This is a genomic window from Streptomyces sp. NPDC041784, from assembly GCF_055591025.1.
The window spans coordinates 383591-441261 of record NZ_JBVJAB010000007.1 but is presented as its reverse complement, the minus strand read 5'-3'; the positions used below and the strand labels follow the sequence as shown (position 1 = coordinate 441261).

The 57671-nt window shown below is 68.2% G+C and carries 42 protein-coding genes and 11 pseudogenes (1 of these 53 cut by a window edge); 32 read left to right on the top strand and 21 right to left on the bottom strand.

Annotation, left to right across the window (positions count from 1 at the left end):
• Together ACZ6D7_RS18570 and ACZ6D7_RS18565 are read left to right on the top strand one after the other, a co-directional pair.
• A protein-coding gene (locus ACZ6D7_RS18570; protein ID WP_469491514.1) for a hypothetical protein crosses the window boundary here: on the top strand, window positions 1–302 show its 3' portion. 136 nt of this gene lie to the left of the window's left edge; 302 of the gene's 438 nt are visible here — the last part of the coding sequence; its start codon lies off the left edge, out of view; its stop codon occupies window positions 300–302.
• The gene (locus ACZ6D7_RS18565) at window positions 299–547 is read left to right on the top strand and encodes a DUF6262 family protein (protein WP_469491511.1); all 249 of its coding nucleotides are present in this window, start codon (window positions 299–301) and stop codon (window positions 545–547) included. The genes ACZ6D7_RS18570 and ACZ6D7_RS18565 overlap by 4 nt, the downstream gene beginning before the upstream one ends.
• A gap of 340 nt (window positions 548–887) precedes the next feature.
• Here ACZ6D7_RS18565 and ACZ6D7_RS18560 read toward each other — a convergent pair whose 3' ends face one another.
• Window positions 888–1493, bottom strand: a complete 606-nt coding sequence (locus ACZ6D7_RS18560) for a hypothetical protein (RefSeq protein ID WP_469491509.1) — start codon at window positions 1491–1493, stop codon at window positions 888–890.
• 499 nt (window positions 1494–1992) lie between these two features.
• On the opposite strand from ACZ6D7_RS18560, the pseudogene ACZ6D7_RS18555 reads away from it, so the two are divergent.
• The 5 genes and pseudogenes from ACZ6D7_RS18555 to ACZ6D7_RS18535 all read left to right on the top strand — a co-directional run.
• A pseudogene (locus ACZ6D7_RS18555) lies at window positions 1993–2364 on the top strand (transposase family protein); the annotation flags it as partial.
• A 232-nt stretch (window positions 2365–2596) separates the two neighbouring features.
• The gene (locus ACZ6D7_RS18550; protein WP_401401427.1) at window positions 2597–3052 is read left to right on the top strand and encodes a hypothetical protein; all 456 of its coding nucleotides are present in this window, start codon (window positions 2597–2599) and stop codon (window positions 3050–3052) included.
• Window positions 3053–3372: 320 nt separating this feature from the next.
• Window positions 3373–4120 (top strand): annotated as a pseudogene (locus ACZ6D7_RS18545) (transposase).
• A 1310-nt stretch (window positions 4121–5430) separates the two neighbouring features.
• Entirely contained in the window at window positions 5431–5889 is a 459-nt protein-coding gene (locus ACZ6D7_RS18540; protein ID WP_469491507.1) for a hypothetical protein, read from the top strand.
• 563 nt (window positions 5890–6452) lie between these two features.
• Window positions 6453–6905, top strand: coding sequence for a suppressor of fused domain protein (locus ACZ6D7_RS18535; protein WP_469491505.1), 453 nt, complete (start codon window positions 6453–6455; stop codon window positions 6903–6905).
• Between the two features lie 46 nt (window positions 6906–6951).
• On the opposite strand, the pseudogene ACZ6D7_RS18530 reads toward ACZ6D7_RS18535, so the two are convergent.
• A pseudogene (locus ACZ6D7_RS18530) lies at window positions 6952–8543 on the bottom strand (ISL3 family transposase).
• Window positions 8544–8835: 292 nt separating this feature from the next.
• Here ACZ6D7_RS18530 and ACZ6D7_RS18525 point away from each other — a divergent pair.
• From ACZ6D7_RS18525 to ACZ6D7_RS18515, 3 genes and pseudogenes are all read left to right on the top strand, one after another.
• The gene (locus tag ACZ6D7_RS18525; protein WP_469491503.1) at window positions 8836–9930 is read left to right on the top strand and encodes a hypothetical protein; all 1095 of its coding nucleotides are present in this window, start codon (window positions 8836–8838) and stop codon (window positions 9928–9930) included.
• Window positions 9931–10177: 247 nt separating this feature from the next.
• Window positions 10178–10912, top strand: a pseudogene (locus ACZ6D7_RS18520) (ISL3 family transposase); the annotation flags it as partial.
• 493 nt (window positions 10913–11405) lie between these two features.
• Complete coding sequence (locus ACZ6D7_RS18515; RefSeq protein WP_469491501.1) at window positions 11406–11780, top strand: transposase; 375 nt, start codon at window positions 11406–11408, stop codon at window positions 11778–11780.
• 56 nt (window positions 11781–11836) lie between these two features.
• On the opposite strand, the gene ACZ6D7_RS18510 is transcribed toward ACZ6D7_RS18515, so the two are convergent.
• Entirely contained in the window at window positions 11837–12361 is a 525-nt protein-coding gene (locus tag ACZ6D7_RS18510; protein WP_469491499.1) for a hypothetical protein, read from the bottom strand.
• Window positions 12362–12657: 296 nt separating this feature from the next.
• On the opposite strand from ACZ6D7_RS18510, the gene ACZ6D7_RS18505 reads away from it, so the two are divergent.
• The 4 genes from ACZ6D7_RS18505 to ACZ6D7_RS18490 all read left to right on the top strand — a co-directional run bounded on the left by ACZ6D7_RS18505 (window position 12658) and on the right by ACZ6D7_RS18490 (window position 18714).
• Window positions 12658–13947: an MFS transporter gene (locus tag ACZ6D7_RS18505; RefSeq protein ID WP_469491498.1), complete on the top strand. Its 1290-nt coding sequence runs from the start codon at window positions 12658–12660 to the stop codon at window positions 13945–13947.
• A gap of 698 nt (window positions 13948–14645) precedes the next feature.
• Window positions 14646–14888: a hypothetical protein gene (locus ACZ6D7_RS18500; protein ID WP_469491496.1), complete on the top strand. Its 243-nt coding sequence runs from the start codon at window positions 14646–14648 to the stop codon at window positions 14886–14888.
• A gap of 146 nt (window positions 14889–15034) precedes the next feature.
• The gene (locus tag ACZ6D7_RS18495) at window positions 15035–15592 is read left to right on the top strand and encodes a snapalysin family zinc-dependent metalloprotease (RefSeq protein WP_469491494.1); all 558 of its coding nucleotides are present in this window, start codon (window positions 15035–15037) and stop codon (window positions 15590–15592) included.
• An 800-nt stretch (window positions 15593–16392) separates the two neighbouring features.
• Complete coding sequence (locus tag ACZ6D7_RS18490) at window positions 16393–18714, top strand: GH92 family glycosyl hydrolase (protein ID WP_469491493.1); 2322 nt, start codon at window positions 16393–16395, stop codon at window positions 18712–18714.
• A gap of 86 nt (window positions 18715–18800) precedes the next feature.
• Here the strand turns inward: ACZ6D7_RS18490 and ACZ6D7_RS18485 are convergent, their stop codons facing one another.
• The 7 genes and pseudogenes from ACZ6D7_RS18485 to ACZ6D7_RS18455 all read right to left on the bottom strand — a co-directional run bounded on the left by ACZ6D7_RS18485 (window position 18801) and on the right by ACZ6D7_RS18455 (window position 24936).
• Window positions 18801–20525 carry an acyl-CoA dehydrogenase family protein gene (locus ACZ6D7_RS18485; protein WP_469491491.1) on the bottom strand — a complete coding sequence of 575 codons (1725 nt, stop codon included), beginning with the start codon at window positions 20523–20525 and terminating at the stop codon, window positions 18801–18803.
• A gap of 122 nt (window positions 20526–20647) precedes the next feature.
• Window positions 20648–21220 carry a PadR family transcriptional regulator gene (locus ACZ6D7_RS18480; protein WP_469491488.1) on the bottom strand — a complete coding sequence of 191 codons (573 nt, stop codon included), beginning with the start codon at window positions 21218–21220 and terminating at the stop codon, window positions 20648–20650.
• Between the two features lie 73 nt (window positions 21221–21293).
• Window positions 21294–21407 (bottom strand): annotated as a pseudogene (locus ACZ6D7_RS18475) (IS701 family transposase); the annotation flags it as partial.
• A gap of 4 nt (window positions 21408–21411) precedes the next feature.
• Window positions 21412–22095, bottom strand: a complete 684-nt coding sequence (locus ACZ6D7_RS18470; RefSeq protein WP_469491486.1) for a glycine-rich domain-containing protein — start codon at window positions 22093–22095, stop codon at window positions 21412–21414.
• A 3-nt stretch (window positions 22096–22098) separates the two neighbouring features.
• Window positions 22099–22581 (bottom strand): hypothetical protein, encoded by a 483-nt coding sequence (locus ACZ6D7_RS18465; protein WP_469491485.1) that lies wholly within the window; start codon window positions 22579–22581, stop codon window positions 22099–22101.
• A gap of 132 nt (window positions 22582–22713) precedes the next feature.
• Window positions 22714–23436: a class I SAM-dependent methyltransferase gene (locus ACZ6D7_RS18460; RefSeq protein WP_469491483.1), complete on the bottom strand. Its 723-nt coding sequence runs from the start codon at window positions 23434–23436 to the stop codon at window positions 22714–22716.
• A 414-nt stretch (window positions 23437–23850) separates the two neighbouring features.
• Window positions 23851–24936, bottom strand: coding sequence for a DUF5937 family protein (locus ACZ6D7_RS18455; protein WP_469491481.1), 1086 nt, complete (start codon window positions 24934–24936; stop codon window positions 23851–23853).
• A 101-nt stretch (window positions 24937–25037) separates the two neighbouring features.
• Here ACZ6D7_RS18455 and ACZ6D7_RS18450 point away from each other — a divergent pair, with 101 nt between their 5' ends.
• Complete coding sequence (locus ACZ6D7_RS18450; RefSeq protein ID WP_469491479.1) at window positions 25038–26255, top strand: MFS transporter; 1218 nt, start codon at window positions 25038–25040, stop codon at window positions 26253–26255.
• A 311-nt stretch (window positions 26256–26566) separates the two neighbouring features.
• Here ACZ6D7_RS18450 and ACZ6D7_RS18445 read toward each other — a convergent pair whose 3' ends face one another.
• The 3 genes and pseudogenes from ACZ6D7_RS18445 to ACZ6D7_RS18435 all read right to left on the bottom strand — a co-directional run.
• Entirely contained in the window at window positions 26567–27757 is a 1191-nt protein-coding gene (locus tag ACZ6D7_RS18445; protein ID WP_469491477.1) for a peptidoglycan-binding domain-containing protein, read from the bottom strand.
• Between the two features lie 1037 nt (window positions 27758–28794).
• Entirely contained in the window at window positions 28795–28971 is a 177-nt protein-coding gene (locus tag ACZ6D7_RS18440) for a DUF3117 domain-containing protein (protein WP_469491566.1), read from the bottom strand.
• Window positions 28972–28995: 24 nt separating this feature from the next.
• Window positions 28996–29166 (bottom strand): annotated as a pseudogene (locus ACZ6D7_RS18435) (DUF3117 domain-containing protein); the annotation flags it as partial.
• Between the two features lie 1228 nt (window positions 29167–30394).
• Here ACZ6D7_RS18435 and ACZ6D7_RS18430 point away from each other — a divergent pair.
• Window positions 30395–30748: a DUF6192 family protein gene (locus ACZ6D7_RS18430; RefSeq protein WP_469491475.1), complete on the top strand. Its 354-nt coding sequence runs from the start codon at window positions 30395–30397 to the stop codon at window positions 30746–30748.
• Here the strand turns inward: ACZ6D7_RS18430 and ACZ6D7_RS18425 are convergent.
• On the bottom strand, window positions 30742–31446 hold the full coding sequence (locus ACZ6D7_RS18425; protein WP_469491473.1) for a hypothetical protein: 705 nt from the start codon (window positions 31444–31446) through the stop codon (window positions 30742–30744). The two genes, ACZ6D7_RS18430 and ACZ6D7_RS18425, sit on opposite strands and share 7 nt — an antisense overlap.
• A 558-nt stretch (window positions 31447–32004) precedes the next feature.
• Here ACZ6D7_RS18425 and ACZ6D7_RS18420 point away from each other — a divergent pair.
• Window positions 32005–32406, top strand: a complete 402-nt coding sequence (locus tag ACZ6D7_RS18420) for a hypothetical protein (protein ID WP_469491471.1) — start codon at window positions 32005–32007, stop codon at window positions 32404–32406.
• An 869-nt stretch (window positions 32407–33275) separates the two neighbouring features.
• On the opposite strand, the gene ACZ6D7_RS18415 is transcribed toward ACZ6D7_RS18420, so the two are convergent.
• The gene (locus tag ACZ6D7_RS18415) at window positions 33276–34373 is read right to left on the bottom strand and encodes a LacI family DNA-binding transcriptional regulator (protein ID WP_469491469.1); all 1098 of its coding nucleotides are present in this window, start codon (window positions 34371–34373) and stop codon (window positions 33276–33278) included.
• Between the two features lie 244 nt (window positions 34374–34617).
• Between ACZ6D7_RS18415 and ACZ6D7_RS18410 the strand changes: the two genes are divergently transcribed.
• From ACZ6D7_RS18410 to ACZ6D7_RS18385, 6 genes are all read left to right on the top strand, one after another.
• Window positions 34618–35535 carry a carbohydrate ABC transporter permease gene (locus tag ACZ6D7_RS18410; RefSeq protein ID WP_385790943.1) on the top strand — a complete coding sequence of 306 codons (918 nt, stop codon included), beginning with the start codon at window positions 34618–34620 and terminating at the stop codon, window positions 35533–35535.
• Window positions 35536–35537: 2 nt separating this feature from the next.
• Complete coding sequence (locus ACZ6D7_RS18405) at window positions 35538–36485, top strand: carbohydrate ABC transporter permease (protein ID WP_469491467.1); 948 nt, start codon at window positions 35538–35540, stop codon at window positions 36483–36485.
• Between the two features lie 56 nt (window positions 36486–36541).
• Complete coding sequence (locus tag ACZ6D7_RS18400) at window positions 36542–37885, top strand: ABC transporter substrate-binding protein (protein WP_469491465.1); 1344 nt, start codon at window positions 36542–36544, stop codon at window positions 37883–37885.
• Between the two features lie 652 nt (window positions 37886–38537).
• The gene (locus ACZ6D7_RS18395; RefSeq protein WP_469491463.1) at window positions 38538–40031 is read left to right on the top strand and encodes a ricin-type beta-trefoil lectin domain protein; all 1494 of its coding nucleotides are present in this window, start codon (window positions 38538–38540) and stop codon (window positions 40029–40031) included.
• A 165-nt stretch (window positions 40032–40196) separates the two neighbouring features.
• Complete coding sequence (locus tag ACZ6D7_RS18390) at window positions 40197–41645, top strand: GH1 family beta-glucosidase (protein WP_469491462.1); 1449 nt, start codon at window positions 40197–40199, stop codon at window positions 41643–41645.
• A gap of 256 nt (window positions 41646–41901) precedes the next feature.
• The gene (locus ACZ6D7_RS18385; protein ID WP_469491460.1) at window positions 41902–42273 is read left to right on the top strand and encodes a S8 family serine peptidase; all 372 of its coding nucleotides are present in this window, start codon (window positions 41902–41904) and stop codon (window positions 42271–42273) included.
• 821 nt (window positions 42274–43094) lie between these two features.
• Here ACZ6D7_RS18385 and ACZ6D7_RS18380 read toward each other — a convergent pair.
• Both ACZ6D7_RS18380 and ACZ6D7_RS18375 read right to left on the bottom strand, forming a co-directional pair.
• A pseudogene (locus ACZ6D7_RS18380) lies at window positions 43095–43476 on the bottom strand (antibiotic biosynthesis monooxygenase family protein).
• A 158-nt stretch (window positions 43477–43634) separates the two neighbouring features.
• A pseudogene (locus ACZ6D7_RS18375) lies at window positions 43635–44070 on the bottom strand (ATP-binding protein); the annotation flags it as partial.
• A gap of 583 nt (window positions 44071–44653) precedes the next feature.
• On the opposite strand from ACZ6D7_RS18375, the gene ACZ6D7_RS18370 reads away from it, so the two are divergent.
• The 3 genes from ACZ6D7_RS18370 (at window position 44654) to ACZ6D7_RS18360 (ending at window position 48540) form a co-directional block, all read left to right on the top strand.
• Window positions 44654–46681, top strand: a complete 2028-nt coding sequence (locus ACZ6D7_RS18370) for a LodA/GoxA family CTQ-dependent oxidase (RefSeq protein WP_469491458.1) — start codon at window positions 44654–44656, stop codon at window positions 46679–46681.
• Window positions 46678–47868, top strand: a complete 1191-nt coding sequence (locus ACZ6D7_RS18365) for an FAD-dependent oxidoreductase (protein ID WP_469491456.1) — start codon at window positions 46678–46680, stop codon at window positions 47866–47868. The genes ACZ6D7_RS18370 and ACZ6D7_RS18365 overlap by 4 nt, the downstream gene beginning before the upstream one ends.
• Window positions 47869–48120: 252 nt before the next feature.
• Window positions 48121–48540 (top strand): NADPH-dependent FMN reductase, encoded by a 420-nt coding sequence (locus ACZ6D7_RS18360; RefSeq protein ID WP_469491454.1) that lies wholly within the window; start codon window positions 48121–48123, stop codon window positions 48538–48540.
• A 222-nt stretch (window positions 48541–48762) separates the two neighbouring features.
• Here the strand turns inward: ACZ6D7_RS18360 and ACZ6D7_RS18355 are convergent.
• Window positions 48763–48973: pseudogene (locus tag ACZ6D7_RS18355) on the bottom strand (magnesium transporter CorA); the annotation flags it as partial.
• 150 nt (window positions 48974–49123) lie between these two features.
• Between ACZ6D7_RS18355 and ACZ6D7_RS18350 the strand changes: the two are divergent.
• Together ACZ6D7_RS18350 and ACZ6D7_RS18345 are read left to right on the top strand one after the other, a co-directional pair.
• On the top strand, window positions 49124–49558 hold the full coding sequence (locus tag ACZ6D7_RS18350) for a VOC family protein (RefSeq protein WP_469491452.1): 435 nt from the start codon (window positions 49124–49126) through the stop codon (window positions 49556–49558).
• A 1429-nt stretch (window positions 49559–50987) separates the two neighbouring features.
• On the top strand, window positions 50988–51428 hold the full coding sequence (locus tag ACZ6D7_RS18345) for a hypothetical protein (protein ID WP_469491450.1): 441 nt from the start codon (window positions 50988–50990) through the stop codon (window positions 51426–51428).
• 689 nt (window positions 51429–52117) lie between these two features.
• Here the strand turns inward: ACZ6D7_RS18345 and ACZ6D7_RS18340 are convergent.
• Window positions 52118–52387, bottom strand: coding sequence for a hypothetical protein (locus ACZ6D7_RS18340; RefSeq protein WP_469491448.1), 270 nt, complete (start codon window positions 52385–52387; stop codon window positions 52118–52120).
• Between ACZ6D7_RS18340 and ACZ6D7_RS18335 the strand changes: the two are divergent.
• Together ACZ6D7_RS18335 and ACZ6D7_RS18330 are read left to right on the top strand one after the other, a co-directional pair.
• Window positions 52283–52810: pseudogene (locus ACZ6D7_RS18335) on the top strand (hypothetical protein); the annotation flags it as partial. The gene ACZ6D7_RS18340 and the pseudogene ACZ6D7_RS18335 sit on opposite strands and share 105 nt — an antisense overlap.
• A 300-nt stretch (window positions 52811–53110) precedes the next feature.
• Window positions 53111–53455, top strand: a complete 345-nt coding sequence (locus tag ACZ6D7_RS18330) for a hypothetical protein (RefSeq protein ID WP_469491576.1) — start codon at window positions 53111–53113, stop codon at window positions 53453–53455.
• 441 nt (window positions 53456–53896) lie between these two features.
• Here ACZ6D7_RS18330 and ACZ6D7_RS18325 read toward each other — a convergent pair whose 3' ends face one another.
• A complete protein-coding gene (locus tag ACZ6D7_RS18325; protein ID WP_469491447.1) occupies window positions 53897–54094 on the bottom strand; it encodes a hypothetical protein in 198 nt (65 codons plus the stop codon).
• A gap of 154 nt (window positions 54095–54248) precedes the next feature.
• Here ACZ6D7_RS18325 and ACZ6D7_RS18320 point away from each other — a divergent pair.
• Both ACZ6D7_RS18320 and ACZ6D7_RS18315 read left to right on the top strand, forming a co-directional pair.
• Window positions 54249–54400 (top strand): annotated as a pseudogene (locus ACZ6D7_RS18320) (ATP-binding protein); the annotation flags it as partial.
• A gap of 1052 nt (window positions 54401–55452) precedes the next feature.
• The gene (locus ACZ6D7_RS18315; protein ID WP_469491445.1) at window positions 55453–55665 is read left to right on the top strand and encodes a peptidoglycan-binding domain-containing protein; all 213 of its coding nucleotides are present in this window, start codon (window positions 55453–55455) and stop codon (window positions 55663–55665) included.
• Between the two features lie 792 nt (window positions 55666–56457).
• Here ACZ6D7_RS18315 and ACZ6D7_RS18310 read toward each other — a convergent pair.
• Window positions 56458–57471, bottom strand: a complete 1014-nt coding sequence (locus ACZ6D7_RS18310; RefSeq protein ID WP_469491443.1) for a MerR family transcriptional regulator — start codon at window positions 57469–57471, stop codon at window positions 56458–56460.
• Window positions 57472–57671 lie beyond the last annotated feature (200 nt).

Here is a 57671-nt window from a genome sequence, read left to right as displayed (position 1 = left end):
AGAACTTCGTGATGTCGGGCGCAGACCTCGTCTACTGGCACCGCAAGCGCGAGCAGTGGCGCATGCTCGCCGAACGCGCGCCGGACAGTGCGACCGCCGACTACCTCCACGAGGTCTTCGAGCCCACCGCCCGCGCGATCACCGGCCTGGAACGTGCGCTGAAGGCCGTCGGTCTCCTGGATGAGGCCCTCGCGCTCGACCTCCGCCGCCCCCAGGATTACTTCGGCCGCGTCTGGTCCACCGCTTTCCGAACCGCGGACCTCACCGAGCCACCGGAGATCGACGATGGTGATGCCGCATGACATCCACTGCCGACTCCCCAGCGGCCGCGATCGCCGCTCGCCGCCGCCAGACCCGCAACAAACTGACCCAGCTCGAGAAGGCCATCACGCAGCTTCGCCGCGAACGCAGACGGCTCAACGTCCGAGCCATCGCCGAACGAGCGGGAGTGTCCGCCACTTTCTGCTACGAAAACCCGGACGCACGCGCCCTGGTCCAAGCAGCCCCTGGTCCAAGCAGCCGTCGCCGACGCCCGACAACGGCGTGATCAAGGAGCCCAGCAGGAACACGAACGCATCGAAACCTCCTGGCGCGAGCGCGCACTCAACGCCGAGGAGACCCTCACCCGCACCCAGAAGACCGTCTTCACCCAGCGCAAGCGGATCGGCGAACTGATGGGCCAGCTCCGAGACGTCGAACAGAGTGCCCCCGCGGACTCCGCCCCAGCCCTCCGCACCGAGAACGCGTCGCTCAAGCGCCGCCTGGACCAGATGACGCGAGAGCACCGCTCTCCTGAAGCGGGTGTTGCAGGTTCGCATCCTGCCGGGGGCACCAATTCACTTCTGACCCGCACGCGGCACGGCAAACAGCCAGTGATGCCAGAGGTCTCATTTACAGTCCGCAACCTTTCCTGGCTTGCGGGTGGTCCATTGAGAAATATCTTTTGCTGTTTCCCTGACGTCTGGTGGAGCAGACTTTAGGAACACTAGACCTGCCGGGTATGGGCGAGACCAGTAGCCAGAGTCCAGCTGAAACACGAAAAAGCCCTTATTGATGCTGTTGATCAAGGGCTGCCATCCGTCACGAATGGAAAACCTCAACCGCTCGCAGCGAGGTATGCCGCCTATCTCTAGGTACTGTTCGACCGGCGAGGTCGGACTGCGAGTCTTATGGAGGTGGAGCATTCCACTATGCAATGCCCCCTCGGAGCGGTTTTCAATTATCAATTGACGTGGACTTGTGGGGTCATCAACCGACCAAGAGATCCGTGCCGCAGTACCGAACGCTTGCAGCTTGGCAATTTCTTCCTGGGCTTTCGTCAGCTTGTCGGAGTTTTCTGTTTGCCGCTTCTGCAATTCCGCTTGCTTGGCTGCAGCGACTTCTTGTTCTTTCTGTGCTTTGTCCTGGTCAATGCTATTGGAGATGCCCAGTCCAAGTTTTGCCAGGATTCCAGCCGCACCAATTGCTGCCGCCACCCAGTCCTTCGTATCCATAACCTCTCCCTGAAGTCCTGGCAGAGTAGACGTCGAGTAGTTGTCCGCTTGTTCCAATCTCACTAAATCAGCCGGAGGGGCATGGCTTCTGCTTTTATGCTCCGAGTGGGCGCATGTGCGGGCAAGCCCAACAGGGACATGACATGGACCGGATCAAGAATTTCATGTCGCCAATTACAGCTTCCCAAGTGGAGAGGTCCGGATGCGCGGCGCGTCTGCTGGTCTCCTCACGGGTCGGCCGTCGCGGCTGGCCCAAGTCAACGAACAAGCCGGTGGAGTGGCTGAGGCCAGTGGGGTGCAGCGAGGCACACGCGCACCTGATCGGTTGGCGCACTCGTCGTCGTGGCTGGCTGTCGTCGGCTGCGGCGCAGACGAAGCCGCGCATCGGACCACACGACAGATGTCAGCCCACCTGGCCCGGCTCGAACGGGCTGGCCCCCTCCACAACGGGCCGGTGTTGTGGGTCTACAGCGCGCCGGCCGACGCAGGCAGATTGATCGTACAGGTGGTCACCGATCCGGACGGCCGGCTGCTGTGGCTCTCACCCGCGCTGCCGGGCCGCGCCCACGACCTGACCGCCGCCCGCACCCACCGGATCATCCGCATCGGCGAGCGCCAGGGCGTTCCCATCCTGGCCGATCTCGCCTACCAGGGCGGCGGCCCCTGGCTGACCACTGGCATCAAACGCAGGCCCCTGCAGGAACTCACCCCCACCGAGAAGACCGTCAACCGGGCCCTGGCGGCACGGGCACCGGTGGAACGCGGCGTCGCCCGCTCGAAATCCTGGCGGATCTTCCGCAGGTCCCGATGCAGTCCGAACCGCATGACGTCAATCGCCAAAGCCATCCTCACCCTGGAGCGTCAAGGCTGAAGAAGCTCGTTGACCGATCCACTTTGGATCGCATTCATCATTGAATCGTGCGCGAAATGTAAAATCCTGCCGACTTGCGATCAGGATTGCGGAGTGCTGCTCTGGAATAGGCAGGGGGTAAAGAGCTAAATGATCCCGGGCCCGAATGGGTGGCGTTCAGCCGAAGTAGGGGGGCGACGCGTCGTGTGACGACGGGATGCCCCGCGCTGCGACCCGCTATCGGAGGTTCACGATGACACAGGTCTCTTCTGCCCGCATTCCACTACGCCAGATCATGGCCGTGCTCTTGACGGCCGCCCTGACGCTCTCCCTCTCGGTGGTGCTCACCGTCACCTCGACGAAAGAAGCAGCCGCCTCGTGCTCCGCCAGCCGGTTCAACGGCACGTGGCGCTCGTCCGACGCGAGGCTGAAGCGTATCGACGTATGGCAGGGAGAGGACTGCCACCTGTACGCCAGGGCCTGGTCCGTCTGTGAGAACGACTCGTCGCATATCTGCAGCTGGGGAAACAGGAGAATGGGAGACAGTCCCGAGCCGAACTTCCAGTTCGTCGGATACAACTGGAGCAACGCCGATGAGGTGCTGCACCTGCGGATGCAGGACAGGTCTCACATCTCGGTGTGGGACAGCACCGACTACCACAACGGTAAGAAGGTCAGCTTCACGGTCACGATGTACAAGAGCGGTTGAGCCCGCGAAGGGCAGCAACTCCGCCCGCGCCGCTACTGGACGAGACCCCCTACCAAGACAGGTGGGGGCCTCGCCGCTCGTCCCCCGACCCCGACCCCGACCCCGACCCCGACCCCGACAGGATGCGAACCGCGCCGGGGTGGGGCCCCTGTTCGCGGATACCGTGCCGGCTCGACGAGCGAACGGAAGCACTGAGCGTTTTTAGCGTGGCCACTGACTCGGGTGATGCCGGTCAGGTCGAGGTGAGGACCGCAACGCACAAAGCCCCCGTGCCGTTGAGGGAGGTGTCGACGTCTCAACCCACCGGCACAGGAGCCCTGTTGGTTCCCTATCCTGCCGCACTCGACCTCCTCACGCCCTGGTCGAGTGGGTCACCATGCTCATCGTCACCCGCGAGGGTGACCGCCGCTGCAAGCTCCCACCGCACCAGCGTGCACTCGTCGCTCTGGTGTACCTGCGCCGCCACGACACCCCCGCGCGGATCGCGGCCGGGTTCGGGATATCCGTCGGCACCGTCCACGCGTACGTCACCAGCGTGACCGGCCTGCTCGCCGAACGAGCCCCTGGCCTGCTCAAGACGCTGCGCGAGCACGATCCGGACTTCGTCCTGCTGGACGGGACCCTCGCCGAGTGCGACCGCGTCGGCGACGGCCGGGCGGACTACTCGGCCAAGCACCGTCGGCACGGCGTGAACGTCCAGGTCCTCACCGATCGGCCGGCGAGCTGCTGTGGATCTCGCCCGCCCTGCCCGGCCGCACTCATGACCTCACCGCGGCCCGCACCCACCGGATGATCCGTATCTGCAAACGCCAGGGTCTCCCCGTCCTCGCCGACCGTGCCTACACGGGCGCCGGCCCCTGGGTCACCACCGGACTCAAACGGCCACCGGGCGGCGAACTCACCCTCACCCAGCGCACCGTCAACCGAGCCCTGGCCGCAGCCCGGGCGCCGGTCGAACGCGGCATGGCACTGCCGAAGTCCTGGCAGATCTTCCGAAGATCCCGCATCAGCCCCAACCGCATGTCTGTCATCACCAAGGCAGTCCTCACCCTGGAGCGGCAACGCTGAAAACGCTCAGTGTTTCCCGCACCGGAGAGCAGCAAGGGTGAGTGTCTAACTGCGTGACAACGTCGACGAACGACCGCGGACAAGCACGAACGCCAGCGGACCATCAGCACAGGTGAGAGGCACACCAGCCCAAGGCAGAGCCCCCACCCAAGTTGCTTCGGGACGAAGCGGTCATCGCTCAAGGTCTCAACGCCGCGCTTCGGCCGGCGCGGGTTGGTGCGGTCGACGTGACCGGTAGCGTGGCTGAGACCGGTGAGGGTGCAGCGAGACACACGCGTGCGTGGTCGGTCGGCGCACCCGCCGTCGTGGCTGACTGTCGTCGGCTGAGGTACAGACGCGGTCCCCGTTCGACTCTAGGGTGATGATCGCGCCGCAGCCTCCGAGGGCGGGTGGCGAAGCTGTCAAGTCCGCCCATGGCGGTTGACACCACCACCTGACACCAACAGCCCCGGACAACGGCGGTCAGCGCCGAACCTCCGCGGACGGTCCACCGAGGACCACGGCCGGTTGACCGAGGTACCCAGCCACCTATCACCGACCTGATAAAGATGAGGCCCAATCTCAAACCCTGTGTCCAGTGCGAGCGCCGTCCCTCAGCCGGTGGACGGCGCCCGCTGACTCAGCTCAGCATCGGTTACTGTCTGGAGGCCCGAGAGTCGGGCGCAGTGAAGGGAGACCGCCGCCGTGTCGATAAGCGAGAACTTCGCCAAGCTCTTCAAGAGGACGGCCAAGAATCCTGACGGCGCACCGTTCGCGGTACAACGCCCGTGCCGATGCTCGCCGGCATGGCCCGGCTTGGAGACGACGGCGAACGGGCACATGCTCCCGGCTCAGCCCTCCAGTCACTACAGCGTTCTCACGAACCCCGAGATCGGTCCGTTCGTCGCGCGCTGCACCGGTTGTCACGCTCGCTATCCCCGCCCTTGGGTGATCCCGCAGGGTGCGCCGATGCCTTTCGACTGGGCTCGTGAGACTCCGCCAACCGCATGAGCACCACGCAGGCTCAGCGTGCGCAGGCGCGTCGTAATCGACGCCGTAGACAATCCCAACTCGTCCGCAGCGGTGAACACCACCGCCGAAGCCGTGCCCCTCGCTGCACCACAAGCGCACCAGATCGAGCGGGGAACATCGGGGAATCACGGGGAAAGCGGCCCAGGCCAACGACGCCACGATTCGACCGTTCGCCCAGGTCAGCGCCCGATCCAACCCCAAATGCCCACAGCTTCCCAAGCTGATGTCGCCACCGGAGTTGGCAGGGGCAAGTGGCCTCAGCCCTGCCCTCGCCGTGTTCGAGTGCCTACGATCGCGCAGTGAGCTATGACATCTACTTCTTGAACCGACGCGACGGGCAGTCCTGGGATGAGGTCCTGGAGGGGATGGAGGACGCAGCCGACGAGAGCGAGCCGATCCCCGCCCACCTCCTTGAAGCGTGGGACCGCATAGTGCCGCAGGCTCGGACCCTGCTGGGCGAAGTAGAGATCACGGAGTACGAGCAGGAGTCGCGGGACCTGAGCCACTCGGGCACCGGCATCGACCTGTCCGTCTTCGGTGACGAGGTGAGCATCACTGTGCCCTACTGGCATGCGGGGGACGACGCTGCAGTCGTGCTCGGCCAGGTCTCCGCCCTTGCGGCCATCGTCGAGAAGGAGACCGGGCTGACTGCCTACGATCCCCAGACGGAACGTCCGCTGGTAGAGACGCCACCGGAAGGCTCGATTGGGCTGATGTCGCGAATCACCGAGGATTTGCGCAGCCGCTACGGCGGTTGAGCACCGGGCACCGGCGGAGTCGGCCAGGTTCCGAGCCATCTGCTCGCCGCGTGCCACAGTCGTGCCAGATACAAGGGTCAGCCACGGTCAATGAGGGTGTCTCGCGGCCAAGTTCTCGGTGGGCTGACCAGGTATCGAAGCTGCAGGTCAGCGCCCCCACTCCCCAGCCTCTCACTCCAGGAGCGACTCGAAGGCGCCCGCTCCAACCTGCGGTTCGCCGAGAAACGCATCGCCGACCTCGAAGCTCAACTTCTCGAACAGGGCCAGTCATGACGAACACTCCGGACCAGGCCCGACCTCCTCGCCTACGACCAGGCCGCCTCGCTCGCTCCGCTGGCTTTGTCCACGAGAACGGGTTCTGGCACAACTTCTGTGGATCCATTGCAGAGCGTTACTGGGGACGCCCCGATGGCGTCCGCGTGTGGGCGATCGTGCAGGCTGGTTGCATGCCCAGTCGCGTAGAGAAGTACCTCGCCCATCTTGATCGGCTTTCCGGGGGCAGAGAGCCTCGATTCTTCCCTGTCGAGTCGACCAAACAGGGCCTGCGTGGTGTCACGGAGATCGTGTACGACGACCTCCCGGACGGGCTTCTTACGGCGCTCACCTACGGCTTGTCGCTGGCAGAACATCCGGACTGGCAGCACGGCTCGCCGGAGCTCTGTCTCAGCGTGAACTCGACCGACGTGATCTGGGCCCACGCGGTGGGCTTCCTTGCCGAGCAGCTGCGTGGCACGTTCCCCTTCAGCTACGGCAGCACCATTGACTTCGGCGAACGAATCGCGCCCGAGTCGGAGATGACGGCATTTTGCGTGTTCGCGCCGTTGGTCCTCGACAGAGACGACTACCTGGGCATCGACGTTGGCATTCCAGGACACGAGGGTCACGACGTGATCAACATCCAGGGGATGTACCCCATCCACGAGGTGGAGCGGCAGTTCATCAACGAGTGTGGGCTTGAAGCCTTCTGGAAGAGCGATTGGGCGCCCACGGACGTGCTGCGTCGCCCCGCGATCTGATCTGAGGAGGGCAGCAGCCCTGATCTGGATGGCTTGATGGGCAACCTCAGGCGAGCAGTACTCGTTTGCGTAGGAGTGCGAAGCCAGCACGGCCGAACATCTGGCGCTTGAGCATCTTGATCCGGTTGACATGACATTCGACAGCGCCCGAGCTCCAGGGCAGGGTGAGGCCGGCGATGACGGCGTCGCGGTCTCGGTCGATGCCTGCAGCGAGGGTGTGGAGGCTGGGCAGGTCGTCCTGCCGGACGGCGTCGAGCCAGTCCGGCAGGCGCTCGCCCTGGCGCTCGGTAAGCATGGCCGCGAAGGATCGGATATGCCGGGTGAGGGCGTCTAGTTCGGGGCAGTGGTCCTGAACGTTCTTGAGCTGGAGTTGCTCGGACTCGGTGAGGGTGTCCGGGTGCCGGAGGATCCATCCGGCGACGGTCCGGGGAGAGGGCGGCCGGGCGGTCACCGGTCGTGGCGAGGTGCGCTTGTCGTGCAGGTAGGCCCGAACGCGCTGGTAGCTGCCCTTGTAACCGAGCGGCACGATCTCCTCCCACAGCTTCCACGCGTTGGTGCAGCCCTCGTTCCAGCGGTCGTCCAGGTGGGGCTTGTAGTCATCGAGGACCGAGGGCCGGTTCTGCCACTGTCCGGTGAACAGCTCCTCTGGCGCCGCGGCGTCGACGAACTGCTTGACTGTGCGGTAGGTCATCCCGAGGTGCCGCTGGACCGAGCGTCGGCTGTGTCCTGCCTTCAGGAGGGCGTGGACCGCGGCGTGCCGGGACCGGGTCCGGTCGGCGAACCGGTGTCCTCGTGGCCAAGGCGAAGCGGACGGGTCCGCGGCCGGGTCTGGCTCGGGCTGAGGTGCTGCAGGCGTCAGGACCTGCAGGCAGCGCGGTGCTGGGCGACGCTCCGCTCGGCGGCCTCGCTCAGGTTGTGCCAGAGATGCCACCGGTCCGCGACCTGGATCGCCTGTGGCTCTCCGGCTGCGGCGCCCTCGGCGAAGAACGGGGCGCGGTCCCGGCAGATGACTTCGACGCCTGGCCGCTGGGCGAGCCAGGCGGCCAGGCTCGATGCTTCCCGATCAGGGAGGAGATCGATCGGACGGCGGGTTTCGACGTCCACCAGGACAGTGCCGTAATGGCGGCCCTTGCGAGTGGCGTATTCGTCGACGCCGACCACCCGCGGCGCGGGCACTTCTGGCTCGGCCAGCGCGTCGATGAGGCGCAAGACGGTGCTCCGGCTCACGGACACGCCGAGGACGGCAGCCAGACGGGCGCCGGCCCGGCCGGCCAGGGCGAGGCCGACTGCGGCCAGGGTCGAACGCAGCCGCTCGGTGCGCTGGCCATTCCTGCGGGTCAGACCGGGTATCTGCTCCACAAAGGTCCGGCGCGGACACATCGTGTTCCGGCACCAGAACCGCCTAACTCGGAGCTGGAGTACGACGCTTCGTCCGGCGCTCGGTACGTCGGCGGGAAACCGCAGGTAGGAGCTGTGAACCCGGGTCGACCAGGTTCCGCACCCCGGGCAGGCGGCGCCGACCGCGGTGCAGTGCGCGTCAACGCGCACTGTCTCGATCCTCACGTCCACCGACAACACCGCAACGTCCGCGATCGATGGGAACAACAGCTCCTTCAGCCGGAGCACAACCTCTTCCACGGCCGGGACTTCAGCCCAACCGCCCTTACCACGGCCTATTTTTCGGACGACTTCAGGGGCCGCCCTGGCCCGCTCAGTCGTCACTCACAGTGGCCGTTGCACGGAAGCTGAGCCAGAACCCGAGAACGGACAGCAGATGTTCACCACTTCGGGAGGCACTTGAGCCCGCCGAGGATTCGAACGGTGATGCTCAGCGTCGTGGCTGTGCTTCGGCCCCACAGCGAATTGAAAACACGTTGGCCGGTCCGCCACGGAGCTGCGACGATGCCCCTGTTTCCCGAGCGGAGGACGTTTGTTCGTTTTCGTGTGTGTGCGGTGTGGCTCCGAGCTGACCGCCCCGTTGTCCCAGGTCGCCCTGCCGGCCCACGCTCGCCAGAAGTACGGGAACGGGCTTCAGCTCCCGGTGCTCATGGAATCGGGGACGTTCGCCGTGGAACTGGAGCCCTGGGGGCCGCCGTGGCGAAGGTGGGAGGAGATCGATCCGGACGAGGCGGCTGCCCGCGGCATCTACGCGCCGGTCCACGCCCTGTCCGACGGCGTGTCCGGCGCGGTTGTCATCGCACCGGGAGACACCCGTGGCGCCGTGCTGATCCCGGAGAAGCGCGGCGGCGCCTGCTGCGGCTTCGACGGGGGTGACGGCCCCAACATGGCCTGCGCGGCGTGCGGTCTTCCCGTGGCGAGCAGGATCGACGACTGCTCGCTCTGGCAGGCCGTGTGGCTCGCCCCGAACGCCGTGCGCCGCCTTCCCGTCGAAGGCGCCGACGCCGGACCGCTGTCCTGGGCGGACCTGCTCGCGGAGGGGGATGGCGTGCCCCCGTCCGAGCCGATCGCCCCGTGGGGAGAGCCGTTCCGGGCGAGCGACCGATGGCACTGGAGCCCACAGTGGGTGGCGGCAGCCGGGCAGGCGCTCGCCCACCTCCTGGTGGCCTCCGACGGCCGGGCGGTAGCCGTGCCGGACGGCCTGACCGCCAAGATGTTCCAACGCGCCCTCGACACCCTGCTGCCGGCCGGCGGGCCGAGGCGGCGCGCCGTCCTGGCCGGACCGGGACAGCCGGCCCACGACGGCGCCGACATCCTCCTCGTGCCGTCCCACCCGCAGACCGGGAAGGCATGGACCCCGGCCACTCCGGCGCGCTTGGTCCCGTTGCCGTTCGGGGTGTGGCTCCGGCTGGTCTTCCCCGAGCCGCAACTGCCCGCCCCCTCATCGGGTCCAATACCCGACGGCGTCCTTCGCGACGACCCGCCCGCGCCAAACGTCCATGATGTGTTCCGGATCGACTGGGGAGTCTTCCAACGAACCCTGGCCCGGCTGCCGGCCGTCCGCACCCCGTGGCTACGCGAGATCCACGACAACCTCACGCAGCACATGCGCACCGGCCTCCTCTAGCGGAGTGACAGGTGCCAGTACCGATCGAACAGAGCCGGACAGCGGTGCCTCCCGACGTGGTGAACATCTGCTGTCCGTTCTCGGTTCTGGCACAGATCTTGGGGAGCGGTCGCGGAGCGTTACCCCGATCGTCCGATTGTGAGGGGTCAGGTTCGCGTGAGACCACGTACGCCTTGGCGTTGGACGCTAGGAATTGACGCTCCCTCAGGTGTCTGTCGATGGCTGCTGCGGTCGGTTGTGGACGGTGATGGTGCTGGTCATGCAGACCGATGCACCGTTCTGGGACTCGCTGGTATTCGATGGAATCGACGAGGTGGATGTCGAGGCGGTCACGGCCGCGTTCGGCACGGTCGAGGTGGTGGCGAAAGGCCGCGCGGCCGGGGCGGCATGTCCGGGCTGCGCCTGCTTCTCAGACCGAGTCCACGACCGTTACCAGCGCAGGCTGAAGGATCTTCCGCTCGCTGAGCAGGGCCTGGCGATCCGGCTGACGGTCCGACGCTTCATCTGCGGGTCGGCGGACTGCCCGCGCCGGACGTTCGCCGAACCATTCCTCCAGCTGACCGCCCCGTACGCACGGTTCACCACGCGGCTCAACCGCGCCCTGGAGCGAGTGGGGCTCGCCTTGGCGGGGCGGGCCGGCGCCCGGCTGGCGGCCCAGCTGGGGTTCGGAGCGGGGAGGATGACCATGTTACGCAGGGTCATGGCATTGCCCGATCCGCAGTTCAGCACGCCGCGGGTGCTCGGCGTGGACGACTTCGCGATCCGCCGCGGCCAGACCTACTCCACCGTCTTGACCAGCGTCGAAGACCATCGCGTGGTCGATGTGCTCCCGACGCGTGAAGCCGGGCCACTGGCCGCCTGGCTGATCCACCACCCCGGCGTGGAGATCATCTGCCGCGATCGGGCGGGCGCCTACGCCGAGGGCGCCCGGCGCGGTGCCCCCGGCGCTCTGCAGGTCGCTGACCGGTTCCATCTGTGGCAGGGCCTCGGCCGGGCCGTGGAGACCTGCGTCGCCGCCCACCGCGAGTGCCTGCGCACCCCGTCGCCCAACGGCATGCCACCGCAGGACACCCGCCCAGCTCCCGGCCGGTCGCAGGACGACTCGGAGCCCGTCGGTCGGCGGGCCGAGCGGAAGAAGGCAGCGCACGCCCTGGTCCACGAACTGCTTGCCCAAGGCCACTCACGCCGGGCGATCGCCCGGCACCTGGGCTGGGGCCTCAACACCGTGCTCCGATACGCGAGCGCCGCCCGCTGGCAGGACACCATCCGAGAGAACCAACCCCGGCCCAGCAGACTGGACCCCTACAAGCCCTGTGTGGAACGGCGATTCGCCGAGGGATGCACCAGCGTCACTCGACTTCACCGCGAGCTGATAGCCGAGCAAGCTCCTGTCACCTACGGCATGGTCCGCGCACACCGCCACCTTGCGCGGGGCTCCATCCGGGGCGCCGCCCCGGCCGCCGACGGTGCGGCAGATGACCGGCTGGCTCACCCGGCACCCCGCGACCCTGACCGAGGAAGACCGCGCCGGCCTGAAGGAAGTCCTGGCGCGCTGCCCCGAGCTGGACAAGGCCGGCGAACATGTCCGCGACTTCGGCGAGATACTCACCGACCGCCTCGGCTCCACTCTCCCCACCTGGATCGACGCAGTCGACGCCAGCCAGCTACCCGGTCTCACCGGCTTCGCACTCCACCTGCTCCGCGACCTCGACGCCGTGAAAGCCGGGCTCACTCTCGACTGGAGCTCCGGCAGCATCGAGGGCGCCGTCAACCGCATCAAGAAGATCAAACGGCAGCTCTACGGCCGAGCCGGATTCGAACTACTCCGCAAGATGATCCTGCTTCAGTGACCCTCCGCGATCGCGACCCCAGATGATTCGCCAGAAACGCCTTCTGACCCCGCTGGTCAGAAGCGCGGCCCGACACTGGGATGCGAGACCAAGGCACAGGCCGCGATCTGCAGTTGCGCTTTCCACGCCGCCTCGTCGAGCCCCAGCGTGTACTCGATGCAGCACGCGCATGGCGGGAGTAGTGCCACGAATGCTTGCTCTTCGGCGGTCTCGACCTCCATCTCCGACCACTCGTCCGATGCCAACTCGGCAAGATCCACCTCCCCGGCGCTGAATCGCACGGCCAGCCTGCGCAGCGCGTATCGTCGGGCCACGTGGTGATCGGGCAGAATGATCCCCGATTCTTCAAGAGCCTGCTCGAATGTGTCACGGATGTCCCGGGGGTCCGCATGACGCGGCAGACCGGCGAGCTCACACAGGGTCGGCGTGTCCATTCCCATTGCGAGTGCCTGAGCAGCGGTCATCGGCAGGTCTTCCGGACACACCTGATCCGCCTGATACAGCCACGCTGCCTCCACCAGGGGCGGATAAGCGCTGCGGACAGGGCTGTCGGGTTCGGATGTGTCGTCTATCGCTGCCATGATTCATACGATGCCAGCACAGCTCGCCTCAGTGCCCGGAAATTTCGACTGTCCCGGCAAACCGCCCTACGGGCTGACCCAACTCATGCTGTTGCCCCAGTGACACTCCGCGACCGCTCCCCAAGATCTGTGCCAGAACCCCGTTCTCATGAACAAAGCCACTCCGCTGGTTCCGTAGGCGAGAACGGGCAGCCAGACCGCTCGGAAACGTCGATGAGTACTGGCAAATGGCTGCCGTCGTTGGGTGACCTTTTCCGACATCGTCTGCCGGTGATCTTCACTGGTACGGTCCGATCATGCCGCGCCTAGTGGAAGTTCCTGGGTACGTACGCTTCTGGACTGCCTCGGCTGTGTCTGCTTTCGGTTCTCAGGTCACGGGGCTGGCCTTGCAGATCCTCACCGCCGTGACGCTGAGCGCGTCTGCCACTGAGGTGGGCATCGCCAACGCCGCCCGCTGGGTTCCGTATCTGCTCTTCGGACTCATAGCCGGCGTCGTGGTGGACCGCTGGCGACGCAAGCCGATGATGGTCGCCACGGACCTCGGAAGGGCAGTCCTGCTCGGTGCGATACCCCTGCTGTATGCGCTGGATCGGCTCAGCATCCCCGCGCTGTGCATGTTCGTCTTCGTATTCGGGGTGCTGTCTTTGCTGTTCGAGGCGGCGAACCAGTCGTATGTGCCACAGCTGGTGCCAAAAGAGCTGCTCAACGCGGGATACGCCCGTGTGCAACAGGCCGACGCGGTGGCCGGCTCATCCGGCCCTCTGATCGCCGGGGTACTGATCAAAATCATGGGAGCGCCGCTTGCCGTGCTGGTGGACGCCCTCAGCTATCTGATATCCGGCCTGCTCCTTGCTTCGGTGAAGGCGCCCGACCCCGTCCCCGACCGAGGCGCACGGCGCAGCCTGGGCAGCGAGCTGCGCGAGGGCGTGGCATGGGTCTACCGGCATCGCACTCTGGCGTCCATCGCCCTGACCTCGCACGCGATGCTCCTCTTCAACAGCATGGTGAGCACGGTCTTCGTGGTCTTCGCCCTGCACGGCCTCAAGATCGGGGCATTCGGTCTGGGAGTCACCTACGCCTTCGCGAGTGTCGGCGCGTTACTCGGCGGTGCGCTCTCCGGTCGCGTGGCCGGAAGACTGGACGTCGGCGCCACCCTGATCGCCTTCCGCCTGCTCGCCGCCATCGGCTGGCTGCCTTTGGTCCTGGCCGAGCGTGGACCGTGGGCGCTTGCCTCCGTGTCGCTCGCCTTCTTCCTCGTGTCCCTGGCCATCGGCATCCAAAGCCCGGTGGAAATGAGCTACCGCCAAGCGGTGACACCGGACCGGCTGCGCGGACGGATGAACGCGACGATCCGCTCGATGAACTGGGGAATGGTAGCGGTGGGGGCACCACTTGGCGGAGTACTCGCCGACCAGGTCAGCTATCGCTTCGCCCTGTGGATCGGACTGTCCGGAGCAGTCATCCAGGCACTCGTACTGGCCACTTCACCCACCCGCAGGGCCCGCACCGCCGACGAACTCCATCCTTCGGCATCTGACCTGACGCGACCTGGCACAGAAGCAGCCGCCGGGGAAACTAAGGACTGAGCAGCTCGCGGTGGCATTTTGTGCGCGGGCCGCCCGCGTGCTGGCGAGTCGGTAAGAGTCGGTGCCGGTCTCGATGCTCGCGCAGCAGGGCTCGGTACGACATCCTGTCCGGGCATTGCGGCGGATCGCCGCGCCCTCGCAACCCACTTCGGTCTCGACCCGGCCAGCGAGGCGTTCAGCGCGGCGCACTGCTTCCACGCGACAAGATCGAAGCCGCTGCCTTATGGGCGGTTCAAAACCGTCACGGACGTCTACGCGACGCATCGCCTCAGTTCAGAGTCCACCCGCACACATCGAGAGTCGGTAAAGGCGGCTTCTCCCCCGAGGACTGTTACGACCACCTCGCCGGCCGCCGCACCCGCGACGGCCGCCCCTGATCGGCGAACCCGTCCGGCGGGTCATCACCACCCGCTCACACGGCCTGCCCCCCTACCTCGATCTGGCCGTCGCCCGGTTTCTGGAACTGCGCCGAAGCGGCCACACACCGCAGCCCGGTGGCTTCGACCACGACTTCCGCGCGCTGGTCGCCCGCACCCCTCCGACCTCACCCCGCCCGAACGCAACGTCCTGCGCTCGGTCAGCCCCCTGGACGCCTTCGGCCTCCCCCTCCCCCCCCCAGGCGCGGCCTGCCTCTCCCACGAAGCCCCCGCTCAACGCATGCTGGAACGGCCCAGCGTCCACCACAACCCGTTTGGCCCGTGGCCTTCCACCTGCACGCCCTGATCCGCTCCACCCTCCGCAACGCCGACGCCGGAGCCGACGACCGCTGGTCACGCGGCGACTGGCACACCGCCGCCCATCACGCCTTCACCGCCCTCGGCCAACAGCTCGCCGCCGCCCCCGCCCCCACCCGTCGGCTGCTCGTGGGCTGCCTGCGCCAGGCCCTGCCCCTCGCCCGCGACTTCCAGCTCGAACCGGACTGGCTCACCTCCGCCGCCTGAAGCTACGTCGGCGACTCCGTGTGGGAACCGCCGGCCCCTCCCGCACACAGCGACCGCGGCGGCGTTGACGGAACGACACCTCGAGCGGTACCCAAGGGGGACAATGTCATGCGCACGACCAACTTTCCCCCACAAGGAGGTCGCTCATGCACATCCGCACGACGGCAAGAGGCTTCGCCGTCCTCACGACAGTCACCTTCTCCCTGGTGGGCGGCCAGGCCGCGGCCGCCCCCGCCGAGCCCGTCTCGGCCGCGCGCGTCCTGACCTACGACGCGAGCGGGTCCGCCGAGTTCAGCAGCGCCGTCGACCGGGGTGCGGCGATCTGGAACGCGAGCGTCGACTCCGTCGAACTGCGTCCGGTCACGGCCGGACAGCGCCCCAACATCCGGGTTCTCGCGGACAACGGCTGGCCCCGCGCCCAGACCACATCGCTGGGCAACGGCACCGTCTACATGGGACGGCAGGCCGTCGACCAGGGCTACGACACCATCCGCATCTCGTCCCACGAACTCGGGCACATCCTGGGCCTGCCCGATCGCAAGCCCGGCCCCTGTTCGAGTCTGATGTCCGGCTCCAGCGCGGGCACCGCGTGCACGAATCCGAACCCGAACGCCTCCGAACGGGCGCAAGTCGAGGCGAACTTCGGCGGCGGCCTGGCGGGGCGCTCGGGAACGGAGCAGCACGAGGTCATGTTCACGGACTGACCTGCGGCTGACGGCGGACCGGACGGCCGTACGCCCCGGCGCACAGCGTGCGACAGGGCGTACGAGCCTGGCCTTCACCTGTGCCCGGGCCGCGGACGAAGGTCGGCGAGGGCCCGGCTTTCGGCCCGGCCGGGCGAGGGCCCGGCCAGCCGAGGCCGGACCGGTTGCCGGGCATCGCTCCGTCAGCCTGTCCGCGGGTGGAACGGGCAACTGTGCCCCATGGGTGACATCCTCGTGGGCACCTGCTCGTGGAGCGATCCGGCGCTCGTCAGGCGGACAATGCCCGGCACACCGAGGTCCCGGACGACGTACGGGGGCCCGCTCCACCGAAGGGACCAAACCATTGCGGTGAGCCGAGTGGCTCGGCAGTGTCCTCTTCTCGTTCTCGCCGTCATTTCGGCCCGGGGCGCGAGCCGGGGACTTCCTGGAGGAGTGCGTCCAACGGACGAAGGGGCGGCCTGTGACCGTCAGTTCCGCGACCCGCAGCGTGGCGGAACGACCAGGCCGAAGCCACGAGCGCACCGCCCGCCCGCCACGACATCGCCGCCGTAGCCATCGCCATCGCCCTCGCCGTCACCGTCACCGTCACCGTCACCGTGACCATGCTCCAGACTCTCCCATCCTCCATACCGCCCGTCACGCCCGTCTCTCACGCCGTGCTTTACGCGGTGAAGCGGAACACGGCACAAGTCCTGGATGCCGACTCCCCTTCACAGGGGCACTCTTGACGACTACTCACCCGGCATGAAGGATGGGCGAGCCGTGATGACAACGTTGTCCAAGAGAGGTGGCTGACGCCCATGAGATGGACTCGGCGCGTACGCAGTGCGGTCGCGGCGTTCGCAGTCCTCGGAGCCGCTTTCGTCGCGCCCACGGCGTCCCAGGCGGCCGCCGCCGTGGACGGCGAACTCACCGATCTCGTCAACCCGTTCATCGGCACCGAGAACGAAGGCAACACCTACCCGGGCGCGGCGGTGCCTTTCGGAATGGTGCAGTTCTCGCCGGACACCGGGCACAACACCGGTTACGACTACTCCCAGAACCACATCCGGGGCTTCTCCCTCGTCCATCTCTCCGGTGTCGGCTGCGGCCTCGGCGGCGACCTGCCGGTGCTGCCCACCACCGGCGATGTCACAGAGACGGATTACGCCAAGTACGAGGCCGAGTTCGCTCACGACACGGAAACGGCGAGCCCCGGCTACTACAAGGTCGGGTTGAAGACCGGCATCGACGCGGAGCTGACCGCCACCGCGCGTACCGGCGTCCAGCGCTACACCTTCCCCGCCACCGACAAGGCCAACGTCCTGCTGAACGCGGGCCAGTCACTGCATCGGACCGTCTCCACCGAGGTCGAGGTGCTCGACAACCGGACCGTGCGCACCGCGATCACCGGCAGTGGCTTCTGCCAGGACACGAAGCCGTACACCGTCTACACCATCACCCGCTTCGACCGTCCGTTCACCGCTCACGGCACGTGGAACGGTTCCACGGTCACCGACGGCTCGAGCACCGGCCGGGACGGCGCCTACGTCCGCTTCGACACGACCGAGGACCGGACCGTCGAGGCGACGACGGCCCTTTCGTACGTCGACGCGCACGGCGCGGCCGTCAACCTCCGTGCGGAGGGCGGTCGTTCCTTCGACCGTGTCCGCGACGCCGCGCGGCGCACCTGGGAGGACCGGCTCGACGACGTACGCGTGCAGGGTGGCGGCGACACCCTGCGTCGCACCTTCTACTCGTCCCTGTACCGGTCGTTCCTGGCGCCCAACATCGGCAGCGACGCCGACGGCCGATACACCGGCTGGGATCAGAAGATCCACCGCGCCCGAGGCTTCACGTACTACCAGAACTGGTCCCTGTGGGACACCTACCGCACCCAGTCCCAGCTCCTGTCCCTGCTCGCGCCTCGTGAGGCTCGGGACATGGCGATCTCCGTCATCAGGATCGACGAGGAAAGCGGCTGGCTGCCGAAGTGGGGCTACGGCACGGTCGAGACGAACATCATGACGGGTGATCCGGTCACCCCGTTCCTCACCAACGCCTACCAGCAGGGCCTGCTCAAGGGCTACGAGGAACGGGCTTACCGCGCGCTGAAGAAGAACGCCGACGGAGTGCCGCCCGCCGACTCGCCGGCCGTGGGCCGCGAGGCCAACAAGGAGTACCTCACGGGCGACTACGCGCCCTACGTCAAGGGCCGCCCGCACGTGAAGCCCGGTGACTCCGACTACGACCACGGGGCGTCCGCGACGCTGGAGTACGCGCTGTCGGACGCGATGCTCGCCGCGATGGCCCGGGATCTCGGCCACGCCGACGACGCGGCACGCTACGCCGCCCGGGCCCAGAACTACCGGAAGGTGTTCGACACCTCGACCGGCTTCTTCCGCGCGCGCGACGCCTCCGGCGCGTTCACCGGGCCGGCGGACCCGGCACAGAGCGAGGGATTCCACGAGGGCACGGCCTGGCAGTACCAGTGGCTCGTACCGCAGGACCTGCCGGGGATGGTCGGTCTGATCGGTGGCAGGCAGGCGGCCAACGACCGTCTGGACTCCTTCTTCGCCTACGACCAGCTGGTACGGGACCCCGCGAGGACAGCTCGCGAGGTCTGGGTGAACGGCCCCTACGACTACTACAACGCGGACAAGTACAACCCGCAGAACGAGCCCGACCTCATCGCCCCGTACACCTACCTCTCGACCGGCCAGCCGTGGAAGACCACCGACGTCGTGCACGCCGCGCTGACCCTCTTCACGGACGCCCCGACCGGCATGACCGGCAACGACGACCTCGGCACCATGTCCGCCTGGAACGTGCTGTCCTCGATCGGCATCTTCCCGGTGCAGCCCGGCTACGACACCTGGGGCCTGTCCACGCCGCTCTTCGAACGGGTCGACCTGCGGCTGGACCGCCGCTACTACCCCCGTGGGACGCTCACGGTGACGGCATCCGGTACGTCGGACGCCCGCCGCTACATCCGGTCGGCGCGGGTCGACGGCGCGCCGTACGGCCGGACGTATCTGACGACGGACGCGCTGCGGCACATGCGGTCCCTCGCCTTCACGGTCGGCACCGAGCCGTCCGGGTGGGGAACCGGGGCCGAGGACGGACCGCCCTCGCTGCGCTGACTCCGGACGGCATCCGGTCCGTGCCGACCCCGACCGACCCGTGGCCGGGCCACACGGCCCGGCCACGGGTGGTGCGTACGGCGCGGCTACAGGGGCATCTCGTACGCGCCGGACAGCGCCTCGACCCGCCGCCAGACCCGCTCCGTGCGCGCCTCGTCGACGACCGGCCGTCGGACCGCGCCCAGCGCCCAGTCCTGCTGCCGTTCGGTCGCCGAGTCCTTGCCGTGCAGTTCGACGGCGTGCGCGGAGAAGTCCCGCACGAGGACGGCGAAGAGTTCGTCGAGTACGTCCTCGTCGAGTCCGGTCAGCCCGGCCTGCTCCAGGACGAGCTGACCGTGTACGACCAGGGCGAAGAGCTGACCGACCGCGAGGACGAGGTCGAGGTCGCGGCTCTGCTCCGCGTCGGGGGCGTCCGTGGCGACGAAGTCGCAGAGCGCGTCGGCCTGTTCGCGGAAGCGGGAGACATTGGGCAGGTGCGCGTACGCGTCGAAGGCGGGCCGCCAGTCGTGGAAGCGCACCGAACCGAGGCCGCGGGCCGGCCCCTGCCGGAACAGGAAGTCGTCGTCGGCCGCGTCGAGACGGGTCGGGACCCCGGGGCACTCCACCGGGTCGAGGAGGTGGCTGCGCAGGAACTTCAGGATCAGCGCCAGGTTGACATGGACCGTGCCCTCGAGCTTCGGCAGACCGCGGATCTCCACGGCAGCCTGACCGAAGTAGTTGTCCTTCTCGAAGCCCTTGGCCGCGATGACGTCCCACATCAGGTCGATGACCTTCTCGCCCTCCGTGGTCACCTTCATCTTCGTCATCGGGTTGAAGAGCAGGTAGCGGCGGTCGTCCAGGCCGGCGGAGCGGAAGTAGTCGACAGCGCGGTCGCTGAACTGCTTCATGCCGACGAGCCTGACGTACGCGTCGGTCAACTCGCGCCGCACGTGCGGGAAGCCGGTGACGGGGCGCCCGTAGAGGATGCGGTTGTGGGCGTGGGTGACGGCCTCGTACATCGCGTGCTCGCAGATGCCGATCGAGGCGGTGCACAGGTTGAACTTGCCGACGTTGACGGTGTTGAGGGCGGCGTCGAAGGCGGCGCGACCGGTGTGCAGGACGTCCTCGGCCGCTACGGGATAGTCCTCCAGACGGAACTCGCTGACGAACTTCGAGGAGTCGACGACGTTCTTGACCAGGTGATAGGCCGGGTGACGGCTGTCGGCGGCGAAGAACACGTAGCCGTCGGGGCCCTCGACGTCGGTACGGCGGCCGAAGACGGAGACGAGTCCGGCGGCGTTGCCGTTGCCGATGTAGTACTTGGAGCCGGTGGCGCGGAAACCGCCGTCACCGTCGGGCTCGAGCAGCATGTCGGTGGAGTAGATGTCGGCGCCGTGGGCCTTCTCGGACAGGCCGAACGCGAACACCTCTCCCTGGGCGAGGAGTTCCGCGGCGCGGGTGCGGGCGGCGGCGTTGTCGCTCTGCCAGACCGGGCCGAGGCCGAGGATCGTGACCTGCCAGGCGTACCAGTAGTCCAGGCCGTAGAAGCCCAGGATCTCGTTGAGCGCGGCGATCCGGGCGGTGTCCCATCGCTTGTCCGGTTCCGTCGCCCCCGCGGCGGACGACGGCGTGAGGAAGGTGGCGAAGAGGTTCTCCTTCGCCGCGAAGGCGAGGAAGTCGCCGAGCCACGCACGGGTCCGGTAGTCCTCGATCAGCCGCCGCTTCCCGCGCTCCTCGAACCAGTCGACGGTGGCACGCAGCAGGCGGCGTGTCTCGGGGTCGAAGTGCGCGGGGTCGTACGTGCGCGGGTTGAACAGCAGGTGGTCAGCCATGTGAGTGACCCCTTTCGGCTGGTGGACGGGGGAATCAGGAGGTCTGACGGCCGGACGGGCCGGACCGGGAGGATCGGGAGGGTCGGAGGGATCAGGAGGATCGGCGGCGGGTGCGGAGGCGATCAACGGCCCGGGCCGAACCGGGCCAGCGTGGCGAGCACGTCGTCCAGCCAGCCGATCATCATTCGCTCGTACGCGATGCCGCCGCGCAGGACGACGTGCTGGAGCTCTCGTTCCGCGTCGAGAGGAGCCTTCGCACCGGCCGTGGTCGCCTCCGGCCCCGTGAAGTCCCGTGTCTCTCCCGTGAGGTAGTGCGCCAAGCGGTCCCGGTGCACCTGCCTGTGCCGCTCCACTTCGCTGATCAGGGCGGCCGGGTCGTCGAAGGCTGCGCCCCGGATCTTCACGGCCAGATCGTGGCGGACACTCTCCGGCTCGATCGGATCGTGCAACCAGGAGGACAGCGCGGCCCGGCCGAGATCGGCGACGGAGTACTCCTTCTTGTCCGGCCGTCCCTGCTGGGGAACGTCCCGGGCGTCGACCCAGCCGTCGACCTCCATGCGCTTGAGCACACGGTAGATCTGCTGGTGGGTCGCGGTCCAGAAGTGGCCGATGGACCGGTCGAAACGCCGGGCGAGCTCATAGCCGGATCCCGGCTTCTCCAAGAGCGACACCAGGATCGCGTGTTCGAGCGCCATGACGCCGATCCTCTTATGCAACTCGTTGCATAGCAAGGGTCGCCCGCCCCGATGCGACGCGGCTCACCCAGGGCCCGGCCTCCCCCGCCAATGTCCAGCCGTTCTTGCGTTGCGGCGGCGCAACCAGCCCCCGCAGGTAAGCCAGCGCCGACTGACGCGGCTCCGCCCGGCTGAACCGGTGACGGAACGGGTCAGCCGCCGGCCCGCAGGATCCCGTCCTCCACCAGGGCCGCGGCGAGCTCGACCTTCTCGTCGTCACTGAGGTTGCCCGCCAGCTCGCGCACGTAGAAGGCGCCGGTGCGGGCGACGAACTCCAGTGCCTCGGAAGCGAGGTCGTTCACGCTGATCAGGATCTCGCCGTCCGGCGCGAGCAGATGTACTTCGTTCCCCTCCACCCGGACACCCAGCTGCCCCGCCCGCTCGTTCACGAGCCGACGTCGCGGCGTCAGGGTCCGGGCGTCGTACCAGACATCCGGCAACTCTTGGCCGAACAGGATCTCGTACCGGTCCTTGAACTCGGGGAACGAGGCTGTGGGCCGCTCCGGCGGGGAGCCCTCCGCGGGCGGCGCCGGGACGGGCGCGTTGCTCGGCGCGTGATGGACGTAGCGGCCGAAGAACCGCTCGCAGAATTCCTGGTACTGCACGGTGAAGAGGATGAACTGGTGCCATGCCTCGTCGACCCGGAGCGAGTGCATCTGCCATGACCGCTCGGGATGCTCGTGCACCAGCACGCAGTACCGCTTGACCTCGCGGAAGAGGAGTTCTGCTTCGGCTGCCGAGTCGACGATCCGCTCCTTGAGCAGCTTCTCGAGGAGGTATGGCGCCGGGTGGTCCACGGCCGCGGACCGTTCGACGGCCGGCAGGCTCAGAGGCACGGCCTACTCCCGCCCGGGCGCGGACAGGTCCTGCGGCAACAGTGCATGGCAGGGCGAGTGGCAGTTGCCGCTGCCGCAAGGGCTGTGGCAGGGGTGGCAGGGCGAGTGGCAGTCCTCCGCGAACTCCAGGTGCTGCCGCCGCGTGATGCGCAGTCGGCTCTCCGCCACCTGGGCGGCGGCCGAGGCGCGGACCTCGACGAGGTTCTCCTGCTGGCGCCGCACGACGGTGGCATCGGATCTGACCCAGACCACGGACCCGCCGAACGGCAGCAGCTGCGCCGGAGCCTCCTCGACGTGCAGGACGTCCGCCCGGGGGATCTCGACGCTGTGCGACAGGTCGTAGAGGCTCGCGTACAGCTGGATGCGGTCGTCGCCGTCCCCAGCCCCGACGTAGCCGCAGAACGCCTTCGCCTTCGTCCCGCGCGACCGCAGGACGCACAGCAGCGGATGCTCTGGAATGGATGTTCCGACGTTCTTGGCAGCCAACGTGCTTTCCTCACCCTCACTCCTACGTGCCCCCTGAACCGCCCTGACCGTAGGACGCGGACCGCCGGCCCCGCTGGCGGCGGTGCTAATACGTCAACCGATTCCAGTAGGCGATACCTGCCACTTGGCGTATCACCGGTGCCGGAGGGCGGGCCGCGCGGCGCGGATGATGCGGGTTGCCATCGGCGGTCCGCCACCGCGCCCGGGGTCGTGGACCGTCTGGACGCCGACGACGTCCAGGCCGGCCCGGGTGAGCAGCCGCTCCCACACGGGGAGGTCCAGGACCCACCGCTCCAGCGACGTCGGAGTCCCGTCGGCCAGCACACTGGGGAGCCGGGCGGAGCGGACCCGGCTCTCGGGGGCATGGCCGTTGCGATAGTTGCCCAGGGTGGAGAACACCAGCGACCCGCCCGGGCGCAGGCTCGAGGCGACCGCTGGGAGGAGGCGTCGCGGATCGGTGAAGTCCAGGGCGCCGAAGACGCTGTAGACGAGATCGAAGGCGCCAGGGCGCTCGGCGAGGTGGCCGGTGGCCTCGGCGAGGACCGTGCGCAGCCTCGGCACGTCGCTGTACGACCGGCGACAGCGCTCGTGCATGGAGGGGGACGAGTCGAGCGCCGTCACCTCGGCGGCCGCGCTGATCCCGGCGAGGTGCGCGGCCTGGCGACCGGTGCCGGCGCCCACCTCGATGACGACCAGGCCGTCCAGGGAGCCCAGGAGTTCGGCACCCGGCCCGTTGCGCTGATACCAGTCCCAGCGGAAGGTCCCGTCCATCCCCCCGGCCTGGTCGGCGCGGACCCGGCGGGTGCCGTAGCACTCCCAGGGGTCGGGGCCGGTGTGCCGCGGGGTTCGTGTCACGGTGCCCATCCTCGACGGTCATGGGCGGTCGAGAACGGGCAGTGGGACGGGTGTCCACCCGAGCGGCCTAACAGTTCCCAGCGGATCCCGCGACGGCGGAAGCCGTGCAGCCCGGCGATCGTCCTCTCGGCCACCCAACGGAAAGCCCCGGGGGCCGGATCCGTGTGCCTGGCCGGGTTCGGCGGTCACCGGACGGATACCGCGGGCCCAGAGCAGGCGACGACAGTACTTGTCGTGGTCGTAGCCCGCGGTCCGCGTGGAGCGCGTCGGGTCTGCGTCTCGCCGTCAGCTCACTGAAGGCCACTTCGCAGTGGGCCAGGTGCATATCAACTGAGCTCCGCCGTCACCAGGTGGTCCGCCAGCCGCTCCCGCACACCTCGGGCAGGCCTCGGGCAGGCCTCGGACTGAGGCTGTTCAGCGCAGTACGGCCGCCAGCAGGTCGGTGCCCAGCGCCGTCAGATCGGGCAGGCTGAGGGTGTAGCGGACGTAACGACCGTGCCGCCGAGCCGTGAGCAGGCCCGCGCGGCGCAGGACGGCGAGGTGGCGGGACACCTCCGGGGATGAGAGCTCCCAGACGTGGGCCAGCTCGCTGGTGGTGTGCGGGCCGCGGGCCAGCGTACGCAGCAGCCGCAGCCGTACCGGATGCGCGAGCGCCTCCAGCCGGAGCGTGACCGTCTCCAGGGAGACCGGCTCCGCCGGACTCGGCTCGGCGACGGGGTACTGCAGGACGGGATGCCACCCGGGCGCGTGGACCGCGACCAGGTGCGGGCGGCCATAGACGCTGGGGATGAAGGTGACCCCGGCGGTACGGGCGGCGGTCGCCTTGTCCTGCACCTTGTCCACGATGATGCAGTCGCCGTCCGGTGACAGGATGACCGCGCCGGAGACCGAGGCGAGTGCCGCCCCGATGCCGTGGCGCCTGAGCAGTTCGTTCTTCAGACGTAGATCGGTGGCGAGTTGCACCGCGATGTCCGCCCAGGCGGTGTCGAAGAAAGCATCGGCGCATTCTTCGAGAGTGTGGCGCACCCGCGCCCGCACCGCGGCCGGGTCCGTGAGCAGCCGTTCCGCGAATGCCTCCTGCAGCGCGCCGCGGGCCTGGGCCAGGTCCAGGGCGCGCTGGCGCGCGGTCGCGTCGGTGAGCGGCGACGTCCCGGGGAAATGGACCCGGTTGTTGCCGCACGTGGTGATGAGCGCAGCGGTCACATACGTCTCGTCGTCGATCCGGTCCACGGCGTCCAGTTCCTCGGCGAGGGTCGGCCGGGGCCGCGCGGGGATCAGGAAGTCGGCCTGTGAGGAACGCCAGAGGAACTCTGCCTCCCTGAGCCGCTCGGCCAGCTCCGGCCGCAGCCTGGCCCAGACGTCCGCTGCCCAGCCGGCGAACTGCGGATGGTGCCCGGGTTCGGAAAGCACGTGCAGCATCGCGGTCAGCTCGGCCAACGGGGAGGCGGCGAACCGCACTCGCTCGGACGGCAGACTGCTGATGTCGATCCTCAGCGCCATCACCTCATCATCGCCGCACGGACGGCCGGCGACGGCGTCGATTGACGATGTGCGTCAATCGACGTGCCCTGCCCCAGCGGCCGAACGCACCGTCTGACGCCATGGCAACCATCACCAGGATCCAGCCCCGAGCCCTCATCCGCGCCTCCGGAGGCCCCCGTTATGCCGTCGCCCTGGCCGTGGACGCGCTCGGCACCGGCCTGCTGCGGCCCTTCCTGCTGCTGTACGGCGTGATGGTACTGAGGCTGTCGGGGCCGACCACCGGCATCGCCATGACGGCTGGTGTCGTCGCTGGTCTGGTCTGCATGCCGGTGGTGGGCCGATGGCTGGACCGGGGCGCACGCAGCACGGTCGTGGCAGCGTCGATGCTGGTGCGGGTGCTCGGGGTGGCGCTGCTGCTGGCCGCCCCGGCGGGGCACGCCGGGATGTTCGCGGCGGCAGCGCTCTTTCTCGGCATCGGCAATCAGGCATGGCCGGCCGCCCACGCGGCTGTCGTGGCCACGCTCGCCCATGGCCGGGAACGCGACGCCGCGCTCGCGGGAGGCCGCGCCCTGCGCAACGCCGCCCTGGGCGTGGGCGCGCTCATCGCCACCGCGTGCATGGCGGGCGGCACCACCGCACTGCAAGCACTGGCAGCCGTCACCGGGCTCGCCTACGTCACCGCAGCGGCCCTTGCGTGGTCGGTCCGCCTGCACGCGCATCCGGCCGCCGCCCCGGCCGAGGACGGGGCTCCCACACCCCGGATGCGCGCGCTGCTTGCCGCCAACGTGGTCTACGCCTTCTGCCTCAACGTCCCCGAGATCGCGCTCCCCCTGGTCCTGGTGACACAGTTGCATGCGTCCCCGGTGTGGTCGGCAGCCATCTTCGTGGCCAACACTGTGCTGGTCGTCACCCTGCAGGTGCCGGTCACCGTCTTCATGTCCCGCTTCCCCCGGCGGGCCGTGCTGGCCTTTTCCGGCACGGTGCTGGCCGTGTCCTACCTCGGCTTCCTCGTGGCCACCTCGCTGGGTCACGGCTGGGGTGCTCCGGCCGTCGCCACAGTGTCCGTGGTGTGCACGATCGGCGAGATCATCTACGCCGGCAGCGCCACCGCGCTCGTCACCGCACTCGCCCCGGCCCACGTCCTGGGGCGCACCCTCGCCCGCTTCGAGCTCTCCACGGGCTTCGGCCTCGCCGTCTCCCCGGCGGTCATCACCGCTCTCGCACCGCTCGGTCCGGCCGCCCTCTGGGGCAGCCTCGCGGCTGCGACGCTCGCCTCCGCAACCGCCGTTGCCGCCGAGAAGGATCAAGAGAAGCCGCTCAGCGGTCGCTGCCACTGAGCGCAAGCAGGCTCATGAGCTCAACAACCGCCTCTGGCAACGGAATGAGATAGCGGCGGGCGTTCTCCGGCTTCTTGTCTGGGACTTCGCGCCTGACTGCCTTGAGCTGCACGCAGCCCGCCCTGCCGGTGCGCCGCTCGGCCTGGGGTCCGCTCCGCACCCGCGGGGACGACATAAAACCATTCGACCCGGTCGCCGGCTGCTCCCGACAGGGGATCGACGTTCACCGGCCCCGGCCGTCTCACCGCCCGCCGAGCGCGAGCTCGTCAGCAGCAGGTATCGGCGTCGGCGTCGGCACGTCGGGCGCGGGCCTACTCCGGGAGGACGAAGTCCCTGGGCAGCGGGCTCAACCCGTCCGCCGGCACCCGGACGGGGGGCGGTGATGCAGCGTGTTGTTCGGAGACCGCCGCAGCGTCGCCGAACAGGGTGCTGGTACGCACGTCCTCTTCCTTGTCGTCACTGAATTCCATCTCCTGACAACGCCGCAGCCAAAGGGCGATCTGGAGCATCGTCACCGACTCCCCTTGAGCGAGGATCCCCGGGACATAGCCATTGCCGTGGAACAACCTGGTCTCCTCGACATAGAACCGCACCGCCTCTACGAACGACTCCGGCTGGAGAAATCGTGGAGCCGTCGGATTGCCCAGCGTCTCCTGGACCGCGATCCACTCCATGTGCCTGGAGGACATTTCCTCGACGAACTCCGCCATGACCTCGGCGGTCGGTCCGCCGAGCGCAGAACTCGTCTGCGCGAGAGCTGTGTCGATGTATGTGTCTGTGTCGCTGTCGGGAGTTCGGCGTAGCGCTTGCCCGTTGAACGTGTTGCGTACGTGGTTCAGCTCGTGGAACAGGTCCGCCCGCAAGGTGCTCGGCGCGCGGCCAACACCCGGCCTGCGCACGGTCGCCCAACCCAGGATGACATGGTCCCCCAGCAGGATGAGGTCGGATGTCGAGCCCGCGGGGGTGTCGAAGTTCAAGGTGACCGCCGAGGCGTCGCCGAGGGTCGCGACCGTGTCGTCGAAGAGCTGTTCCGCGCTCTGCCCGCTCTGTATGGGCGCGGCGACGGTGAGGTAGGTGCCGCGCAGGTCGTCGCTGCGACTCTTCGCCACGATGCCGAGCAAGTCGCCCGAGTCGAGCTTTCCCAGCGCGAACCGTCCGACCATGTGCCGCCACGAGTTCAGTGGGCTGCCGATGAGTGTGGCGAGTTCGAATCCGACGAACGGCTCGACCCTTCGGTGCGCCACGGCCGGGCTGAACTCCTTGAAGGCCGGGTCCAGCGTCGGCGGATCGACGAACAGATCGGCGTCCAGCGCCGAGGCGGTACCCGTTCCGACGACCGGGTCGGTGGGCTGGAGACCGGAGTCGGCCTTGTAGGCGGAGACCGCGGCGCCCGTGTTCTGGCCGAACTTGCCGTCGGCCCCGTCCGGTCCGACCGCGCGGCCGAGTGCGAGCAGGCCTTCCTGGACTCGCTTGACGCCCAGGCCCTGCTCGGGCTGGCGCATCCTGTGCGTGCCCGTCAGACAGGCCTCCAGCGTCGGGTCACCGCTGAATCGGGGAGAGCGGAATGCCATGGCAACCCGTCCTTTCGCTTGGCACGGTGGGCATGAGAAGTCGTGGCTGCACCGCACGGCGGGGTGGGCCTGCCCTCCGCGGCCCTCGTCCGAGACGAGGCCGGAGTGAGCGCCACCGCTGTCCCGCGCCCTCACACCGGCCCCACACCGGCCTCAGGGATACGGTGCGTCACTCCGAGGAGGTGGTGGTCGGAGCTTGCGCACAGCAGCTCCCGCGGCCAGGGGGCCAGTGCCGCATCCGCAGCACGGAGCCGGTCCGGCGTCCATCAGTCCTGGTCGCCCGGACCTCTTCCTTCCCATTCTGCTCCCTTCGGGATGTTGCTGCCGTGGGGGTTTGACCGGTTGCACAGCCCAGGTCGGGATCCGGGACCGCGGCCATGCCCGGGACGCCTCTGGTTGTCCCTCGAAGACATCGAGCGCAGACTGGAATGGGCACGACCGCACACTCCTGGCACGCCCAGTCGGCTCGCCCTTCCCACCTCAAGTTCCCCCTCCAGGCACCACGATCTCCGGCCGCCCCGGCAAGTCGGGCCCAGACCGCGGCCCCATGCGCTGACGGTGGGTCGGCCCAGCCACGGTGGCTGGTCGCGGAGCCGGCCGACGAGCAGACCTCCGTCTGGCCGAGCAGACCTCCGTCTGCCGGTGGCAGTAGCCCTCCGGCCGCCCGCCCCGCCCAACCATCCCCGCCCCGCCCAACCATCATGGTCGGCCGCGTTCCTGTACACGTGGGCGAGGCAATCACACGATGGGGCAGCCGAGTTGGACTCCGCAGGCAACAGCGCGCAAGATTGCGGCACAGGGCCTCCTGACGCTTCGACGCTTCATGGATTCGACACCCACGCGAGCTGTTCGGGAGGCTGCCTTCATGCCCCGCCCACCGGAAGATCACCCGACCGGGAATCCACGTTCGACCGCCAGACGAACTCCGCGGTACGACAACTACTTCTCAGTCTCACTGACCAACGACATCAGCCGACGACCTTCTTGAGTGCGTCGGTGAGGACACCGGCCTCCTCCGGGGTCAGTTCGACTACGAGCCGACCGCCGCCTTCGAGAGGTATGCGCAGGACGATGCCCCGCCCCTCCTCGGTGACCTCGAGCGGGCCGTCGCCCGTCCGCGGCCTTATGCTGGCCCTGACGCTCAGCAGCTGAGTGGATTCACCGTCGTTGAGGACGTTCTCGAGTGCGTCGGCGAGGGCACCGGCCTCGTCCAGGATCAGTTCGACTACGAGCCGACCGCCGCCTTCGAGAGGTATGCGCAGGACGATGCCCCGCCCCTCCTCGGTGACCTCGAGCGGGCCGTCGCCCGTCCGCGGCTTGATGCTGCCCCTGACGCTCAGCGGCTGCGTCCCGTTGCCCTCGGTCTCGACGGTGTAGGTCCCCAGAGCGGGTGTCGCGGTGGCGGCAGGCGTTAGGACGACCGTGGCCCCCAGAACCAACGATGAGGCGACGAGCGAGATGATGGCATTGCGTCGGATGCGCCGGGCCATGATGGGTCTCCTCCCTCGCGATGAGTGGAGGGCGCCGCGGACACACGGGGGCAAGTCGCCGCGCCAGCGCTCCGGGAGTGGTCCCTCCAGCCACAGCGCGACAACGAATGTACGGCTGTGGCGCCGCTGTGGCGCCGGACTGATCGGAAGGCGCCACTCCATCCATCCTCTCCCTCCCCGAACGGGGTGTCGACCGGACGGCCACGTGAGCCGGCCTGGCGGACAGGCCCAGCAGCTCGCCACAGGGCGGCTTGACGGCTTGGCTTCGTGAGGTGCCTACCGCCTCGCCACCACCCCGAGCCCGCGCTGAACAACGGCTGGCCGCGAGCCGGCCAGGACGCGTGCGGCCTCGTGAGCGGCGTCAGCGCTCACGGATCCTTGACCACCACCAACCGCCCACCGTCAGTTGGGCAGCTCATGGCAGCAGCCTGGTCACCCCATGGCAGCCATGATCACAACCACCGCGGGGTGAGAGCAGGGAAACCCGCCACGACCCGGCTGACGCCCACCCGATGCCACCAACGCACCCATTGACAGCCCTGCTGCGGTCTACCGCCGGAAGCCTCGCTGAGGGTGGCCCAGTCGACGAGCCAGCCGGCATCACAGCTGTCGGCCCACACGAGAGCGATATTTCGGTGAAGGGCATGGAGCTGTTTCGAGCAGAGGCGCGGCAGCGTCGCGTCCCCACACCGACGCCGAGGTGACCGCCACGACCGGGAGCAGGCCCCGGGGAGTCCACTGCCAGGTGTCGTTTGGTGCGCCGACCTTCTTGCCCGCGTCCCAGACGCGTGAGTCGACGCCGACCGTGTCCGTGGCCATCAGGGACTGCGAGTCGATGATCGCGGCCGTCGGCTCAGCCTGGCGTCCTCGGCTGCCAGGCCCTGCGGCGCCAGCGGCGGATGAACGCGTAGACCCGGTCCCAGGCCGGGAAGTCGGCAGGGATCGCACGCCACTTGATGCTTTGTCGAGGAGGTAGCGAACCCGTCGAGTATCTGCCGGTGGCAGCAGCCTTCCGGCTGCCCGCCCCTGCCCTCCAGCCATGCCGGCACCGGCCGTGATCAGAAGCGTTCCCGTGCGCGTGAGCGATGCAGTCACGATCGGTGACCGCGCGCTGGAGATCGAGCCAATGCGGCAGCGGGGCGGGCTCGTGGCGGAGCCGGAGTGGACGGTCGAGGCCTCGATGAAGCGTCTGGCCGACGACATCGGGCTGTCGGTCGCCACGGTGAAGACCACGAGGTGGGTGGCCTCCCGCTGGCCGAAGGAACACCGCAGTCCGAAGACGGCGTCGGACACGGTCCACCGGACCCTGGCGAACGTCGAGGACGAGGCGGAACGGTTCACGGCGCCTCGCGCGGAAAGGCCCCACCCCCAACGGGCCGCGGAAACCGGCGCACGCCAACGGCTGATGGCCCCCTACTTCTTACGTCAGTAGTCGGTGAGATCCACCATCACATCGCAGTGTGGATCGTCGGAAGGCTGATGCAGATGCTCGTTCGCCAAGAACGCTGGGGAAACCAGAGAGCCGAGCAGGCCAGGACCCGTATGGCTGATCAGCACGTCCACACCGTATGTGCGGTCCCGCTCAGGTGAACGGAAATAGAGGCGCATGCGGTCGTCGCCCTTGATGACCGCGCCGATTAAAAGCGGCTTCCACGACACGTGCGTGGTGACGAAGGAGCGCACGAGATCGAGCAGACGACCCGTGGCCGCCAGCTCGATGTCTGGTTCGGGGGAATTCACATCTTGGCCCATGCCGGACACGTGTTCCCCGGTTGGTTTGTGGCAGTACGCCGTGATGACGCCGATCTTCTGACCGGGACCGGCATCATAGCGGCCGTCCGTGGTCTTGCCCGTGTACTGCACGACCACCGTGAACTTCACCTGCCGCGGCCTCGGGACGCCTGTCTCGAAGGCGACCCCGTCGTACTCCAGGTGCCCGTGGCGGTCGTCCCGGTCCACATGGTCGTGGAGGGCCGCGTCCAGGGAGGAGCACTTGTTGATGTTGTGGCGGCCGGTGAAGTGGTGCCAGCCCAGTTCCGAGTTCCCGTAGCGAGTGACGATGTGCCTGCCTTCCGGATCGTCCGTCTGGCACTTGACCCGCTTGTCCCACGGGTGCGGTATCTCGGGCATCGGAGCAGCACTTCGGCTTCGTCCTGGTCGTTCCCTAGCGGACCGCGGCCGTGATCTCCGGCCGGTCTTGGCCAGCAGGACACCCATCAGTCGCCGACGGTCCTTCTCCTGCGGCCCCTCCGGCCACAACTTCGGATCGAGTATCAGCTCGGCGCCAAGGCCACCAGGCCCGATGGATCTGATCTGCGCTCACCGGGTGCTCGCTCCTGATACTCACGCCTTCGGGATCACCGCACGCAACCGCGAGCACCCGCACGAAACCGCTCGAAGTGACCGGGGCTTAGAACACGTACCAAGGGAACCGGAGGATTCCGTTCGTCGTCTTCGCCTCCAGTAACGTCCGCTCCTAGCCCTCGGTATGCCACCGGCGTCGAGCGGCTTTCAAGCGGCACCAAGGGGGAGCACATGAACCCAGGTCAGCAGGTCCAGTTCCATGCTTCGTGCGGGCACGTGATCTCGGCTTCGGCCGAGCGCGCGGGGCTGGACGTCCGGTGTCCCCACTGCCACCAGGTGGTACGGGTCCCGCCGCCCGACGTTCCCTACGCTTCGCCGGTTCCTGTGCCGTCCGGTGCCACCGAGCCGATCGCGCTCACCGCCCTCTATGTGACCGCTCTGATCGGCGGCACCATGGGAGCCGGACTGATCTACGGCGTCATGTTCGACGAGTTCTCGGAGTCCGAGCTGGTCGCCTACACACCGCTGTGGTTCTTCCCGATCGTCTTCGGCCTGTACGGTTTCGTCTCCCAGCGGCTGCTTCGGCGCATCGTTTCCGGGCAGGCACAAAGCCTCAATGAAGCCGCCCGCCTGTCCATCGACGTAGCCGGCCACTGGGCAGCCCTGTTCCTCTTCCCTTTCCTGGTCCTCAAGTGGCGCAGCTCCCTGCTCGTGTCGATGGTGGCGGCGTTCTTCTGGGCCGCGCTGCTGTGGCTGTTCTTCGTCGTCATCTTCCCGACTCTCTAGGGAGGGCCCTTGTCGATGACCCCTTGTCGATGACCGTGCGCCACCTCGGACGTATCACTTCACGCAAGGGCTTCCGAGCAACTACCTGATCGCCCCCTCCACACACACCGCACCCCAACCGCGCACAACCTGCTCAGCCGTCTGCAGACCCTCGCTCGGGCATAGCCACACCCGCAGCCGGCGACTGCGCCCGCCAGCCGTACGAGAGCGAGCCCGAGTGCTCAGCCCAGGTGTGGGCGGCCCGGCACACCGAATGGCGGCGCGGGGCCACCCTGATGACCGCCTCGGGCCAGACCGTCTACGACGGCGGGCAGGGTGCCGCGGACCGGCGATCGGGGTGGGAGCGGGAGCGGCGGAGAGCGGGACGGACTGCGGGCAGGCGCGGCTGCCCGCAGCAGGCTGCCGTCGCGCCTACCAGGCCGCACTCCACCTCGCAGCCATTCGCACACCACCGACGCCTGGCCCGCGACCACGAACCTCGGAGGTTGCTGGCCTGGGTTGCGGAGACCTGTCCCTGCGGAAGTCCCGCCGACTGCCCTGTTGTCGCTGCTGAGTTGCAGAGCGTGCCGCTGATCGGCGCGCCCGAGGCATGGGCGACCGGTTACACGGGCTAAGTAGCTGTTGTCTTTCCGATCTTGCAGCTCGGCCGCGGCCAGCTCGGCCTGGATACGGCAGCCTCCTCACGCAGCCCGTCGACTCGACGGCGAGCGGCGAACTCGTACTGTTTCCAGTAGCCCGACCCCGACGGCATTCGAGGCCTCCCGGCGAGCGACAACACGACAGGCCACAGCTCCCACGGAATCACCGACCCCAAGCTTGACCAGCTGAAACGCCGTCCTCAAGTTCGGCAAGCCAACAGCCACCCGCCCTTACCGCTTCAGGGGCGGCGGCGCCGTGCTGCTTCTGACCACCAGGCGGGTGGGAACGATGTCCGTGCCGGATCGGGGGACGTCGTGTTCGTGGATCTGCCGCAAGACCTCCTGGGCACTTTTCCGGCCCACCTCGGCGAAGTCCTGGTGGACGGTGGTCAGGGGCGGGGCGAAGTGGGCGGCATCGGGGAGGTCGTCGAAGCCGACCACGCTGATGTCGCCTGGGACGGCCTTGCCTCGTTCTTGGAAGGCGTGCAGGAGACCGAGTGCCATCTGGTCGTTGGAGGCAAACACCGCGGTGCAGTCCGGCTCTTGTGCGAGTTCGAGGCCGGCCGCGTAGCCCGATTCGGCGGTCCAGTCGCCGTGCAGGGGCGGTGGCACAGGCCGTCCGGCTTCCTCGAGCACGGTCTGCCATGTCTGGGCTCGGCGCTGGCTTGCGTACGACGTCTCCGGACCGGTCACGTGCCAGACGGTCTCATGTCCGAGTTCCAGCAGGTGGCTGATGGCCTCTCGGGTGCCGCCGGCCTGGTCGGTATCGACCACGCGATAGCGGTCTCCGGCGGCGGAGTCCACGACGACCACGCGCACGCCGGGCGGCAGCTTCACGGTTCCCGCGTCAAGCAGGTGGACCTCGATGAAGACGATGACTGCGTCGACGGCCAGTTCGCCCATCCGGGTGAAGGCGCCCAGCACGCTGTCCTGGGTCGGAATATCGACGGGGATCACCGTGATCGCGTATCCCTCGGCCGCGGCCTGGGCCGCGATCGCTTGCACGGTGTCGCTGTGGCCGGTGGCGGAGAGGCTGTGGAGGATCACGCCGATGGTCTTGAACTGCCCGTACCTGAGGGCGCGCGCGGCACTGTTGGGCCGGTAGCCCAGTTCCCGCATCGCAGCCTGCACTCGCTCCCGGGTCGACCCGATCACGCTGGGATGGCCGTTGGCGACCCTGGACACGGTCTGACGTGAAACGCCGGCAAGCGCGGCGACGTCGGCCCTCGTGACGTGCTGCCTGTGGCGCCCGCCCGGTACGGCCGAACCGACTTGCTGTGCACCCACCGCAGGACCAGGATCCTGCTGTCCCAGCTCACTCAGGTCCATCGAGCCTTCACCCTGTCTGTCCACTCGTCGCCGTCCGCTGAAGGCTCGGACGGAAGTTTTAACGTGCGAGAAACCTTGACCTCCCACTGTGACGGGTGCCACGCTACCGCATCATGTTCACGTGACCAACCGTCTGCGGGCTGAATGGTCACGTGAACAAGGTTCGGATCGGTGCGCTGAGCCGGACTCGATGTTCACGTGACCACGCAGTGTGGTCAGCGTTCGCGCAGCAAGGAGTGAAGCGGTGGTCGCAGCACCACAGGCAGGGGTTCTAGGTGCCAGGAGGCCATCGGCCTCGAGACGGCGGTCATGGGTCGGCTGGCGGTTCGTCGGGCCGTTCGTGGCGGTGTTTGCGCTGGTCTTCCTCGCACCGATCGGCTACTCGATCTACCTGAGCCTGTTCCGTACCCGGCTGATCGGCGGAACGGCCTTCGTCGGTGCCGACAACTACACCGAGGTGCTGGGGGACGCGCAGTTCTGGTCCGCCTTCGGGCGGGTGGCGGTCTTCCTGGCCGTGCAGGTCCCGATCATGTTGCTCCTCGCGCTTCTGCTGGCCCTGGCGATCGACAGCGGCCGCCTGTACGGGGCGGGCTTCTTCCGGATCTCGGTGTTCCTGCCTTACGCGGTGCCGGCCGTCGTCGCAACGCTGATGTGGGGCTTCATGTACGGAACCCGGTTCGGCCTGGTCGGCAACATCAATGAGGCGTTCGGGATCTCGCTTCCCGACCCGCTGTCGCCCGATCTGGTCCTCGCGTCGATCGGCAACATCGTGACCTGGCAGTTCGTGGGCTACAACATGCTGATCCTCTACTCGGCGCTGAGGGTGGTCGATCCGGCGCTGTACGAGGCCGCGGAGATGGACGGGGCCGGGCAGCTGCGGATCATCTGGGCGATCAAGCTCCCGGCGCTGCGCGGGGCTCTGTCGATCGCGACGATCTTCTCGATCATCGGCAGTTTCCAGCTGTTCAACGAGCCGAGCGTCCTCAAGAGCCTGGCGCCGAATGCGATCACGTCCTACTTCACGCCAAACCTCTACGCCTACTCGCTGTCGTTTGCCGGACAGAAGTTCAACTACTCGGCCACGGTCGCCATCGTCATGGGTGTGATCACGATGATCATCGCCTACGCCGTCCAGCTGCGCGGCCTGCGGAAGGAATCCTGATCATGGCGACCACGACTCCCCGCGTCGGGCACAAGCCGCGCACGGCACGGCACGCGGGTGCCTCTTCGGGCCCGCTGGTGGTCCGCCCCGCCCGGCGCGCCTCCCGCCGGAAGAGGCGCAGCGCCACGCTGACCGCCCTGACGGTGATCATGCTGGTGTACACGTTGCTGCCGCTGGCGTGGCTGGCGATCAACGCGACCAAGACGCAGAAGGGGCTGTTCGACTCCTTCGGCCTGTGGCTGGATGGCGACTTCGCCCTGTTCGGCAATATCGCCGACACCTTCAGCTACAACGACGGGATCTTCACCCGCTGGCTGCTCAACACCGTGCTGTATGTGGTGGTCGGGGCGGGCGGCGCTACGTTCCTCGCGACGCTCGCCGGATACGGGCTGGCCAAGTTCGACTTCCCCGGCAAGAAGGCCGTGTTCGCGACTGTCATCGGAGCGGTCGCGGTGCCCGGTACCGCACTGGCGGTTCCCACCTTCCTGATGTTCTCCGAGATGGGGCTGACCAACACCCCGTGGGCGATCATCATCCCGTCGCTGGTCTCGCCGTTCGGCCTCTACCTGATGTGGACCTTCGCCACCGACGCCGTCCCGAAAGAGATCCTGGAGTCGGCGCGCGTCGATGGCGCCGGCGAGTTCCGCACGTTCTTCCGGATCAGCATGCCGATGCTGGCGCCGGGAATCGTCACCGTTCTTCTCTTCAACGTGGTCGCGACCTGGAACAACTACTTCCTGCCGCTGATCATGCTGAAGGATCCCGACTGGTACCCGCTGACCCTCGGCCTGAACAGCTGGAACGCCCAGGCTTCCACCGTGGGTGGCGAAGCGGTCTTCCATCTCGTGATCACCGGATCACTGCTCACCATCGTCCCGCTGATCGTGGCGTTCCTGCTGCTCCAGCGGTACTGGCAGTCCGGCCTGTCCGCCGGAAGCGTCAAGGGCTGATCTGCGCCCGCCGACTGCAACCCCTCCCAGGTACACCGCACGAAAGGGAACACCCCATGACGAGAACCCGTCGTCACGCCCTGCTGCTGGGCGCCGCGGCCCTGTCGGTGGCACTCACCGCCACTGCCTGCAGCTCCTCCGGCACCGAGGACTCGGGCAGCGCCAAGCCTGCGTCCAACGCCGACATCCAGGCCGCCCTGAACGCCGGGGGCGAGATCACGGTCTGGGCCTGGGACCCGACGCTGAAGAAGGTCGTCAGCGATTTCGAGGCCAAGTACCCCAAGGTCAAGGTCAACCTGGTCAATGCCGGTACCAACAACGACCAGTACACCGCGCTGCAGAACGCGGTCAAGGCCGGATCGGGTGTCCCCGACGTCGCCATGATCGAGTACTACGCCCTGTCGCAGTTCTCGCTCGCCAAGTCCCTCACCGACCTCAGCGCCCTGGGTGCGGACAGGCTCACGGGCACCTTCTCCGCCGGCCCCTGGAGCGCCGTCCACGCCGGCACCGAGGGTATCTACGCCCTGCCAATGGACTCCGGCCCGATGGCCTTGTTCTACAACAAGGAGGTCTTCGACAAGTACAAGATCAAGGTGCCGGCCACCTGGGAGGAGTACATCGCCGCGGCCAAGAAGCTGCACGCCGCCAATCCCAAGGCCTACCTCACCAACGACACCGGCGACGCAGGCTTCACCACCAGCATGATCTGGCAGGCCGGCGGAAAACCGTACACCGTCGACGGCACCGACGTCGGCGTGAACTTCGACGACGCCGGCACCAAGAGGTTCACCACCGCCTGGCAGCAGCTCATCAGCGACAAGCTGCTCGCGCCGGTCTCCCCCTGGAGCGATGCGTGGTACAAGGGCCTCGGCGACGGCACGATCGCCTCCCTCGTCACCGGCGCGTGGATGCCCGCGCCCCTCGCATCGGGCGTCAAGGCCGGCGCCGGCAAGTGGCGTGTGGCGCCCATGCCGCAGTGGAAGAGCGGGCAGGAGGCCACCGCCGAGAACGGCGGCAGCTCGCTGGCCGTCATGCAGGCCAGCACCAAGAAGAAGCTCGCCTACGCCTTCCTCAAGTACGCCACCGTCGACGAGGGCGCGCAGACCCGCGTCGACGCCGGGACGTTCCCCTCCACCACCAAGCAGCTGAAGTCCCCGGACTTCCTCAATAAGAAGGACCCGTACTTCGGCGGCCAGAAGATCAACGAGGTGCTCGCCGAGTCGGCCAACGACGTCCTCATCGGATGGTCGTACCTGCCCTTCCAGGTCTACGCCAACAGCATCTTCAACGACAACGTCGGCAAGGCCTACGTCAGCGACACCACCCTGCAGGACGGCCTCAAAGCCTGGCAGGACGCCTCCCGCAAGTACGGCCAGGAACAAGGCTTCACCGTCAAGTAACACGCCGCCGGCCCGTGTCCCGCCCGCCTGTTGGCGGGACAGCAGGACCGTCCAACGGCACTTCTTCGCACCTCCACCCTGAGGGCACGAGGTCGCACGACCGGCCGCCAACGGCCGCCGCTGACGACGACCTCAGCGACCCGCCCCCACCATCGCCCCGCCGGCCACCTGACAGGCCGGCGGGGTCCCACCCCGGGCTCACCGAGCCACACGCGGCCTCCCTCCCCCAAGGAGCAACCCGGATGCACGGACGCTCGCCCAGCATCCTGCCCAGGCCACCGCCCGCGCGGATTCGGGCACGGGTGGTCGCGATCACCGCGGTCGGCCGCGCAGCCGCCAACAGCATCCCGTGCCCGCCGCCCCGAGCAAGGACACTCAGCGGGCGGTGACAACGCCGTAGCGGGCCCCACCCGCAGTGGCCCCTTCTCCACAACAAAGGCCGTGCCCGCCAGCCCAAAGCGAGCACGTCAACTCAGCCGACCCCACGTTCCCCGGCCGCCCGGCGCCCATCACCACCTCGCGCCGTGCCTTCTCCGGAACACACCCAGGCGCCACCACCGCATCACAACCGCCCACCGCGGCAGATCGCTTCGTGGCGCCCTAGGCGGCAACGACCGCCTGCACAGAGCCGCATGCAGAAAAGGAACACGACATGCCCAACTCCCAACGCACCCGGCCAGGTCCTCATTCCGCCGTACTGCCTCCCGCCCGTACCCGCTTCCTCCGCCGCGCGCTGGCCTGCCTCGCGGCCGCACTGATCGCCGCGCCGATCACCATGCTGTCCACCGCGTCGCCGGCGGCTGCGGAAACCAACCCGACGGACGCCAGCAAGTTCAAGGGCGTGAACTGGGCCATGCCGGGGGACAACTTCGTCCATGGCGACGTCGTCCCGGAGGGGCTGAACAGCTCCGACAGCTACGACACCGTCAAGGCCAAGGCCAACGCCATCCTCGGCGGATTCCAGAGCACGCTCGGCGCCAACACCGTCCGGCTGCCGATCAACACCCACTCCGTCCCCGGCACGACGTGGGGCGACAAGTACACCGGCGCCATCGACGCCGCAACCGCCAAGGGCTTCAAGGTCATCCTCTCCTACTGGGAGGACGATGCGGCCCAGAGCGGCAGGATCACCGATATGGCCGCCTTCAACTCGATGTGGGACGCGGTCATCGGTAAGTACGGCTCCAACAGCCTGGTCTACTTCGAGCCGATGAACGAGCCCAACGGCTACAGCGCCACCGACTGGGCGAACCTCGCCGCCAAGTGGGTCACCGACCGCCCCTCGGTCCCCAAGAACCGGATCATCGTGAGCGGACCCGGCTCGAACGACTACGTCACGACCGTGTGCGCCGACTCCCGCCTCGACGGGACCTACCTCTCGCTCCACCACTACGCCTTCGGTAAGCCGGCGAAGACCTACAGCGAATGGGTCACCGACTTCAAGAGCAAGGTCGGCACCTGCGGCACGCGTACCATCCTGGACGAGTTCGGCGCGCCGATGGACACAGGTCTCAACTACAACGACGCGACGAGCACCGACAACTTCGTGCGGTACCTGCGTGCCGACACCGACACCGCCCGTTCCCTCGGCATGGGCACGGTCTACTGGCCGGCCCTCGGCGGTAAGCGCATCGACCGGCCCACCTACGACTGGTACTCCCTGTTCGACCTCAACGGCAGCGGCACCAACCTGGCGCTGGGCGTTCGCAACATCAGCGGCATCGACCGCCTGAAGCACGCCTGGGGCAGCGACCCCGGCTCGAACCCGAGCATCCTGCGCAACGTCGGCAGCAACGGCTGCCTCGACGTCCCCCTCGGCCAAAGCAACGTCCAGGTCCAGGTCTACGCCCAGTGCTGGGGCGGCGACAACCAGCAGTGGACCCGGACGCCCTCCGGGCAGATCACCGTCTACAGCGGTACGAACAAGAAGTGCCTGGACGCCTACGGAGCAGGCATCAAGAACGGCACCTTGGTCGGCACCTATGACTGCAACGGCGGGGCCAACCAGAAGTGGATGTTCTACTCCGACGGCACGATCCGGGCAGTGCAGTCGCCCGATATTTGCCTGGACAGGGACGGGGCCACCTCCAAGGTCCAGCTCTGGTCCTGCTGGGGCGGCAACAACCAGAAGTGGCAGACCAGCTGAGAGGCCACCCCCCGCCTGACACACCCACAGGCCGGTCGCGGACGTCAAGAGCCGCGACCGGCCTCATCCCCGGGGCGCTCCCCTCCGGGCCCGAGCAGCGGACCGGGTCCATCCACGGTCCCATCGGCACTCCGAACGTCTCCCCACCACGAAGCGAGGAAAGCTGTGCCCCTTGACGACCTGACCGCATTCCACTCCGGCTTTGCCTGGGGAGCGGCCACCTCCGCCTACCAGATCGAAGGCGCGGTCGCCGAGGACGGCCGAGCACCCTCCATCTGGGACACCTTCTGCAAGCAGCCCGGCACCGTCGCCGGCGGGGACACCGGCGACATCGCCTGCGACCACTACCGCCGGTGGCCCGACGACGTGGCGTTGATGAAGGCCCTCGGCCTCAACGCCTACCGATTCTCCATCGCCTGGCCCCGCGTCATGCCGGACGGGGACAGCCGCGTGAACCCGGCAGGGCTGGCCTTCTACGACCAACTGGTCGACGCACTGCTGGAAGCGGGCCTTGCTCCTCATGCCACCCTCTACCACTGGGACCTGCCGCAGGCCCTCGAGGACCGCGGCGGCTGGCCCGCCCGCGACACCGCCCTGCGATTCGCCGACTACGCCACCGTTGTCGCCGACAGGCTCGGTGACCGGGTCACCAACTGGGCGACGCTGAACGAGCCGTACTGCTCCGCATGGCTCGGCCACCTCCAGGGGGTCATGGCGCCGGGCCGCACCGACCTGACCGCCGCCGTGCGCGCCTCACACCACCTGCTGCTCGCCCACGGGCTCGGCGTCGAGGCCCTCCGGTCCACCGCCTCACAAGCGCGGGTCGGCATCGTCAACATCCTCACGCAGTCCGAGCCCGCGAGCGACCGGCCCGAGGACATCGCCGCCGCCCGCCGCGACGACGGGCACAACAACCGCTGGTGGCTCGATCCCATCCACGGCCGCGGTTACCCGGCCGACATGGTCGAGGTGTACGGGACCGAACCACCCGCCAAACCCGGTGACCTGGAGACGATCGCCGCGCCGCTGGACTGGCTCGGCGTCAACTACTACAAGCGGTCAGTCACCGTCGACGATCCGCAGGGGCCCGCACCGTTCGCCCGTCCCGTCACACCGCCGGGCACACCCCGTACCGGAATGGACTGGGAGGTCCACCCGGACCGGCTGGAACACCTGCTCGTCCGGATCAGCGAGGACTACGCACCGCGATCGATCTTCGTCACCGAGAACGGCTCCGCCTACCCCGACCGTGCAGCGCCCGACGGCAGCGTCCACGACGTCGAGCGCATCGCCTTCCTGGAGTCCCACCTGGCAGCCTGCGCGCGGGCTGCCCGCCGCGGCGTCCCGCTCGACGGCTACTTCGCCTGGTCCCTGCTGGACAACTTCGAATGGGCCTACGGCTACTCCCAGCGGTTCGGCATCGTCCACGTCGACTACGAGACCCAGACACGCACCATCAAGGACAGCGGCCACCGCTACGCCGAGATCATCCGCGCACACGGGCGCACCACACAACACGCAGCTTCCGTCGCGATTCCCACCCCCGAGAAGAGAACCTCTGTTCGGAGGAGCGGCGCAGTAACTGAAGACCCTCGTCACCAGGGGACTGTCTGACGCTTCTTGGTAGCTGTTGTTTTGGGGCCTCCTGAACAACTCGTTGGTATCGAATCACCGAGCAGGAGGCCCCGGTGCCGCAGTGTTCCGTGTTGATGTCCGTGCAGTCCAGATCGGTCGCCCTGGAGTGTGACTGCCTGGCTCACCGGTTTTCGGAAACGCCGCGGACAACGGGGTCCGCAAGTGCCGATACCCGACGGACAGGACGGACGCGGAGCGGGCGGCGGTCCGGCCGCTGCTTCAAGACGTCGAGATCGTGGTGATCGAACTCGGCATCGACGTCAACCACCCCGACTTCGCCGGCGTGATCGACGGCACGACCAGCTTCGTGCCGGGTGAAGCCGTCACCGACATCAACGGGCACTGCACACATGTGGCCGGCACGATCGTCGGTTCCGGTGCCGCCTCCGCCGGCGACAACCAGGGGGTCGCCGCCGGCGCCGACCTGTTCGTCTGCAAGGCGCTCGGTGGCGCGGAGGGCTACGGCCAGGACTCCCGGGGCATGGCCGGCATGCCGTGGGTCGCCGAGTCCGGTGTGGATGTCGTCAGCATGAGCCTCGGCGACTCCTACCCGAAGGACTGCAGCGACCTGGCTGCCTCAGTGTCTGTGGATGTCGTTTCAATGTGAGTTCGGGAGTCACTCGGGGCGGGTCGCCGTGATCGATGTCAGTGGGATTGGGTGTAGCTGTGCTGGTCGCGTTGCCTCGGGCGACCGTCACTTGGGGTGCCCAGGGAAGGAATCATGACGTTCGGTCGGCGGCCTGAGGACACCGTGAGGCTGGCGGCGCCGAGGAGGGCGCGCTGGTCAAGGCGGGTGGCTGCGTGCCGAGGATGCTGGCCCTGAGCCGTTCCCGGCTGGTTCGGTCGGCTGCCGCCTGGGCATCGAACCACGGCCTCAGGGGGTCGACACACCACTGGTGGTAGAGCGTCGTCAGGTCATGATCCGTCAGGTCGTGGCGGGCGATCCGGCGGGCGGCTCGCAGGGCGAGGGGGATTCCCTCTCCAGAGGGTCGGGCTGGTGTGGACGGCGCTGTCGCCGATACCGATCAGGCCCCTGACCTGCGGCCCGTGCTCGTCGACCAGCGTCGTCCGCCGGTTGTCGAGTCCTCCCATCACGTGCACCAGGGGACCGGCCGATGGTGCAGGGACAGCCGGTCCCCTCCACCGGGGAAGAGTCTTGCCGCGGCGTCGAAGGCCTGCGCATCTCGTCAGCGCCACCGCGAAGTAGCCGTTGTCGGAGGGGAACACCCCGCAGGTGCGAACAGGGCCGCGTATCCGAGAGCGGGCGGCGCCAGCTAGCGGGCCTTGCCTTCTCGCAGTGCCCCGTGATTGCCCGCCATCCCCGCGTCTCCCGCTGGATCGGTCGCGCGAGGGGCACGTCGACCCGTTCGATGCAAGCTTGTGGTGGGACGGTCGCTGAGGTGACTTCGCTGAGGTGACTTCGGTTGGTCAGCCTGCTGCCGGGCTCTGCGGAACCTGCGCTCGTATGAACCCGTGGCTCCGCTCCACCTTCGCCACATGCAACGTGTAGCTCTCGTACCACTCGACTTGCCCGCGCTTTTGCGCCTCGCGGTGCTCGGCGTTGCGCCGCCACTCCGTGAGGGCGTCGGCGTCACGGAAGTACCCGACGCTGATGGACAGCCCACCAGGCGTGTGCGCCTCGTCCATCCCCAGGAACCCAGGGACGTCCTTCACCAGGTCTTCCATGCGTGCGGCGGTCTCGCTGTAGCCGCTCTGGTCCTGGGTTCGCACCGCTGTGAAGACAGCCGCGTAGTAGGGGGGGTTCAAAGGCCTCGACGGGCGCGACAGGCGCTTCGGAGTGATTGCTCATGGCGTCACTGTAGGCCAGGATGCGCCCAACGATCCGGCGCCTTTCCTGAACGGGATCCATAAGGGATCCGGCTCTTTACCAAAGCTGTCTGAGCTGACGTTCTCCGACCACCTGACGGCCGACTTGACCTCGCGATCCAGGTCAGCCAGCCAGTTCGGCTGGGCTCGGGTGCGGGCGCGCCGGCAGGATTCGGTGCCTGTTTGGATGATCGCGCCGTTGAAGGGCAGACGGTCGACGATGGCCGCGCAGAGGCGGGGGTCGGTGAAGGTCTTGGTCCGGCCGCTGAAGGATTCGTTGCCGGCGATGGCCCACCGTTCGTTTCCTCACACTCCGTCAAAACCTGGAACAGCGGTTCGGTCGGCGCCGCGGCGGTTCGGTTCCATACAGCCAAGTTCGTCGATACACAGAAGATCGACACGCCGTAGCGGGCGATGGTCTTCGACAGCTGCTTGTCGTCAGGGGCCTCGACCAGCTCGTTGACGAACTTGGTCACGAGCAGTAGCGGACGCGGAGGCCCTGCATCGCGGCCTCGGTGCCCAGCGCGATCAGCAGGTGGGACGTGCCCGTGCCGGCGTCGCCGATCAGGCATCGCGGCTCGCATGCTGGGGTTCGCGTCGAAGCCAAAGCCCGCCCCGGCTTCTTCCTCGGTAAGCGTCACTGCCCGTACCGAGGCCCTGCGCACGGTCCGCCAGGTCACGTTGTACTCGCCCTGCAGTGCCCGCCGAGACAGGCCGTTGCGGTCGTGGTCACGGCGCATCACGGCGTACAGATCTACCTTCGACTCCGACATAACCCAGCCCCCGCCGAGGCGGTCCGGGCCCGGCTCGACACCGTCGCGGACATGGCCGACCGGGTTGAGCCCGCCTGCCATCCACGACGCAGGACACGCGACGTCCGACGTCCGATATCTGACGTCTGACGTCTGACGTCTGACGTCTGACATCTGACATCTGACATCTGACGTCCGCTGAATCGGCCCGGTGGCGGTCGCCTGCCTTCACGGGAACAAGCTGTCCACCTGCGCACAGTCCGTGCCGGGGCCGGGTCAGCATTCGGGAGGCGGAGGCGCCTCTCGTGCGCAGACTTCACTCAATGCGACGCCTCGATCGCGCACGGCGTGCGTTCTGGTCGTATGTTCGATCCATGGGGGGTGTGCCACCCACCCGAAAGGTTCCCGATGGAACAGCAGATCGTCCAGATCAAGATCCATCCCGCGATCGGTATCGCCCGGGTCGGCAACAGCCCGACGCCGCCCTTCATCGGCCCGGAGTCGCCGGACGCGGCACCGTCGGAGCTGAGCACGTACAAGGACGTCAACGGGATGATCGTCCGGCAGGCGGCCCGCTTCCGTGTCTACGGCTACGACCGCGAGGGGAAGGTGGTGCGGGAGCTCAAGATCACCGACAAGGACGTCTCCGAGATAACGTGGTCGGTGCACCTGGCCAACAAGAAGGCGGCCTGGTACCAGTTCCACATCCCGCTCGACATCCCCGAGGCCGTTCACCTGCCCCCCGCCCGGCGCGGCCTGCGGAACGCGACGCAGGCCCACCGCGCGGACCTGATCATCGATCCCGGCCAGCGGATCCTGCACGCGTCCCAGCACGCGACCGAGCCGACCGCGAGCTTCGACACCGGGAAGATCATGGGCCGTACGGTCCCGCTCGGCGAGATGACGACCGAGAAGGACGGACGGTTGCTGGTCGTCGGCGGCCACGGGACATCCGCGTCCTGGATGTCGCCCGAGGCCCCGATCACGGGCGTGGCCAACAACGACGGCTGGTTCGACGACGTCTCCGACGGCCCGGTGACCGCCAAGGTCATCCTCAACGGCCGAGAGGTGCCTGCCACCCCGGCCTGGGTAGTGGTCGGCCCGCCGCACTACGCGCCCGCTGTGAAGACCGTGCGGACCCTCTACGACCTGCTGCAGGACGTCTTCTACGCCGAGGGCACGCTGCCGGTGCAGCCGGAGGTCTCCTACGACGACGACATCGAGCCACTCCTGGCCCGCTTCTGCGAACTGCAGTGGGTCAACCGCGGGTTCGCCACCCAGTTCGGCTGGAAGGGCCCTCACGACTTCCTGGACCCGCAGCTGCGCCGACGGCTTCGCGCCCCGGGCCGGACCAGCGCCGAACTACGCCGCCAGGTCTACGTCCAGATGCGCGACTACGAACGGGACGGGACCTCACCGCTGCCCTGGCCATGGCTGTACGGCGACGCCATGTCCGCCAAGAAGCCCGACTCGGTGCGGCAGCACATCCCGCTCTCCAAGCTCCAGGACCAGAAACTGGCCGAGTGGGCGGACGGCCGCTTCACCCCCGACTCGCGCCGCCCCCGCTACCCGGACGTGGACGAGGCACCCGCCGCGGTGCAGCCCGAGCTGCTGGACCGGGGCGCGCTGGAGAACTGCGCCGCCGACGCCTTCCACCCCGGCTGCGAGGTCACCTGGCCCATGCGGCACGCGACGATGTACTCCGAGCCCTTCCGGATCCTGCACCGCACGAGGCCGGAAACCGAATACGACTACGAAGCGGTTCTCACCAAGGACGTGCTCGCCCGCAAGGACGGTCCCCTGTACGCGCAGGGGCCGGGCGACCTCACCCGCTGGATGGCCGCGCCCTGGCAGTGCGACACCGCCAGCTGCCGCTCCGGCTACCAGACTCTCAGCGGCCTGGGCCCACGCTACAGCCCCTACCTGCCCACCTTCTGGCCCGCCCAGATGCCCAACCAGGTCCTCAAGGCCGCCGACTTCGACATCGTCAACGACACCAGCAAGAGCGACGAGGCGCGGCAGCAGGCCTTCGAGAACCGGGCAGTGTGGCTGCGTGGGCTGCGCGGCGGCACCTACGACCAGCAGCGCCGTCAGATGATCGACGACTGGCACGAGTTCGGCATCGTCCACGTGCGCGAATACAAGGGCGACGACGGGCAGTTCCCCCCTCGCATCCAGGTCGAGTCACCTCCCGGAGCCCTCCTGGCCGAACAGCCGGATCACGCCAACCTCATCAACATTCATGTACCGCACGCCGGTGCGCCCATGCTGGCCGCCGCTGCCGGGACCTGGGCCGGCGCCGTGCCGGCCGACCAGGTGGAAGAAGCGCTGGTGACACAGGCGATCCACGAGGCCATGGACGCCACCGGCTACGACGAGGACGCGATCACGGCCGGCTATCTGGAGAAGCTCGACCCGCTCCACGACGCGCTGTGACCACCCACAGCGCCCCGGCCTCCTGCGGCCGCGAAGGCTACGACGTCGTGGTCGCGGGCGGCGGTCCCGCCGGGTGCGCCGCCGCCCTCACCCTCGTCCGGGCAGGCCGCACGGTGCTGCTGGCGGACGCGGGAGGCGGTCCGGCCAAGCTCGGCGAGGCGCTGGTGTCCGTGGCCCGACTGCTGCTGGCCGACCTCGGTGTCGCCGACGCGGTCCTGGGCAGCGGCCACGCACCGTGCTACGGCAACCTCTCCGCCTGGGGTTCGGCCGAACTGCAGGCCGTGGACAGCCTCCGCGACCCCTACGGCCACGGCTGGCACCTGGACCGGCGCCTGTTCGACCGCCGACTGCGCGCCGCCGCCTGCGCGGCGGGCGCGGTCGTCGCTGAGCACACCGCCGTACGCCGCCCCGTCCGGCAGCCCGACGGCGGCTGGCGCATCGCCCTCCAGGGCCGCGACGACGGCGTGGAGCGGACGGTGCGCTGCCGCTGGGTGGTGGACGCGACCGGGCGCAAGGCCGCCATCGCCGTGCCCGCCGGAGCGCGCCGCCGCACCGTCGACCGACTGACGGCCCATCACCTCACCCTGTCCCCCGTCCCAGGTGCCCCTGACCGTCCGGCGGACGGTCGCACGCTGGTCGAGTCCGACCAGGACGGCTGGTGGTACACCGCTCTGCTGCCCTCCCGGCAGCGTCTGATCGCCTACTTCACCGACGCCGACCTGCCTGCGGCCGCCCCGCGCACCGCGGCGGACTTCCGCCGCCGGCTGCTGGCCACGCGTCATGTGTCCGTGCGGGCACGGCCGCACGGAATCACCCTCCTGGAGCCGCCCCGCCGTGCTCCCGCGTGCACCGCTCATCTGGACCAGGTGCACGGGGACGGCTGGACAGCCGCGGGCGACGCGGCGGCCGCATTCGACCCGCTGTCCTCACAGGGCATTCTCACCGCCCTCTACACCGGGCTCAGCGCCGGCCAAGCAGTGGACGCCCACCTGCGCGGCGACACCACCGCCATGGACGACCACGCGGCCAAGGTCGCCGCCGCACGCCACGCCTACGAGCTGGGCCACCGCGCCGTCCACACGCAAGAAGCCCGCTGGACCCACCGCCCCTTCTGGGCCCGACGACACCCCCACACCGCGAACGGCCACGACTACCAGGCGGCCCTGACCCTCGACTTCGAGGACTAGTAGGACCTGTCCGGCCGATCATGCCGCAGACGCGGGTGTGGCACGCCCTCCCCCAGAGGGGGTACTCCCAGCGGCGTTGGTCGTCGGTTGCCGACTCCCCCGCGCTCGGCTGCGCTCGCGCGGGGGACCCCCATCGCGTCGACGCCCTCCTCCGCCTTGCAGCTGCACGCACCACACCCCGCTCACCGGCACTACCGAGGCACCGTCGCTATTCCTGCGACTTGATCGGCCGGACAGGTCCTGGACGAACCGATGCCGCCCTCACTCGGGCAGTACCAGCACGAGCACACCCAGCGCTGGTCCGAAACCATCGCCGCGTACGACGGATTCGTCATCGTCACCCCCGAGTACCACCACGGCATCCCCGGCGTGCTGAAGAACGCCCTTGACTACCTGCACGCCGAGTGGAACAACAAAGCCCTCGGCCTGGTCTCCTACGGTGCCGCGGGCGGCGTACGGTCCGCCGAACAACTGCGCCTGGTCGCCGCCGAACTCCAGATGGCCGACGTACGCCAGCAGGTCACCCTCTCTCTGTTCACCGAATTCGAGAACTTCAGCGTCTTCAAACCCGCCGACCACAACCAGCATGCGCTGACCACCATGCTCGACCAGGTCGTCGCCTGGACCTCGGCGCTCGCCCCGCTACGGTCGGCCCCAGGCGTCGCGGCGTGAGCCACTCGGCCGGGCGGGTCAGCCGACAGAACCGAAACCGAAAGATGAACCGCAACACCCAGCTCGCACGAACGGACTCACGATGTCCAGATCCCCTGCGGACCTGATGCAGGTGAACCTCCTCAAGGTTTTCAACGAACCCGATCCGGTCCGTCGGGCCGCGGTCATCGCCGAGAACTATCCCGAGGATGCGGTGTGGCATGAACCCGCCCCCGAACTCGCATGCATGCCGTACACGCCACACACCATGGTGAGTACGGCGACGACGGCGACCCGGGCGGTGAGCTTGCGCATGTCCTCGTTCTGGGCGAGGCGACAGTCACCTGGCCAGGTGGTCCTGGCGGATGGAGCCGATCAGTCCGTCGAAGGAGCCGACCTGTTCGGTGGCGCAGGCGAGTTGGTCGGCGACGTCGGCGACGTCGCGGAAGTACGGGCGCACCCCGGCGCCCACCTCCAGGCATCAGGTTCGTCATCCCACGGCTCAAGGTCCCACTCATCGCCGAGAGTTCGGCCGCATGCGCCACAACCCAGCCAGGGGCGAGCCCGTGAAGACGACGAAAGACCCCGCCTCTACGATGGACCGATGGCGTCGATCAAGCAGTTCCAAATCACCTTCGACTGCACAGAACCTGAGCGTGTCGCTCGTTTCTGGTGCGAGGTGTTGGGGTACGTCGTGCCGCCGCCACCGGAGGGGTTTGCCACTTGGGACGATTTCGATCGCGCACTGCCGCCTGAGCGTCAGAGTTCGGCGTTCGCGTGCATTGATCCCTCAGGTGTGGGCCCGCGACTGTTCTTCCAGCGCGTTCCCGAAAGGAAGGTCGTCAAGAATCGGCTGCATCTTGATGTGCGGGTCGGCATCGGGCTCGTCGGGGAAGAGCGCGTGGCCGCACTTGAGGCCGAGTGCGCACGACTGGTCGCACTCGGCGCGGTACGCGAGCGACTACTGCTTGCCGATGGAGTCAACGAGTCGTGCCTCGTGATGCAGGACATCGAGGGCAACGAGTTCTGTCTCGACTGAATGGCCGCGAAGGTGACACCTTCGCGAGTCGACTGGTGCAGTTCGCCATCACGAGAGTCACCGTCCCGCGGCGCGCCAACGGTCCTCAACCCCCTCCTCTCCGTGAATCGCCTTCCTCGGCGGACGAACAGGCGGCTGGACACAGACGCGCGGGACAGCTCGTAGCAGGTCACGCCCGACCGCACAGGCCCTCGTCCGGGACACTTCTTGGCCGACGACCACCGCGGACCTCGACCTCGGACTCCAAGACTCCGTGAGTCTGTAGGTCTGTGACTGTGCGACCGGCCGTGCCTTGGGACTGGTGGGCTCGCGTATTCGCTGTCGCGAGATCCCAGGGTTGCCGCGTCCGTTGGCTGCAGCAGCTTCGCATCGAAGCCCGCCTGGCATCCTGGCCGCATGAACGCTGACGCCCCGACTCCGGTCCATCTCGACAAGGTGATGGACGGGGGGCGATGAATTCCGCCTTGCCGGCTCCCATGGTCCGGCGACTGTTCGCATGGCGGCGGGGTGGGGGGAAGGTGGCGGGGCGTCCGGACCTTACCGAGGACATGCTCGCCGAGATCATCGCGACCGACGACCACTGGCTCTTGCACAGCCTGGCGCTCAACGACCGGCTGCCGGACCGGTTCCGCATCCGTCTGGCCGCCCATCAGGACAAGGCGGTGCGGTCCGCGCTCATGGTCCGCGCCGCGACCGCACCGCGGGAGATGCTGGAGCAGCTCATCGACGATCCCGACCCACAGGTCCGCGAGTACCTGGCCAAGGGTCAGCACACGCCGCCCGACCTTCGGGCCCGCCTCGCCGCTGACTCCGACCCCGCGATCCGCGCCGCGCTGGCGAGGTACTGGACACAAGCGCCGGAAGCGGTCCGTCGGATCCTGTTGACCGATCCCGAGGCCAGGGTCCGCGCCGCGGCCTGTTCGACCTACTTCGCGCATGGGCCTCATCCGATACCGCCCTCGGACCTACTGCCGGCGCTGTTGGCGGACCCTGTGACTCGGGCGGGCGCGGTGATCTACGCCGCTCTCGACGCGGACACTCTCCAGCAGCTCGCCGGTGATCCGGACAGCGAGGTGCGCGCTGAGCTCGCCCGGCATCCCGACTTGCCGCCGGCGGTCCGCGAGGTCCTTGCCGTCGATCCTGCCTTGAACGTCCGGGTGAAGGTCTTCGCTCGACCCGACACGCCGGAGCACGTGCGGGCACAGATCCACACCTCGGTCCATGAACTTTCGCGTTCGATGGCCGATCCGAGCCCCGACGCCGACGACGAAACAGTCCTGCACTGGTATCAAGACGTCGCCGCACGCACACGGAGCTGCGGATCCTGCGCCTGCCATGGGTTACGGCCGATCCGCTGCCGCACATCGACTCGCCCTATGTCAGCTTCCGAGTCTCAGCGGCCGTCAGCAAGGCCCTTCCCGTCAGCGCGGTGGCCCGACTGCTCGACGACGAGGAGGAGATCGTCCGCCTCACCATGGCGCACACCGCCCCGCACCTGGTTGATCCCGCGACCGCCGAGGACATCGAGCGCCGCTACCGCCGACGGGACAAGTTCACGTTCTGGTGGGACAAGGAGGAGGTCTTGACGTTCCCCTCAGAGGCCCTGCGCCGCTTCGCGACCGACCCTGAACCCCGGCTCCGCTCCTTCGCCCCCCGCGATCCGAATCTGCCGTCGGAACTCGCCGAGAAGCTGGCATCCGACCCCCAAGACCGCGTCCGCCGCGCGGTCGCGCCCCACCGCAATCTCCCGCTCCCATCCCTGTTCCGACTCCTCGCCGACCCCTCGGAGCGCGTCGCGGAGGCCGCCGGTGCCTCGCCGTTCCTTCCCGTCGAGCGCATGGAGTGGCTGTTGACCCGGGCGGGCTTGTAGCGGTCATGTCGCTCAAGCTCCGTTGGGTCGCGGATACCCCGACCATCCAAACCTTTCGGATCACGGGGCCACTGGTGGGCTCACGTACTCAACTGCCACTCGGAGGCCAGGTTGGCCGTGGTAACCCGGTGGTAGCTCAGAGCCTTCGCGACGACTGGGGCAGGCATGTGCGGAGAAGGAGTTCCGCGAGCGGTTCGGGAACTGGGGACGGTGGCTCGCCGAGCCGAAGAAAGGTCTGGTGTCCGGCGCGGGTGGTGTCGTCCAGCTTGAGGCGGACGACGCGGCTGAGCGGCTGGGCTGAGCAGGACGATGCTCCCCGCGACCCGGGCTCGCAGAGGCTGACTCGGGTCGGTGAGAAGGCGCCCGATCAGCTCCAGGTGCTCGGTCTGCGGCGTCAGCGCGGCCCGGCTGATCTGCACTGGCGGCAGCCGCAAAGCTTGGGTGATTTCGCTGGCCGAACACCATGGCAGGAAGCTCCGGATGCTGTTGCGGGCGTAATCGTGTGCTCGGCATGCCAGGCGTCGACGCCGGTCTGACCACAGGTGGCGAGGGTGTGGTCCCGATCGACACGGCGCCCCCTCCCTCGATCTTGATCTTGTTTGGGACGGGAATTCCCCGGGCCGCCGAAGTCCGACGCGGAGCGCGGCCGTCGGCGCCCTCGGCAGGAGGGCGCCGACAGCCGCTGGTTCTCAGCGGTTGGTCCACAGGTTCCAGAAGAAGGTGCCCTCAGCGCACTGGTAGCGGTCCCAGTGCCCGCGCTCGATGCCCTGCTGGCCGGCCGTCTGGCAGCCGCCCAGAGTGATGTACTTGCCGCGGTGGACGTCGAGGCCGTCGGCCGCCCGGACAGCGGTCACGTGCGAGGAGGCTGTGGCAGGCGCGGCGACAGCGGGCGTTGCGCTCAGGCCGATCCCGGTCACGGCGATCGCTGCGAGGGCGGAGAGCAGGGTACGTACACGCATGGCGTAAGTCCTTTCGGTGAGGGGTTCTTGAGCCGGCGCGTGCGGCTTGTGCCGGCATGGCCACGACCACCGGCGCTCACCCTCAGGGGTGATCTGTGCAGCCGGTACGCCGAGTTTGCGGGCCTGGATCCGCCTTCACAACCAGATCCCGTCTGCTTCACTGATGTCGGGATCAATACATTCCTGACCTGCTGGGACGTGTCTGTCCCGGGACATCAAGCAGCCGCCGGGACACCCCCTGCGGCACCCCGCAGGGAGACCCCTATCCATGAGTGGCCGACAACCGGAACACGCAGCGGCAGCACGAAGGCTGGGCGAGGCACTGGGGCACTGCAACAAGGCTCGGGCCGCACGCTCCGGGATCTGGAGGCCCAGGTCCGCATCAGCGACTCGTCCCTCTCCCGCTACTTCCGCGGCGAGACGGTGCCCCCGTGGGCTGTCGTCCGGGACGTGTGCCGGGCTTTTGGAGCAGACCCCAGCGCCTACCGGGCGCTGTGGGAGGCAGCCGACCGCTATCGTCCCCATGAACCAGCCGACATCGCGCCGCCGACCGCACCGGAAGAACCCGCCCCCTCCTGGTGGCGCCTTCTGCGCAAACAGATGTCGGGCCGGTGGGCTTTCGCCGCGGCCGGCACAGCCATCGGTCTCGCGGCCGGGTTGCTGCTGATGCTGTTAAACCTGCAGCGTTCACCCGCCGCTCCCCCCGCACAGGGCGCCACCGGAATGAAAAGCACCGGGACCGGCTACGGCTATGCCGGTCTGCTCGTCCACAACGTCGAGGAGGAGTGCCAGAAACCCCGCACCCCGAACTGCGCACTGCACCTGGCCTGGGACCCCTACCGCCCCTACGTGACCGCCAACTCGGCCGAACGGGTCTGGCACCACGACCTGCTCCACGCCCGGTGCCGGATCGCCGACGGCGTAACCGTCACCGATGAGAACAAGAAGCACAGCAGCATCTGGCTTCAGGTCACACGCAAAGGGCAGCACCTCTGGTTCCCCGGTATCCGCGTCGACCCCAACAGCCTCAACCAGCTGAGCGCCGTGCTGCCCCGATGCCCAACATAGGCAGCGGCGCCCCCACCGCCTGCCGACAGGGTGCAGAACCGACCTGGGAACAATGGGGGACTCCCCCGGCACGGCCCTCCACAGCCCGGCAGACACAGGCCGGGCCGGTAGGTGATCTTCTTCCCCCGGAATGGACGTAGCAGGCCGTGACCTGAAGGACCTGTTCAGGACGCGGTCGCACGCCGCATCCCCGGCGGCGAAGGCCGGCATCACGCTGGGCCCGAGTCCGCCGTCGTCCGGCGACAGGTCCGGCGCAAGCCGCCTGGTCGGCGCTCACCGTCGAGCACGACTCCGCCCGGCTCGACTTGGATGACGGCGCCGCCGAAGCCGGCGTCCGGGCCCCCGGGCTCCCGCGCCGGGTCGGCACGCGAGCCAGCCCGGCGCGGGAGCCGTCGACGCGATCTCATCCCCCGGGCCCGTCGGTCAGGATGGCGAAGGCGGTCAGTCCCAGCGGTAGCCGTCGCCGAAGTTCAGCGTGTGCTCCAGGACATCCTCCATGGGGTCGTCGATCTGGCCGGTGTTGATCAACGCGACGACGGGCGCGTTGTGGGAGTCACGGTGAGTCTCGTCCGCAGCGGCGGTCCCGGCGGCGGCCGTGCAGAAGGCGGCGGCAAGGGCGCCAGTAATGATCTTCTTCATGTGGGGCTCAACGACGCCGACCCCCGTGGGGTACGCAATCAGCGCGGCGACCAGGTCTGAAGCGCCAGCCCGGCGGGAGCCGTGACTTCGGCGCCTCTGGTTTCCCCGTGGGCATGCCGGAGCCGGGCTGAGGGGCCGGACCAGACGTCTCGGATATCCCCTCTTCCCCAACCCCGTAGTCGCCGAATCCCCTCTGGACCGGCTCATCAACACCAGCCACCAGGTCATCATGAGCAGCCCAGCAATCGGCTGAACAAGCGCCCCGAGAACCCCACCGATGAGCCCGACAACCCGCCGATCAGCTGACTTCAGGAGCCGCCTCGTCGAGCGGCAGCGCCAGGGCAGCGACGAACCGGTGACACTCGGCGGCCGCGTCCGGAGAGTGCGTGAGGCCACGGGCGAGGCTGGCGCGAGCATCCTCAGTACGGCCTTGCAGAACAGGCATGGCCGGGAGGAGAAGCCTCGCGCGGTCCGGGTTCGGCACGTAGCCACCGACCTTGAGTGCCTCGAATCAGCGCGCTGTGCCTGGAAACCGTCTCCGAGATCCAAGGAGCAGACCTCGCCGGCGCCCTTGAGTCAGCCGGCATCGGTCAGCCGTAGCCAAGGGGTGTCCGGGCGATCATGTGCGGAGCCAGATGACCAGGGCTTCGGCGGTCGCGATGCCGAGGAAGACATAACCGCGCTGGTCGTAGCGGTTGGCCACGGCACGCGAAGCACTGACTCTCGACCCCACGCGCTCCGACGTCGTGCAGGCCGCGTGGTGCGCCGCTCAACCGTCGTACGGCTCCTCGGCGACGACCGGCCTCGCGCCCTCGCCCTGTCCGCCGGGCTCGGCGCGGCCTCGTTCTCCTACCCCGTGCGGCCATCACCCTCGCCCGTCCCAGTTCCGTAAGGGAACGGACTTCACCATGGCGATGCCCTTCGAGCTCGCCTCCACCAACGTGGTGATCAAACTCGACGTGACCTGGCTCTGTTGATTGGCAGTTCCCGGCCGCGGAGCGCGTCGGCGACCCGATCACGACTTGGTGATCTTCTCTGCGCACCAGGTACGCGAGACAACGGACGGCCTGACCGCCTCATGACAGTCGTTGCCACGGCCGTAACAGTCGCAACTCGCGGGCGTTGTTGACCGTAGGGATAATGGAGCCCATCCGTGCCCCAGACGCCGAGCCGCTCCAGCAAGTGGCCGGACCGGAAGGAGCGGCATGAGGCAGCGCAGACTGGTCACTTTGGGCGCCGCACTGTGTACAGCCGCAGCACTGAGCCTGGCAGTGCCACATGTCGCCGCTTCCGTTCCCCATCAGTGTTCCTACCTCTCATCGGCATCTCGGCCCACGCTTACATACGGTGACACCGGTGTGGCGGTCAAGCAGGCGCAATGCCTGAGCAACGCGTGGGGAGGCCAGCCGCCCAAGCTCACGCTCGACGGGGCCTTCGACTCGGTCATGCTGAAGAAGATCAAGTGGATCCAGGGCTGCCACGGTCTGCCGGCGAGTGGCGTCATCGACGGTCGCACTTGGCAAGTGCTCTACCACCCTGCCCTGGACTGCTACAACCCCTATCCCGTTTGAGCAGCCGATTGCTCCCTTGCCCAGACCGAGCGAGCACATCGCGAGCCTGCTGAAGGCGCTGGGGCGGCACGGCGGAGAACCTCGGTCGCCAGGCCGCCGGGTGGACGAGAAATACTTGACACGACGCGTCCCACCTCCTTCACCCAGCGCGGTCAGCGCCAGGTCGTACCTCAGGCACTCCTCGACGCCTAGGAAGCCCCCTGACTGCAGGCCTCCGAACACTGGGACGGCATACCCGCAGCCCGGACCGCGGATGCATGCTGCCCGGGTTGGTCCTGGACCTCGATGCCACACTGATCACCTGCCACTTCGATAGACAACAGGCCGCACCAACCCATCCCACACGGCCGTCGTTCCAGGCCGTGAACTGACCTGTCTCGGGGGGCGCCCGGTGAAGAGGTTCTTCGGACCGGTGAGAATGGCCGAACCGCGAGTCTCCGACGCCGAGCAGGAGCTCTTCGGTGGCCCGCTGCGCTACGACATTGGCTGGTCCCATCACATAGCCGGCGGCCGGTCCGGCCCCGCCACGGGAACGAGGCCGACCGCTCCGGCGCCAACGGAGGGATCCCGCACCGCCGATCTTGTTGTTCCCGCCGCGCTTCGCGAGTTCGGCGGCGACCGTGATCGGGGCGGCGGGCTCCCCGGCTGGCTGCGCAGACGTCCACGATCGCGGCGTAGATCGCGTCCGCCGTCGACCTGCATTCCGTGGAGCAGGCGTGGTTCATGGTGTCCAGGTGGAACGCGCCATGGAGCGAAGGGCCTGACCGCCATGGGCCGCGCGTGAGAGCCCTGTCACCGCGCGTCACGTAGCTGAAGAAGGTATGCCGCAGTCAGCGCAACGGCGCGGTCCGCGTCATGCGACAGCTCTACGAGGGCACGTGACGCCGTGGTCCCCGGGATGTCCGCCAGCGCCTGGGTCAGCCGTCCACGTGCGGGCGCTTCAGTGGAGTCGTGGGCGAGGTGGTCGACGAGCCTGGTCGCGATCTGGTCGGCCCTCGTGGTGTCGCTCGCCAGCACGCCTAGTGCATCGGCCGCATCGGTGTCGTTTCCTCCCTCCACGATCATGTCGATGAGGATCGGGACCACATCGGCCACTCCACGGGTCCCGAGCGCCAGAGCCGCATACCCGCGGACCGCCACGTCGGGGTTCGCAAGGGCGTCGCGCAGCCGCGCGGTGGCCTCATCACCGGGCATCTCGGCGAGGCACTGAACGGCACGTTCCCGCACCGCGGCCACCGGTGAGCCAAGGCCCTCCGCGAGCAGTGCCGGGCCGCCGTCACCCGATCGCGCCAGTGCCCATCGAAGGGCTCCGGCGACGTTCGGCTCCGTCTCGCTCAGCGCCGCCTCGACCAGGGCCTCCACCGGCACCGGAACCTCGTCGGCCGAGGAAGCCGAGGAAAGGGCCGCGCGCTGGCGCGCGTCGGGGCTCGTCGACCCAAGTGCCTGGAGGAGCGCAACGATCTGGAGGACGTCCTCCCAGTCGGCGGGTTCCGCGGCATCGATCCGGCGGAGTCGCGTGAGCAGCTCGGTCTCGGCCGCGAGGCGTTCGCGCGTCTGACGGATGAGGTCGTCGACGAGCGCCGAAGGCGTGAAGCCGGGTTCGTCGAGCGCGCGCCCGATCTCACGCAGCGACAGCCCCAGCGACCGCAGGCTCTCGATATGGAAGATCCGCCGGATGTCGTCGCCGGAGTACTCCCGATAGCCGGAGCCCGTACGACCCGAGGGCCGCACCAGGCCGAGCGACTCGTAATGCCTGAGCATGCGGGCACTGACCCCGGCCCGTCGCGCCACCTCACCGATCAACACTTCCTATCGTCCCTCCTGGCCGGAGCCGCCGAGGACCAGGACCCGCTTCGCCTCCTCGATCGCGAACCCGAATCCGGCGTCCGGGTCGCGCAGCAGCCGTTCCGTGGCGAGGGGGGGGGGGGGGGGGCGGGGGTGGGGGGGGGGGGGCGGGGGGGGCCGAACCGGTAAAACAATCTCCCCCCCAGGGAACCGCGCCTGGT

Bases quoted from the DNA above. Each gene is read 5' to 3' on its own strand.
- ACZ6D7_RS18405 (WP_469491467.1), top strand. From the start codon at position 35,538: ATGGCGACCACGACTCCCCGCGTCGGGCACAAGCCGCGCACGGCACGG.
- ACZ6D7_RS18515 (WP_469491501.1), top strand. From the start codon at position 11,406: ATGACCGGCTGGCTCACCCGGCACCCCGCGACCCTGACCGAGGAAGAC.
- ACZ6D7_RS18560 (WP_469491509.1), bottom strand. From the start codon at position 1,493: ATGGATACGAAGGACTGGGTGGCGGCAGCAATTGGTGCGGCTGGAATC.
- ACZ6D7_RS18340 (WP_469491448.1), bottom strand. From the start codon at position 52,387: ATGCGTGTACGTACCCTGCTCTCCGCCCTCGCAGCGATCGCCGTGACC.
- ACZ6D7_RS18550 (WP_401401427.1), top strand. From the start codon at position 2,597: ATGACACAGGTCTCTTCTGCCCGCATTCCACTACGCCAGATCATGGCC.
- ACZ6D7_RS18480 (WP_469491488.1), bottom strand. From the start codon at position 21,220: ATGGCGCTCGAACACGCGATCCTGGTGTCGCTCTTGGAGAAGCCGGGA.
- ACZ6D7_RS18395 (WP_469491463.1), top strand. From the start codon at position 38,538: ATGCCCAACTCCCAACGCACCCGGCCAGGTCCTCATTCCGCCGTACTG.
- ACZ6D7_RS18510 (WP_469491499.1), bottom strand. From the start codon at position 12,361: ATGGCAGCGATAGACGACACATCCGAACCCGACAGCCCTGTCCGCAGC.
- ACZ6D7_RS18495 (WP_469491494.1), top strand. From the start codon at position 15,035: ATGCACATCCGCACGACGGCAAGAGGCTTCGCCGTCCTCACGACAGTC.
- ACZ6D7_RS18450 (WP_469491479.1), top strand. From the start codon at position 25,038: ATGGCAACCATCACCAGGATCCAGCCCCGAGCCCTCATCCGCGCCTCC.
- ACZ6D7_RS18370 (WP_469491458.1), top strand. From the start codon at position 44,654: ATGGAACAGCAGATCGTCCAGATCAAGATCCATCCCGCGATCGGTATC.
- ACZ6D7_RS18325 (WP_469491447.1), bottom strand. From the start codon at position 54,094: ATGAAGAAGATCATTACTGGCGCCCTTGCCGCCGCCTTCTGCACGGCC.
- ACZ6D7_RS18505 (WP_469491498.1), top strand. From the start codon at position 12,658: ATGCCGCGCCTAGTGGAAGTTCCTGGGTACGTACGCTTCTGGACTGCC.
- ACZ6D7_RS18455 (WP_469491481.1), bottom strand. From the start codon at position 24,936: ATGGCGCTGAGGATCGACATCAGCAGTCTGCCGTCCGAGCGAGTGCGG.
- ACZ6D7_RS18415 (WP_469491469.1), bottom strand. From the start codon at position 34,373: ATGGACCTGAGTGAGCTGGGACAGCAGGATCCTGGTCCTGCGGTGGGT.
- ACZ6D7_RS18445 (WP_469491477.1), bottom strand. From the start codon at position 27,757: ATGCGCCAGCCCGAGCAGGGCCTGGGCGTCAAGCGAGTCCAGGAAGGC.
- ACZ6D7_RS18485 (WP_469491491.1), bottom strand. From the start codon at position 20,525: ATGGCTGACCACCTGCTGTTCAACCCGCGCACGTACGACCCCGCGCAC.
- ACZ6D7_RS18350 (WP_469491452.1), top strand. From the start codon at position 49,124: ATGGCGTCGATCAAGCAGTTCCAAATCACCTTCGACTGCACAGAACCT.
- ACZ6D7_RS18330 (WP_469491576.1), top strand. From the start codon at position 53,111: ATGAAAAGCACCGGGACCGGCTACGGCTATGCCGGTCTGCTCGTCCAC.
- ACZ6D7_RS18425 (WP_469491473.1), bottom strand. From the start codon at position 31,446: ATGCCCGAGATACCGCACCCGTGGGACAAGCGGGTCAAGTGCCAGACG.
- ACZ6D7_RS18490 (WP_469491493.1), top strand. From the start codon at position 16,393: ATGAGATGGACTCGGCGCGTACGCAGTGCGGTCGCGGCGTTCGCAGTC.
- ACZ6D7_RS18400 (WP_469491465.1), top strand. From the start codon at position 36,542: ATGACGAGAACCCGTCGTCACGCCCTGCTGCTGGGCGCCGCGGCCCTG.
- ACZ6D7_RS18565 (WP_469491511.1), top strand. From the start codon at position 299: ATGACATCCACTGCCGACTCCCCAGCGGCCGCGATCGCCGCTCGCCGC.
- ACZ6D7_RS18360 (WP_469491454.1), top strand. From the start codon at position 48,121: ATGCCGCCCTCACTCGGGCAGTACCAGCACGAGCACACCCAGCGCTGG.